At 44.7% G+C, this 57,671-nt stretch carries 50 protein-coding genes and 3 tRNA genes (2 of these 53 only partly in view); 33 read left to right on the top strand and 20 right to left on the bottom strand.

Translation table 11 applies throughout. The features are described 5' to 3' along the window. A protein-coding gene (locus HMPREF1535_RS04240; RefSeq protein WP_046145378.1) for a SusC/RagA family TonB-linked outer membrane protein crosses the window boundary here: on the bottom strand, positions 1-2,536 show its 5' portion. The gene continues 668 nt to the left of window position 1, outside the view; 2,536 of the gene's 3,204 nt are visible here — the first part of the coding sequence; its start codon is at positions 2,534-2,536; the stop codon falls past the left edge of the window. Positions 2,537-3,252: 716 nt separating this feature from the next. Between HMPREF1535_RS04240 and HMPREF1535_RS04235 the strand changes: the two genes are divergently transcribed. From HMPREF1535_RS04235 to HMPREF1535_RS04225, 3 genes are read left to right on the top strand one after another with little or no spacing between them, the layout of a single operon-like run. Continuing rightward, entirely contained in the window at positions 3,253-5,193 is a 1,941-nt protein-coding gene (locus HMPREF1535_RS04235; protein ID WP_044245933.1) for a heparinase II/III family protein, read from the top strand. A gap of 7 nt (positions 5,194-5,200) precedes the next feature. After that, on the top strand, positions 5,201-6,406 hold the full coding sequence (locus HMPREF1535_RS04230) for a glycoside hydrolase family 88 protein (protein ID WP_161799510.1): 1,206 nt from the start codon (positions 5,201-5,203) through the stop codon (positions 6,404-6,406). Between the two features lie 9 nt (positions 6,407-6,415). Further along, positions 6,416-7,213: a glycoside hydrolase family 16 protein gene (locus HMPREF1535_RS04225; RefSeq protein ID WP_010801941.1), complete on the top strand. Its 798-nt coding sequence runs from the start codon at positions 6,416-6,418 to the stop codon at positions 7,211-7,213. Between the two features lie 16 nt (positions 7,214-7,229). Here the strand turns inward: HMPREF1535_RS04225 and HMPREF1535_RS04220 are convergent, their stop codons facing one another. Then, the gene (locus HMPREF1535_RS04220; protein WP_007655018.1) at positions 7,230-11,246 is read right to left on the bottom strand and encodes a hybrid sensor histidine kinase/response regulator transcription factor; all 4,017 of its coding nucleotides are present in this window, start codon (positions 11,244-11,246) and stop codon (positions 7,230-7,232) included. Between the two features lie 116 nt (positions 11,247-11,362). On the opposite strand from HMPREF1535_RS04220, the gene HMPREF1535_RS04215 reads away from it, so the two are divergent. The 9 genes from HMPREF1535_RS04215 to HMPREF1535_RS04185 all read left to right on the top strand — a co-directional run bounded on the left by HMPREF1535_RS04215 (position 11,363) and on the right by HMPREF1535_RS04185 (position 23,550). Then, on the top strand, positions 11,363-11,809 hold the full coding sequence (locus HMPREF1535_RS04215; protein WP_007655016.1) for a DUF6078 family protein: 447 nt from the start codon (positions 11,363-11,365) through the stop codon (positions 11,807-11,809). A 669-nt stretch (positions 11,810-12,478) separates the two neighbouring features. Continuing rightward, the gene (locus HMPREF1535_RS25740) at positions 12,479-16,288 is read left to right on the top strand and encodes a DUF6383 domain-containing protein (protein WP_148499099.1); all 3,810 of its coding nucleotides are present in this window, start codon (positions 12,479-12,481) and stop codon (positions 16,286-16,288) included. A 356-nt stretch (positions 16,289-16,644) separates the two neighbouring features. Next, positions 16,645-18,645, top strand: a complete 2,001-nt coding sequence (locus tag HMPREF1535_RS04205) for a fructose-bisphosphatase class III (protein WP_046145376.1) — start codon at positions 16,645-16,647, stop codon at positions 18,643-18,645. Between the two features lie 312 nt (positions 18,646-18,957). Further along, positions 18,958-19,122 carry a hypothetical protein gene (locus HMPREF1535_RS25735; protein ID WP_154278477.1) on the top strand — a complete coding sequence of 55 codons (165 nt, stop codon included), beginning with the start codon at positions 18,958-18,960 and terminating at the stop codon, positions 19,120-19,122. A gap of 41 nt (positions 19,123-19,163) precedes the next feature. Further along, complete coding sequence (locus HMPREF1535_RS04200; RefSeq protein ID WP_046145375.1) at positions 19,164-20,198, top strand: iron ABC transporter permease; 1,035 nt, start codon at positions 19,164-19,166, stop codon at positions 20,196-20,198. Beyond that, positions 20,198-21,271, top strand: a complete 1,074-nt coding sequence (locus HMPREF1535_RS04195; protein ID WP_046145374.1) for an ABC transporter ATP-binding protein — start codon at positions 20,198-20,200, stop codon at positions 21,269-21,271. The genes HMPREF1535_RS04200 and HMPREF1535_RS04195 overlap by 1 nt, the downstream gene beginning before the upstream one ends. A 14-nt stretch (positions 21,272-21,285) precedes the next feature. Next, positions 21,286-21,423 carry a hypothetical protein gene (locus HMPREF1535_RS25730; RefSeq protein WP_154670865.1) on the top strand — a complete coding sequence of 46 codons (138 nt, stop codon included), beginning with the start codon at positions 21,286-21,288 and terminating at the stop codon, positions 21,421-21,423. Positions 21,424-21,457: 34 nt separating this feature from the next. After that, positions 21,458-22,810 (top strand): MATE family efflux transporter, encoded by a 1,353-nt coding sequence (locus HMPREF1535_RS04190; protein WP_007655003.1) that lies wholly within the window; start codon positions 21,458-21,460, stop codon positions 22,808-22,810. A gap of 161 nt (positions 22,811-22,971) precedes the next feature. After that, complete coding sequence (locus HMPREF1535_RS04185; RefSeq protein WP_046145373.1) at positions 22,972-23,550, top strand: DUF4251 domain-containing protein; 579 nt, start codon at positions 22,972-22,974, stop codon at positions 23,548-23,550. Positions 23,551-23,680: 130 nt separating this feature from the next. On the opposite strand, the gene HMPREF1535_RS04180 is transcribed toward HMPREF1535_RS04185, so the two are convergent. Then, positions 23,681-24,892: a 6-bladed beta-propeller gene (locus tag HMPREF1535_RS04180; protein WP_010801952.1), complete on the bottom strand. Its 1,212-nt coding sequence runs from the start codon at positions 24,890-24,892 to the stop codon at positions 23,681-23,683. Between the two features lie 146 nt (positions 24,893-25,038). On the opposite strand from HMPREF1535_RS04180, the gene HMPREF1535_RS04175 reads away from it, so the two are divergent. From HMPREF1535_RS04175 to HMPREF1535_RS04155, 5 genes are all read left to right on the top strand, one after another. Further along, positions 25,039-25,422, top strand: a complete 384-nt coding sequence (locus HMPREF1535_RS04175; protein ID WP_007654999.1) for a co-chaperone GroES — start codon at positions 25,039-25,041, stop codon at positions 25,420-25,422. Positions 25,423-25,517: 95 nt separating this feature from the next. Continuing rightward, positions 25,518-26,315 carry a sulfide/dihydroorotate dehydrogenase-like FAD/NAD-binding protein gene (locus tag HMPREF1535_RS26080; protein WP_007654998.1) on the top strand — a complete coding sequence of 266 codons (798 nt, stop codon included), beginning with the start codon at positions 25,518-25,520 and terminating at the stop codon, positions 26,313-26,315. Positions 26,316-26,327: 12 nt separating this feature from the next. Further along, on the top strand, positions 26,328-27,800 hold the full coding sequence (gene gltA / locus HMPREF1535_RS26075) for an NADPH-dependent glutamate synthase (RefSeq protein WP_010801954.1): 1,473 nt from the start codon (positions 26,328-26,330) through the stop codon (positions 27,798-27,800). Between the two features lie 337 nt (positions 27,801-28,137). After that, positions 28,138-28,395 (top strand): type II toxin-antitoxin system HicA family toxin, encoded by a 258-nt coding sequence (locus HMPREF1535_RS04160; protein WP_046145372.1) that lies wholly within the window; start codon positions 28,138-28,140, stop codon positions 28,393-28,395. Between the two features lie 11 nt (positions 28,396-28,406). Beyond that, positions 28,407-28,745 (top strand): type II toxin-antitoxin system HicB family antitoxin, encoded by a 339-nt coding sequence (locus tag HMPREF1535_RS04155; RefSeq protein ID WP_007654992.1) that lies wholly within the window; start codon positions 28,407-28,409, stop codon positions 28,743-28,745. A gap of 99 nt (positions 28,746-28,844) precedes the next feature. On the opposite strand, the gene HMPREF1535_RS04150 is transcribed toward HMPREF1535_RS04155, so the two are convergent. The 9 genes from HMPREF1535_RS04150 to HMPREF1535_RS04110 all read right to left on the bottom strand — a co-directional run bounded on the left by HMPREF1535_RS04150 (position 28,845) and on the right by HMPREF1535_RS04110 (position 33,395). Beyond that, positions 28,845-28,917 (bottom strand) — tRNA-Gly (locus HMPREF1535_RS04150). A 15-nt stretch (positions 28,918-28,932) separates the two neighbouring features. Continuing rightward, positions 28,933-29,017 (bottom strand) — tRNA-Leu (locus tag HMPREF1535_RS04145). A 19-nt stretch (positions 29,018-29,036) separates the two neighbouring features. Beyond that, a tRNA-Gly gene (locus HMPREF1535_RS04140) sits at positions 29,037-29,109 on the bottom strand. Between the two features lie 88 nt (positions 29,110-29,197). Continuing rightward, positions 29,198-29,650, bottom strand: a complete 453-nt coding sequence (locus tag HMPREF1535_RS04135) for a Rieske (2Fe-2S) protein (RefSeq protein ID WP_046145371.1) — start codon at positions 29,648-29,650, stop codon at positions 29,198-29,200. Positions 29,651-29,654: 4 nt separating this feature from the next. Further along, entirely contained in the window at positions 29,655-30,992 is a 1,338-nt protein-coding gene (gene argH / locus HMPREF1535_RS04130) for an argininosuccinate lyase (RefSeq protein ID WP_046145370.1), read from the bottom strand. Positions 30,993-31,003: 11 nt separating this feature from the next. Further along, positions 31,004-31,414 (bottom strand): SRPBCC family protein, encoded by a 411-nt coding sequence (locus tag HMPREF1535_RS04125; protein WP_007654986.1) that lies wholly within the window; start codon positions 31,412-31,414, stop codon positions 31,004-31,006. A gap of 16 nt (positions 31,415-31,430) precedes the next feature. Then, positions 31,431-32,069 carry an orotate phosphoribosyltransferase gene (gene pyrE, locus HMPREF1535_RS04120; protein ID WP_007654984.1) on the bottom strand — a complete coding sequence of 213 codons (639 nt, stop codon included), beginning with the start codon at positions 32,067-32,069 and terminating at the stop codon, positions 31,431-31,433. 375 nt (positions 32,070-32,444) lie between these two features. Then, the gene (locus HMPREF1535_RS04115; RefSeq protein WP_046145369.1) at positions 32,445-32,912 is read right to left on the bottom strand and encodes a glucosaminidase domain-containing protein; all 468 of its coding nucleotides are present in this window, start codon (positions 32,910-32,912) and stop codon (positions 32,445-32,447) included. 30 nt (positions 32,913-32,942) lie between these two features. Next, positions 32,943-33,395, bottom strand: a complete 453-nt coding sequence (locus tag HMPREF1535_RS04110) for an HU family DNA-binding protein (RefSeq protein ID WP_046145368.1) — start codon at positions 33,393-33,395, stop codon at positions 32,943-32,945. A 210-nt stretch (positions 33,396-33,605) separates the two neighbouring features. Between HMPREF1535_RS04110 and HMPREF1535_RS04105 the strand changes: the two genes are divergently transcribed. The 5 genes from HMPREF1535_RS04105 (at position 33,606) to HMPREF1535_RS04085 (ending at position 41,151) form a co-directional block, all read left to right on the top strand. Next, positions 33,606-33,842: a DUF4248 domain-containing protein gene (locus HMPREF1535_RS04105; RefSeq protein ID WP_007654976.1), complete on the top strand. Its 237-nt coding sequence runs from the start codon at positions 33,606-33,608 to the stop codon at positions 33,840-33,842. A gap of 26 nt (positions 33,843-33,868) precedes the next feature. After that, entirely contained in the window at positions 33,869-36,232 is a 2,364-nt protein-coding gene (locus tag HMPREF1535_RS04100; protein WP_046145367.1) for a DUF3987 domain-containing protein, read from the top strand. Positions 36,233-36,740: 508 nt separating this feature from the next. After that, the gene (locus HMPREF1535_RS04095) at positions 36,741-40,118 is read left to right on the top strand and encodes a DUF6383 domain-containing protein (protein ID WP_046145366.1); all 3,378 of its coding nucleotides are present in this window, start codon (positions 36,741-36,743) and stop codon (positions 40,116-40,118) included. Between the two features lie 311 nt (positions 40,119-40,429). Beyond that, a complete protein-coding gene (locus HMPREF1535_RS04090; protein WP_046145365.1) occupies positions 40,430-40,723 on the top strand; it encodes a type II toxin-antitoxin system HigB family toxin in 294 nt (97 codons plus the stop codon). Positions 40,724-40,734: 11 nt separating this feature from the next. Then, positions 40,735-41,151 carry a helix-turn-helix transcriptional regulator gene (locus HMPREF1535_RS04085; protein WP_046145364.1) on the top strand — a complete coding sequence of 139 codons (417 nt, stop codon included), beginning with the start codon at positions 40,735-40,737 and terminating at the stop codon, positions 41,149-41,151. 29 nt (positions 41,152-41,180) lie between these two features. Here HMPREF1535_RS04085 and HMPREF1535_RS04080 read toward each other — a convergent pair whose 3' ends face one another. Genes HMPREF1535_RS04080 through prmC form a run of 3 tightly spaced genes read right to left on the bottom strand, consistent with a single transcriptional unit; the run spans position 41,181 to position 43,184 of the window. Then, complete coding sequence (locus HMPREF1535_RS04080) at positions 41,181-41,867, bottom strand: ComF family protein (protein ID WP_046145363.1); 687 nt, start codon at positions 41,865-41,867, stop codon at positions 41,181-41,183. Next, positions 41,851-42,339: a regulatory protein RecX gene (locus HMPREF1535_RS04075; RefSeq protein ID WP_010801965.1), complete on the bottom strand. Its 489-nt coding sequence runs from the start codon at positions 42,337-42,339 to the stop codon at positions 41,851-41,853. The genes HMPREF1535_RS04080 and HMPREF1535_RS04075 overlap by 17 nt, the downstream gene beginning before the upstream one ends. Continuing rightward, entirely contained in the window at positions 42,327-43,184 is an 858-nt protein-coding gene (prmC, locus tag HMPREF1535_RS04070; protein ID WP_007654963.1) for a peptide chain release factor N(5)-glutamine methyltransferase, read from the bottom strand. The genes HMPREF1535_RS04075 and prmC overlap by 13 nt, the downstream gene beginning before the upstream one ends. Before the next feature lie 54 nt (positions 43,185-43,238). Between prmC and ribD the strand changes: the two genes are divergently transcribed. From ribD to HMPREF1535_RS04025, 9 genes are all read left to right on the top strand, one after another. Next, positions 43,239-44,300, top strand: coding sequence for a bifunctional diaminohydroxyphosphoribosylaminopyrimidine deaminase/5-amino-6-(5-phosphoribosylamino)uracil reductase RibD (gene ribD, locus HMPREF1535_RS04065; RefSeq protein ID WP_046145362.1), 1,062 nt, complete (start codon positions 43,239-43,241; stop codon positions 44,298-44,300). A 64-nt stretch (positions 44,301-44,364) separates the two neighbouring features. Further along, positions 44,365-45,795, top strand: coding sequence for a BamI family beta-barrel-assembly machinery protein (bamI, locus tag HMPREF1535_RS04060; RefSeq protein WP_046145361.1), 1,431 nt, complete (start codon positions 44,365-44,367; stop codon positions 45,793-45,795). Positions 45,796-45,874: 79 nt separating this feature from the next. Beyond that, positions 45,875-46,594: a type IX secretion system protein PorG gene (gene porG / locus HMPREF1535_RS04055; protein WP_010801969.1), complete on the top strand. Its 720-nt coding sequence runs from the start codon at positions 45,875-45,877 to the stop codon at positions 46,592-46,594. Between the two features lie 8 nt (positions 46,595-46,602). Beyond that, complete coding sequence (uppS, locus tag HMPREF1535_RS04050) at positions 46,603-47,346, top strand: undecaprenyl pyrophosphate synthase (protein WP_046145360.1); 744 nt, start codon at positions 46,603-46,605, stop codon at positions 47,344-47,346. 14 nt (positions 47,347-47,360) lie between these two features. Next, positions 47,361-50,033, top strand: a complete 2,673-nt coding sequence (gene bamA / locus HMPREF1535_RS04045) for an outer membrane protein assembly factor BamA (RefSeq protein ID WP_046145359.1) — start codon at positions 47,361-47,363, stop codon at positions 50,031-50,033. Between the two features lie 124 nt (positions 50,034-50,157). Beyond that, positions 50,158-50,673 carry an OmpH/Skp family outer membrane protein gene (locus tag HMPREF1535_RS04040; protein ID WP_007654951.1) on the top strand — a complete coding sequence of 172 codons (516 nt, stop codon included), beginning with the start codon at positions 50,158-50,160 and terminating at the stop codon, positions 50,671-50,673. Positions 50,674-50,742: 69 nt separating this feature from the next. Next, a complete protein-coding gene (locus tag HMPREF1535_RS04035; RefSeq protein WP_007654948.1) occupies positions 50,743-51,246 on the top strand; it encodes an OmpH/Skp family outer membrane protein in 504 nt (167 codons plus the stop codon). Between the two features lie 81 nt (positions 51,247-51,327). Further along, the gene (murI, locus tag HMPREF1535_RS04030; RefSeq protein WP_007654946.1) at positions 51,328-52,161 is read left to right on the top strand and encodes a glutamate racemase; all 834 of its coding nucleotides are present in this window, start codon (positions 51,328-51,330) and stop codon (positions 52,159-52,161) included. 11 nt (positions 52,162-52,172) lie between these two features. Beyond that, entirely contained in the window at positions 52,173-52,841 is a 669-nt protein-coding gene (locus HMPREF1535_RS04025) for a M15 family metallopeptidase (RefSeq protein WP_007654944.1), read from the top strand. On the opposite strand, the gene HMPREF1535_RS04020 is transcribed toward HMPREF1535_RS04025, so the two are convergent. After that, the gene (locus HMPREF1535_RS04020) at positions 52,838-53,206 is read right to left on the bottom strand and encodes a YccF domain-containing protein (RefSeq protein ID WP_007654943.1); all 369 of its coding nucleotides are present in this window, start codon (positions 53,204-53,206) and stop codon (positions 52,838-52,840) included. The two genes, HMPREF1535_RS04025 and HMPREF1535_RS04020, sit on opposite strands and share 4 nt — an antisense overlap. Before the next feature lie 131 nt (positions 53,207-53,337). Beyond that, the gene (locus HMPREF1535_RS04015) at positions 53,338-54,612 is read right to left on the bottom strand and encodes a peptidoglycan DD-metalloendopeptidase family protein (RefSeq protein ID WP_007654941.1); all 1,275 of its coding nucleotides are present in this window, start codon (positions 54,610-54,612) and stop codon (positions 53,338-53,340) included. Between the two features lie 186 nt (positions 54,613-54,798). Between HMPREF1535_RS04015 and HMPREF1535_RS04010 the strand changes: the two genes are divergently transcribed. Both HMPREF1535_RS04010 and HMPREF1535_RS04005 read left to right on the top strand, forming a co-directional pair. Then, positions 54,799-55,224: an META domain-containing protein gene (locus HMPREF1535_RS04010; RefSeq protein WP_007654939.1), complete on the top strand. Its 426-nt coding sequence runs from the start codon at positions 54,799-54,801 to the stop codon at positions 55,222-55,224. A gap of 5 nt (positions 55,225-55,229) precedes the next feature. Further along, positions 55,230-55,673, top strand: coding sequence for an META domain-containing protein (locus tag HMPREF1535_RS04005; RefSeq protein WP_007654936.1), 444 nt, complete (start codon positions 55,230-55,232; stop codon positions 55,671-55,673). A 146-nt stretch (positions 55,674-55,819) separates the two neighbouring features. On the opposite strand, the gene HMPREF1535_RS04000 is transcribed toward HMPREF1535_RS04005, so the two are convergent. The 3 genes from HMPREF1535_RS04000 to HMPREF1535_RS03990 form a co-directional block, all read right to left on the bottom strand. Then, positions 55,820-56,455 carry a hypothetical protein gene (locus tag HMPREF1535_RS04000; protein WP_007654935.1) on the bottom strand — a complete coding sequence of 212 codons (636 nt, stop codon included), beginning with the start codon at positions 56,453-56,455 and terminating at the stop codon, positions 55,820-55,822. A gap of 95 nt (positions 56,456-56,550) precedes the next feature. Next, positions 56,551-57,336 carry a DUF5018-related domain-containing protein gene (locus tag HMPREF1535_RS03995; RefSeq protein ID WP_046146394.1) on the bottom strand — a complete coding sequence of 262 codons (786 nt, stop codon included), beginning with the start codon at positions 57,334-57,336 and terminating at the stop codon, positions 56,551-56,553. Positions 57,337-57,353: 17 nt separating this feature from the next. Then, positions 57,354-57,671, bottom strand: the end of a protein-coding gene (locus tag HMPREF1535_RS03990; protein ID WP_007654931.1) for a RagB/SusD family nutrient uptake outer membrane protein. The gene runs 1,677 nt beyond the window's last position; only the last 318 of its 1,995 coding nucleotides appear in the window; the start codon falls outside the window, past its right edge — the gene reads right to left on this strand; the stop codon is at positions 57,354-57,356.

The raw sequence follows: 57,671 nt of genomic DNA, 5'->3' as shown, positions 1-57,671 counted from the left end.
ACAAAGACCAGATAGGAAGTCCTTCCTTCAACATTCTGGCTCCGTCGTACGAAGGTTCGTCTCCTTTAAATTTATCGACATTGTTTTTGATGTAAGTGAAGTTGAAGCCTACATTATAGTCGAAATCCTTACCGACTCTGTCGGACCAGTTCACAGAGAACTCAACCCCCTTATTGGTTACCTGGGCGGCATTCTGCTTAGGAATTGTCGCGTTACCGTGAACCATTGGAGCCGGAAGGTCAATCAAAATGCCGTCTGTTTTCTTATTGAAGAATTCGAGACTACCGCTCAGGCGATTGCTAAACATATTATAGTCAACCCCCAGGTTGGTGATATAGGTCGTTTCCCAAGACAGATTGGCATTGGCGATGGCAGTTTGAGAAAGTCCCATTGCCACGGCACGGCCTAATACGTAGTTGGTCTGTGCATACAGCGATTGCGAGAGGTAGTTGCCGTCGTTATCTCTGTTGCTTCCCAGGGTGTTGTTACCCAGCGAACCGTAAGAACCGCGTATCTTCAGGTTGTCCAGCCAGGTGAAGTCTTTCATGAAGTTTTCTTCCGAAATACGCCAGGCAGCAGAGAACGATGGGAAATAACCCCAGCGATTATCTTTCTGGAAACGGGAAGAACCGTCGGCACGAAGGTTGGCTTCCAATAAGTATTTGTCATCCCAACCCAGGTTGATACGTCCGAAGAAAGAGCGCATCGCCCATTCCGTAACATTACCGGTTGAGGAAGATTCACCGATAGCTCCTCCGATTACACCCAGTGACGGGTCGAGCAAATCCTTACGGGTGGCACTGAAGTAAGAACGTTTGTATTGTTCCTGGCTGGCACCAATCATGATATTTGTGCTCAGGCGGTTATTCAGATAGTTACGTTCGTAGCGGGCGATGGCATCCATGAAATTCCTGTAGGTCTTTTCATTGTAATTATAGATGCTTGTCTGGCCCACACCATCCGTATATAACGTATTCGTCTGGAAATTATACATCGGGACGAAGTTCGGTTTCGAATCCTTTTGTTTGTCATAATAATCATAGGTATAAGAACCCTGGATAGTCAGACCTTTTAACGGAGTCAAAATCGCATACATACGGGTTTTCAGCGTGTTTATTCCGATGTTACCGCTCACATTCCTTAAACGATTATATGGATTGTTTGTAGCGTTCTGAGGGTCATCTTCATTATTGGCATTGATACCCAACCGGTTCTGGTCGTCCAGATAGGCGATACCCGGGTTTCCACCGGTTAAGCCGTAGGTATAGATATCGTTGATGTTCTCGCTGACCGGAGTTGTATTGGCTGTATATCCGCTCAGGTTTACACCGATTTTCAACCAGTCTTTTACCTGCGAGTCGATATTGGCACGGAGGCTGAAGCGTTCGTATCCGCAATTTTCCAGGATACCCGGGTTGTTCAGATAATTGAAAGATGTATAATAAGTCACTTTTTCGGAACCTCCGGTTGCTGACAGGCTGTGTTGATGGGAAACACCGGTTTCATACACATCGAAGATATCGCTGTTAGGATATGCCAGATAGTTCGGAATACCATGCTCATTCAGACCGTTCGGGTCTTTCGACTTCTCACGCCACAAATTTATCACGTTCTGGGAGAAAGGCTCGGGTTTATTGCTGTTGCGCATCCCTTCATTCATATACTCCATGTAGCTGGCATAGTCGGTGACTACGTCGTATGGCTTGTTCAGGCTCTGGAAAGAAACATAACCGGTATAGTCGATTTTCATCCTGCCGGCCTTACCGGACTTGGTGGTAATCAGGATAACACCGTTTGCTGCACGTGAACCGTAGATGGCCGATGAGGCAGCATCCTTCAATACGCTGACTGTTTCCACATCCTGCGGGCTGACGCTGTTCAAATTACCTTCCACACCATCAATAATAACCAGGGGAGAGGAGTTGTTCAATGTTCCCTGTCCGCGTACCTTAATATCCGCATCTCCGTTGTTGGAGGGGATATTGTTGCTGGATGTGATCTGTACCCCCGGTGCAGTTCCGGCCAAAGCCGTAGAGATGTTAGTTAACGGGCGGCTTTCGGCCATCTCGCTGACATTTACGGAGGTAACGGAGCCGGACAGGTTCACCTTCTTCTGCGTACCGTAACCTACTACAACGACTTCGTCCAGTGCCTGGGAGTCTTCCGATAATTTAATCCGTAATGATTTCTGGTTATTCACCGGAATCTGTTGTTCCTTGAATCCGATAAATGAAACGACCAGTACGGAATTAGGTGATACTTCCAGGGTAAAGTTACCGTCCATATCGGTAATTGTCCCGTTTGTGGTTCCCTTCTCAACTACATTGGCGCCTGCTATCGGACCGAACTGATCTTCGACTACTCCATTAATAATGTATTTGGCTTGTTGAGGAGAAGCAGCAACAGGGTTCGGTAAGGCTGTACCCGTAGTTCCTGTTGCCGGACTGGCCGTTGCCAATCCTACAGATGCCAGAAGCAGGGTTGCTCCCAGGAACATCTGTTTTGATAAGTAAAAACGATTAAAATCCTTTGTCATAATAACACCAGATTTAGTTAATGATTAATTAATTGTTTACCCGGTTTACTGATTGTTTTTCCGTGAGTTTCAGCCTGGGTATTTGGCAAAAACCACATAGTTCTAATGGAACTACGCTGTTTTTTTGATTTGGATGGCGAAAGGATTGAAGATCAATTAGTATATAATGACTGTTGAAAACGGTGTGGATTTTAGGGTAACTTTAGGTAAGGCACTGATAAATAAATGGAGAGCGGAGAAAGACAAATCATTGGTATTTGCGTTGCAGATACTGAAAAGATGTTTGGAATGATTAAATCATCACTGTTATTATTATTGAATATCGTTAACATTCTTATCCGGAGGCTAAATATACAAAGGCTTTAAAATAGGGAGATTATCGTTTTTTACAAATAAGCGCTGGACTATTAGTGCATATTAAATGGATAAATTAATACACTCGTTAACATTAATAACATATATATTTGCATCGGTATGATTGGAGTTCCATTAGGACTAAGTTATATTTTAATATATGTAAAAACAGCTTGCTTCAAAGGTGGTATCAAATACCTTAACAGACTAAGACATACCTTTATTTACAATGAAATAAAAAGAACCTTTTGACCTGTTTTTATCCATGCCTTTGGACGATAAGTGCATATGAAATGGATAAATAGACGCCTCTGTTATAGACAATCTTTCTACTTTTGTGATCAAAGCAAAAAAGTAGTACCATGAGAACACAGAAATGTTTAACCTTATTTTGTTTGCTATTCGGAATAATAGCATCAGCAAATGCTTATGTCGAACGTGATCTGCTGCAAAAGGCGGCAGATATACCTGAATTGAAATCCGTTTTATTGATGGACCGGCAATGGGTTCCTTATCCGGATTATACCGATCGCACTGCCTGGGAGCAATTTCTGGGAGATTATAGGAATGATTACATCAAACAAGGAGAGAAACGTTTGGGTTATGAATGGAAAGTTGTTAAAGCAACCGACTATATCGAATACGAACGTAGCGGAAACCGGCGGATCATGGAAGATCCTTTCGGCAGTAACAACGGAGCCATAGCCGACCTGGTAATGGCCGAACTGGCAGAAGGAAAGGGCCGCTTTATCGATCAGCTGATCAATGGTGTTTTTCAGTCCTGTGAGATGACTTCCTGGGTATTGTCGGCACATTTAAGCGCACAGCATTCAAAACGTTCTTTACCCGATTATAAAGAAGATGTGATCGACCTGACTGCCGGCGACCTGGGTTCCTTATTGTCCTGGACCTATTATTTCTTCCATACCGAATTTGATAAAGTAAATCCTGTTATTTCCGAACGCCTGCGCCATGAGTTACAGAAAAGAATACTGGATACTTATATGAAAGAAGACCGTTTCTGGTGGATGGCCTTCAATTACAAACCCGGGACTTTGGTCAACAACTGGAATCCGTGGTGTAACTTTAATGTACTGCAATGTTTCCTACTGTTGGAAAACGATAAAGAGAAACTGGCGGAAGCCGTTCATCGTACAATGGTCTCGGTCGATAAATTCATCAACTATACTCATTCGGACGGTGCCTGCGAAGAAGGTCCTTCTTATTGGGGACATGCTGCGGGAAAGATGTATGATTATCTCCAGTTATTATACGACGGAACCGGTGGAAAGATCAGTCTGTTCGATCAGCCGATTATCAAAAATATGGGTGAATATATTGCCCGCTCCTATGTAGGGAATGGCTGGGTGGTTAACTTCGCGGATGCCTCGGCGAAAGGTGGCGGAGATGCCCCGATTATTTTCCGCTACGGAAAGGCGGTAGGCAGTGATGTGATGATGCAGTATGCCGCTTATCTGAACAGCCTGTCAACCAGAAAATCACTTTCTTCCGGGAGAGATATGTTCCGCACCTTACAAAGTCTCCTGTATGCAAAGGAGATGGGAGAGGTGGAACCTTCGTATCAGTCTCCGGCCTATACTTGGTATCCTGAAACGGAATTTTGTTATATGACGAATAAAGCAGGTTTTTTCCTGGCTGCGAAAGGTGGATATAACAATGAAAGCCATAATCATAATGATGCCGGTACTTTCTCTTTGTATTCAAATACGACTCCGGTATTTATCGATGCAGGTGTCGGCACTTATACCCGCCAGACATTCAGTAACGAACGGTATACGATCTGGACAATGCAGAGCAACTACCATAATCTGCCGATGATAAACGGAGTGCCCCAGTCGTTTGGTTCCCGATATAAAGCGACTGCGACTTCTTTCGACCCGAAGCGGATGACTTTTACCGCTAATATTGCTACCGCTTATCCTGAAGAAGCCGGGGTGGATAAATGGGTTCGTTCGTATACATTAAATAAGAATAAGGGCGAAGTGAAGATTCAGGATTCATTTACCCTGAAAGAGTTGAAAGAACCGAATCAAGTCAATTTCCTGACCTGGGGTAAGATCGATGTCTCTTCGGAAGGAATCGTCCGGATAGATGTAAACGGAGAAAAGGTAGAATTGCTGTATGATAAAAATACTTTCACCCCGTCTGTAGAGACAGTCGCGTTGGATGACCCGCGTTTATCCAACGTATGGGGAAAAGAAATCTATCGTCTCTCCTTGAATGCCGGAAAAATGGTGAAATCAGGGACTTATACATTTACAATTAAACAAAACAATAAATAAAAGAAGAATGAAAAATTGGATCGCTTTAGCTTTCTCCGCATTCCTGATCTCTTGCGGGGGAACACCTAAAACATTAGAAAAGAGTTTTATTGACGAGAATATCGATTTCGCCCGTGCACAGCTCGGTAACGAGATAGAAGTCATTGAAGCCAGTGGCAAATGCCTGAATCCTGTGACTTTGAAAAAGGATAGCTCAGTTTATTATTGCGGCTATGGAGACTGGCGTAGTGGGTTCTTCCCCGGCTCGGTGTGGTATCTGTATGAATTGACGGGCGATACGGCATTGCTTCCACTCGCTCAGAAATATACATGGGCCATAGAAGAAGCCAAGAACCTGACCTGGCATCATGACATCGGGTTCATTGTTAATTGCAGCTTCGGTAACGGTTTGCGTCTGACGGCCGATCCGTCTTATAAAGATGTGATGGTACAGGCTGCCAAGTCATTATCAACCCGTTTCCGTGAGGCTCCCCAGGTAATCCAGTCATGGAATGTAGATAAAGGATGGCAGTCGGAACGCGGTTGGGAATGTCCGGTGATTATCGACAATATGATGAACCTGGAGCTGATGTTCGAAGCGACCCGTCTATCCGGTGATTCCTCTTTTTATAACATAGCGATTGCTCATGCAGACCGTACGTTGCAGGAACATTTCCGTCCGGACGGCAGCTGTTACCATGTCATCGATTATAGTCTGAAAGATGGTTCCGTTCGTAATCGTCATACGGCACAAGGATATGCGCATGAATCGGCCTGGAGCCGCGGACAGGCGTGGGCTATTTACGGATTCGTTGTTTGCTACCGTGAAACGGGTGATCGCAAATATCTGGACCAGGCGTTGAAAACATTCAATTTCATGAAGAATCATAAAGCAATGCCGGCTGACCTGATCCCTTATTGGGATATGGATGCACCGAACATTCCGAATGAACCGCGTGATGTTTCAACTGCTTCCTGTATTGCTTCCGCATTGTATGAAATCAGTACGATGGATGTGGAAGATGCCGTAGCGTATAAGACATATGCAGACAGTATCATGACTTCGCTGGGTTCTCCGGCTTACCGGGCTGCTCTGGGAACGAACGGTAACTTTCTCCTGATGCATTCCGTAGGCAGTATTCCTCATAACTCGGAAATAGACGTTCCGTTGAATTATGCCGATTACTATTTTATGGAAGCGTTGAAACGCAAGAAGGAGTTAGAATCGAAATAATATTTTCTTATGAGAAAAGGTATGAAATGGATATGCGGAGCAGCTGTCATTCTGATGATGGCTGCCTGCAATACGAGACCGGCAGATGAATGGCAGTTGGTCTGGGAGGAAAACTTTGACCAGGCAAACGGGTTGGATACGACAAATTGGTCGAAAATTCCCCGTTGGGCACCGGAGTGGGCAAAATATATGTCTGACAGTGAACTCTGTTATGATTTGGTTGACGGTAATCTTGTTTTGAAAGGTTTAATCAATCCGGACCGCTCGACAGATACGGTTCCTTACATTACCGGAGGCATCTATACCAAGTATAAGCGTGCTTTCCATGGAGGCCGGTTAGAGATAAAAGCACAGCTGGGGTGTGCCACCGGGGCATGGCCGGCTATCTGGTTGAAACCGTTTGAAGAAGCGAAGTATCCCTGGCCGTCGGGCGGCGAGATAGATATCATGGAGCATCTGAATTATGATAGCATTGCTTATCAGACAGTTCATTCTACTTATACGCATAACCTGAATATCAAGAAAGACCCGCCTCAGGGAAGCACCGGGCCTATCGATCCGGCAGGTTATAATGTATATGCCGTAGAAATGTATCCGGATAGCCTCGTTTTCTTTATAAATGATGTACGAAACTTTTCATATCCCCGCATAGAAACCGATAAAGAAGGTCAATTCCCATTTGACAAACCCTATTATCTGTTAATCGATATGCAGCTGGGTGGCCCCTGGGTCGGTCCTGTCAACCCGGAAGATCTTCCGGTCGAGATGAAGGTCGACTGGGTTCGTTATTATCAGAAGAAAAAATAATCGTTGAAGGCAGGCATTAGTCTGCCTTCTTTTTCTTGTATTCCGCCGGTGTCGTATCGAACTGTGCTTTGAAGCAACGGGTGAAATAACGGGGGGAACCAAAACCCAGCATGTCGGAGATCTCGGCAATCTGCAAATCCTGACGGGTTATCAACAAGGTGGCGGCCCGCTTCAATTTACAATTCAGGACGAAATCGTTTGGTGTCATTCCGGTCAGGGCTTTGAACTTGGCATAAAGCGAGCTGCGGCTCAATCCCAGTTCTTTAGCCAGGGTATTCATGTCGAATTCCATATTACTCAGGTTTTCTTCTACGATTCGGTTTACCGTGTCCATAAACTTCTGGTCGATCGGGTTGCTGGCCAGCGATTGCGTATCGAAATCCCTTTGCTCGTTGAACTTCTTTTGCAGGATAATACGGTTGCGCACCAGGTTGTTGCAACGGGCAAGCAGTACTTTGGCATTGAACGGCTTGCTGATATAATCGTCGGCTCCCCGCTGCAAACCTTCTATGCTTTGCTCTGCCGAACCGAGCGCTGTCAACAGGATGACCGGTATATGACAGATGTCGAAATCGTTCTTGATCTTCAGGCACATTTCGGTTCCAGACATTTCAGGCATCATGATGTCGCTGACGATGATATCCGGCTTTTGGGAACGTGTGATCTCCAGTCCCTCTTTTCCGTTCCGTGCCAGTAAGACATTATAAACCGGCGAGAATAGCGAGTTCAGTATCTGGAGCAGTTCTTCGTTGTCATCGACCAACAGGATGGTGTAGGTGGCATCTGTCTCGGCCAGCGATAATTCGGAGGTACTTTCGGGAATTTCCTGAGTCAGGCTTTCCGGCAGTATCTCGTTGCGGATCATCTCTTTCTCCGGTTGCACAAACTGGCATTCACCTTCTTTGAAATGGCTTCGGCCCTTCGGCAGATGCACAATGAATATGCTTCCGTATCCCGGCGTACTTTCTACCTGTATTTTTCCATGATGCAACCCGATGATGCTCTTGGTTAGCGACAGGCCGATACCGGTGCTTGGCTGCGATATTCCCGATGAGTTATTTCCTGCCTGGTAGAAACGGTCGAATATCTTGTCGATATCTTCTTTGCTGATACCGATGCCGTTGTCTATGATTTTTATGATGATCGCCTGGTCATTCTCTTCGACGACCATTTCGATGGCTGCACCCGGTTTTGAATATTTGAATGCGTTCGACAGCAGGTTGTAGAATACCTTTTGCATCTGTTTCGGGTCGAACCAGCATTCGATATCTTCCGCCCCGGAGGTGAACTGATAAGTTACTGAACGGCTGGAAGCATATTCGTAAAAAGAGAGATAGATCTCTTTCAGGAAAGGGATGATGTTTTGTTCATATACTTTCAGTTTCACATGCCCTTGTTCCAGTTTGCGGAAATCCAACAACTCACTGATCAGCATCCGCATATTATGCGTGTTCCTGTATATTTTCAGTAGTTTGTTGTAGGTGGATGGGGCCACCGAACTGCTTTGCAGCAAGAGTTCGATCTGCGAAATGATCAGGGTAAGCGGTGTCCGGAACTCATGCGAGATGTTTGAAAAGAACTGTAGTTTAGCCTGGTTCAGTTCCTCGATCCTCTCTTTTTCTTTCCGTTCAAACTCCAATGAAGTTCTGAGCAGCAACTGCGATTGTTTGAAGCGGAAGAAGCTATAGATCAACCCGCCGCCGACCAGCACGTATAAGAGATAAAATAACGGTGTGGCATAGAGCGGGGAATGGATCGTGATGCCCATCCGGATCGTTTGCGGTTCGATCTTTGTGTCGTATTGTTTCTCACGCACGACCAGGGTGTATTTACCCGGATTGAGGTTCGTGTATTGGATGCTGTTGTCGGTATTGTTGATCCATTTGTTGTCGAAGCCTTCCAGCATGTATTCGTAAGCCGTCTCTTTCAACGTATTGATATAGTTGTTCGAGTTGAATGAGATGATGAGGTTGTTCTGATTGTGGTTCAACTCTATTTCCTGCGTATAAGGCAAAGCTTCGGAGAGAACCCGTGAACGGTCGGAAGGATTTACTAATTCATTATTGATATACAATTCGGAGAAATATAACCGGTAGTCTTTTGCAGGCCGGAACAAGTCCTGTTCGAAGAACGTACTTAAACCGTCTATTCCTCCGACAAAGATTTCGCCATTCGGGCTGACCAGCAGTCCGCATCCTTTGTTGATCCCGGAAACAGGAAGTGCGGTACCCAGTTCTACCACCTTAAATAACTGTTGTTCCGGATCCAGGAAAGAGAGTCCTTTATCACCGGATATGATCAGGTAACCTTGTATCGACTCTTTGATATCGTAGCAATAGTTGCTTAGGATCATACTGTTTTCGGTAGTATATCCACTGAAAGTATGGTTCTTTTCATCATACAGATAGAGTCCGGCTCCGAGCGTTCCGAAGAAGATACGTCCTTTTTTGTCTTCATAGATGGCAGATACCGGCTGGTTTCCCAATCCGTTTTCGCCGCAACGAAAGACTGTCCTGTCTTCCTGGTTATTCAGGTTGATCTTGTTGATGACTCTTCCTGTTGTTATCCATATATAATCCTGCGAGTCGATCAGGAAACAATGATTACCGTATTGCTTGCCTCCTTCGAAGGTCTGGGTGATCTTTTCGGTATCGAGATCCATTTTGACGCATCCCCATTGCGTCAGGAGTACCAGGTATTTGTCTTTCCAGATGGCCATCTGATTGATACGGTCGCCGGCTTTTACGGCATACGAAGGGTCTTCGAAATAAGGATTCCGGAACCGTTTCTTTGGGATATCGAATATGGATAGTCCGCCGGTGTGGGTACCGATGTAAAGCTTATTGCGGTTGGCACTGTAGGCAATAGATTTCAGATTGTCATGGGCGATAGAGTTTCTGTCGGGATCGGCCATGAAATAGGTAAATGTTTTCTTTTTCCGGTCGAAAAGGTTCAGTCCGCCGCCTTCGGTGCAGATCCAGATATTATCGTCTTTATCTTCCGTCATATGCCCGACAAAAGGGAAACTGATGCAGTCTTTCCTTGTTTTGTCTGCCGTATAAATCGTGAAAAGGTCCATTTCAGGATTGAAATAGTGGACGCCACCGTAATAAGTACCCAACCAGATGCTTCCCTGCCGGTCTTTGTAAACCGGGAAAACGGAGGAGTGGGCGAGGCTTCCGGGAAGGTTGTCGCGGGTATATACCTGGAAATGATCGTTGTAGGGATTATATTTGTTTAGTCCGGTGAAGGTTCCTATCCAAAGGTTACCGGAGTTGTCTTCAACGATTCCCCTTACCTGGTTGCTGGATATATTGTTATCGTTGTGCGGATCGAAGCGGAAGCGTTTGAAATTACCCGACGGTTCGCGTTTGTAAAGTCCGTTCATGCGGGCGGATATCCATAGGTTCCTATGTGAATCTTCGTATAAGGCATAAATATCTTCACTGGGAATGATATAGGCAAGGGGTTTGTCTTCCTCTTTCATATATAATCCGGAATTGGTCCCTATCCAGCAGCGTTTTTGGGAATCGACCATGATACAGGTTACATGTTGGTTGGAGAGTTCCAGTTTGAAGCGGAAATGAAGTTCTTCCGTCTGTGTATCCCAGACAAAGATAGAATCGGACGCGTTCACCCAAAGTTGTTCGCCGCTGAAAGCGATCGCATTCACCCATGCTTGTTTCAGGCAGGTAAACTGCTGGGAACGCAGGTTGTATCGTACCAACGAATTATCCGAGTTGAAATAAATATTCCCTTGGTTGTCTCCGGTTATGAAGTCGATGCTGTTACCAACGGTTGTTTCCTTCCCGCTCTCATTCTTTAATGTCGGTTTATGCGAGGTTACGTGAACACCGTCGAAAACGCTTAACCCTTCTTCCGTCCCGAACCACATACGGCCCAGTTCATCCTGATAGATAGACATGACAGAAAGTTGCGAAAGTCCTTCTTTCATCCCGATATGTTTGAAATAGATAGGGAAGGCGTAAGACAAGATATGCAGAAATATGAAAAGGATGATTGATTTTCTCATGGCTTTTACATTATTTGAAGGCGAAGATAATGATAAATTCTGAAACAGCTTTACGTATCAGGTCATATAAAATAGTATCTTTGTAAATCAATGTAACCAATAAACTATTACATATTATGAAAGCAGATTTCAATTATGATGAATTCCCGGGTCGTTTTGCCCATTGTCTCAACGAGAAATGCGTGCGTCGTGATACCTGCCTTCGGCATCAGGTGTGGCTTCGTGTTCCTCAAACGCGCGGAGGTGTATATATTATCAATCCGGGCCACCTTGCATCTCTCACTGGCGAAGAGTGTCCTTTCTTCCTGCTCGACCAACCGCAGCGGTTCGCCAGAGGCATAACCTGCCTGTTCGATGATATCCCTTTGCGAAAAGCCGAGACAATCAAATCACAGCTTATTGCCCATCTGGGACGTAATACCTATTACCGCTGTAAACAAAAGAAGCGCCTGGTCAGGCCGAAAGAGCAGGCATATATCAAAAAGCTGTTCCTTGCCCAAGGCATTACCGAAGAGCCGCAATATGACGAATATATGGAGTATTATGATTTGGATAGAGATTGATTCATAGTCTGTTACGGACTACTGAATGATCTATCCGTATAGATGCAGAAATATCATATATTGTGATACTCAATTCTCATATATTATACGAATGTTGTATCATAATATATGAGAATATGGTATCCTAATATAAGATACAGAAGTTGTCTGGTTGCGGAATGAAAAACAGGTGCGCTTACATTCTCCGAAAGACCGGATTTCTTGGATTTTTGTGCTTGAAAATGGAAAAAGCCGTAATAGTATGGATTTTTTGCTTCCGATAAATAATAATATTAATGTACGCGCATGTACATTATATATAAGACCTTTAATATTTCTCTAACGGATTAAAGACGGAGATGAATGTGTAGCTATTGAATTATAAAACGTGAAGTGCGAAAAAGGACTGACTAATTTAAAGGTTCCTTTTTTCTAGTCACAAAATTACAACAATCTTTTTAACCACCACTCTTTTTCTCTATATTTTTTTCTTTCTCTATATCCTTTCTTATCAACAGAATAACAAAGTTAGTACAAAATTCGACCTTTCCGGTATGAACTCAAATCATACACCCAAAAATGACGAGAAAAAAGGAACGTTTAAACTCGTCATTTAACATTTGGCAGTCTCTGAACGGATCCGTGAAATGGACTTTTATAACACTATTATTAATATTAAATTTATTGATTATGAACAAAAAGTTTTCTACTTTGATGGCGCTTGCTTTAGTTGTAGGTTCTGCGTCTGCTCAAAACTGGCAGCACCTTACCTCTAACGACTTGCAGGGTGCCTATCGTACGTATGGAACCGTAAATGGATCTGAAACAGTCGCAGATAATGCTGCTATAACCAAAGAAGATGCGGGTACATATACCTTAGCAACGCAAGGTACTTTCGACAAATTAATCAACTTCATTGATGATACTAAGTGGTATCAATTGGAAGTAGGACAAGATGGAAAGATTTTTAGCGGAGCTAATGGTACTTTTGTCCTGATTCAGGAGAGAGACACAGAAACTGGTAAGGTTTATTTGCGTGCCATGCCTAAAGCAACTGCTGAAAAGAATGGCGCAAAATTGAATGCTTCTTTGTGGAAGATTGAATACACAAAGAATGACGGTGTGAGCGGTGGTTATTTCCGTTATATTAATAAAGAAACTAACTTGGCTATTACTTTCGACCACACACTGATTAAAAACGCTGAGGTTTCTGAATTAAGAGCCGGTGTTAACGATTGGTCTTGGTATACAGTAAACAAGAACTCTGCTAAATTCGGTCTTGAAAGAGTTTATTCTTATCTGCACAACCAAGCTGATGGCGAAGTAATGTATCTTGCTTTTGCTAATAATGCGACCAATAAGGATGCTGTGCTGTCAACTCTTAACACAAATGGTTTTGAATATGCAACAAGTGCCGGTTACCTGGTTCAGGCAAAAGTTATTAAAGCTGATGCTGCTGGCACAGGCTTGGCAAACATAGCAGCTGAAGCACTTCAGTTGCGTCCGGTTGTGGCTATGCCGTTCTTTATGAATGCTAAGCAGTTCAATACTCGTATGGATGCTGATCAAAGAATGAATGATAAAGACTTTACATTCAAATTGGCTCCGGACAACCTGATCGGAGCTGAAGCATTTGCCGGTACATTCAGTGCAGAAGAAAATATTTATGAATTGACTGATGGTAGCTTTGAAAATGAAGGTGATGCCGATTTGAAAGCTATTACAAATGGTTTCAATCTGAGCTTCAAACGTGGTACTGAAGGTTATTTGAGACCTGCATTGGAACGCTATGAAGAAAAGAATATCAAACCGTCTGCTTCTCCTTCTGTTAAGTTTGAAGTGGCTCCTAAAGAAGCTACAACTGCTAATTCTTATTTGAAAGCTCGTCATTATTTCCGTGCAACTTATTTCCCGACAAACGACAGTATCGTTATCGAACCGCTGAATGCTGCTGTTCAAAGCGATAAAGAATGGGATCAAGGGACTGCTTGGACTGCTTCTGCATGTTGTACATCATTCTACGTAAACGATTTCACAAAAGCAAATACTTTGGTAAACAAATACGATGGATGGACTTCAAAAACAGTTTCTATTACGGCTGCCGAAATTAACGGTTTAGGGAAAGTTATCACTGTTGCTAAAGATGGTAAGAATGAATTCAAAGTTAAAACTACTATCAATCGTCCGTTCGCTTATCTGCAACGTGCAACTAAAGAAAATGGTTTATATTTCATTGAATTAGGAAATGCGAAAGCTAATGGCAGATATCGTGCACAGGGCATGAAGCTTGTAGCTAACATGGCTGGTGAACTGATGTATGATACTCAGGCTGAAAACCAGGATTATGGCACAATGCCTGCTACTATGTGGATGGTTGAACAATTGGGTTGTAAAGACATGAACTACTATGGCACAGATACTGCTAAGTATGTTAAAATTACTAACCGTGAATATCCTATCGTTGCTTTTGTAGGTCAATTATATTCTACAGATGGAAAGAACTATCGTTTTATCAACCGTTCTGCTGATTATAACTGGACATTCGATGCTTCTAAGTTAGGTATGTTTGATACTAAGTTCTTCAGTGTAAACGATACATTGTGGTTTACTCCGGTTACCGAAGCAGAACATCCTGCTGCTTACGAAAAAGAACACGGTTACAAACGTTTCTCTGCTGATGAGTTGAATGATGGAATTGAAAATAATTATAACATCAAACTGAACAACTTCCTGAACGATAATTTGTATCTGCAGGCTGCTAAAGATATGGGTTATGTTGCTTCTTTGGAAGATGCTAAAGATGCTGTTGCTTTCGAAATTGCTCAAGCAACTTATGAAACTACTGGTGGCGTTGTTACTAATGATTATAGCAGTGCATTGAAAAAAGTAGATGGCACTGACCTTCTTCCTAAACTGTACAGAGAAGCTTATATTATCAAAGTAAAAGATAAAAACCTGATTGATAACGATCGTTTATATATGGCTTCTGTAAAGGGTAACGACGGACGTTATTATTATCGTGCAGTTAAGAAATCTGACTTGAATGACAATACAGTGAAGTTGGCTTATTTCTACCTCAAAGCTGATCAGGTTCGTTTCGATGCAGACAAAAATGTAACTGATACTTGCTATGTACTGGTTGATATTAAAGAACCAGGTGTTGAAAAGTTGAAGTCTGATAACGGTTGGATGAAGGTTGCTGTTGAAAGCGGTAACACAATGGGGGTATTACGCGATAACGATTTGAACGATCGTCCGAACGAAGTATCTAACGCTTTCTATTTGCCGGATGCAATTGTTCGCAAACAGTATATCGATTTGAATGCTGATTATGCAATGCCTCTTAACAATACAATTAAGATCTGGAGAAAAGCTGGCAATTCAAACGAATATTTGTTTGAAGACAACGCTGATGCATCAGGTGTACAGTCTACAACCGGTCAGAAAATTAGCAAGACTCTGGGTTACCTGGGTATCGAAAACAAAGGTGTAACTGCTGAGGCTGCTGCTATCTATGTAGACGAAGTTTTAGCTTCTAAAGATACTCATATGCCTCAGTACTTACTGGGTGTTGCTGTTGATTCAATTCCTAACGGTGTAGCTTGTGATGAAAACCAGAAACATGGTTACTGGAAAACTGCAGCTGAAGCAGATAAGACAGATTGCCACTATGCAAACTATCAGGGTTATACAGCTGGTCGCTTCCTGGTGAACCTGAATGATTCTATCGAATATGACAATAGCCATGCGATGTTGGGTGATGCAAGTTCTTACAAATATCAGGGTCTTACTCGTTTGGCATTTGTTGAAGGTGTACACGTTGTAACTACTACAGGTGAATATCTGTATATCGTTAAACGCGGTAAAACATTGAAAGAAGCAATGACTGTTAAAGATAACTCTGGTGTATCTGATGAAAGCTATATTAAGAAAGGTTTTGTATTAAGCTGGAGCAAATTAGCTGAAATTGCTGACAAGCATGATCTGAAGAAGACAACTCATAGTAATTATGCATTCTCTTTGAGAAAAGTTACGGATAAGGATGACGAGACTTCTGCTGCAAGCGAAGGCTTCTTACTGGAATCAAACGATGCTGAAAACTCTGCTTCTGTTGGTGGATTTAAAGGTGCTTGGGTAAATGTTGTGAATGGTGTGCCTGTATTGGCTCAGAACTCAACAAAAACTGAAGATCACGAAAGTGCTGAAGGTAATATCCAGGAACTGATCAATCAGGCACAGGTATTCCATTTCGGTGAAACTGACGAAGAAGCTACAGCTAACGAAGGTATTGAAGCTGCCTCTACAATAACTGTAGTTGCTACCAACGGTGCAGTTATCGTTAAGGGTGCTGAAGGCAAGGCTGTTACTATCACTAACGTTCTTGGTCAGACAATTGCTAACACAGTAATCGCTTCAAGCGAAGCTACAATCTCTGCTCCTGCAGGTGTAGTAGTAGTTGCTGTAGAAGGTGAAGCTGCTGTAAAAGCAATCGTTAAATAAGAAATTATTTATAATCAAATAATTCTAATAGAGTATCACGCAGCGCAATAGCGTTAATTACCCTGTGACAGGTGAACAAGTGATATTTATTAATACTAAAGTAATGAAATAAAGTTCTTCTGTTCTGCCTCTGTGAAGAGTGAAAACAGACAAAAAAAGCAAGCCCCGGGGATTCGTCTTCCGGGGCTTTGTGTGTTTATCGAAGCTCTCTGTCGGGAAAGGAGATATCAGGTATGCCCCCAGAGGGCGCTTTTCTTTTGTTTATGATAAAGCAGCCTTCCGTAAATAATCCTTTTGTAATGAATTGTCTCCCTGTATTTGTTTATCTTTGCACGAAATAAGACAGTAAACACTATATGACGAAAGATATAACACCCGAATATGTGCTTGGTGACCTGCGTTATCTGCAATTGCTGGCACGTAGTTTCCCGACAGTTGCGGATGCCAGTACAGAGATCATTAACCTGGAGGCGATCCTGAACTTACCGAAGGGTACGGAGCATTTCCTGTCTGATATTCACGGAGAACATCAGGCGTTCAATCATGTGCTGAAAAATGCCTCCGGAGCGATCAAGCGTAAAGTGAATGAGATATTCAGCAATACATTGCGCGATTACGAGAAGAAAGAACTCTGTACGCTGATCTATTACCCGGAACAGAAACTGGAACTGGTCAGCTCGAAGGAACCCGATCTGGACGACTGGTATCTGATCACCTTGAACCAACTGGTGAGGGTGTGCCGTAATGTATCGTCCAAATATACCCGCTCGAAAGTGCGCAAGGCATTACCGAAAGAGTTCTCCTATATCATCCAGGAGCTGTTGCATGAGTCGTCGGTCGAGCCGAATAAGTCGGCCTATGTGGACCAGATCATCAAAACGATCATCTCGACCGGGCGGGCAAACGATTTCATTATCGCCATGTGTAACCTGATACAGCGGCTGACGATCGACCTGCTGCATGTGATCGGCGATATCTACGATCGTGGCCCGGGAGCACATATCATTATGGATACCCTTTGCGACTACCATCATTTCGATATCCAGTGGGGCAACCACGATGTCCTGTGGATGGGGGCGGCCTCGGGCAACCTGGGGAGCATCGCCAATGTGATCCGCATGTGCCTCCGTTTCGGTAACCTGGCAACCCTGGAGGATGGCTATGGCATCAACCTGCTACCTCTGGCTACCTTTGCAATGGATATTTATGGCGACGATCCCTGCGAATTGTTCATGCCGAAGACTAATGGGGCCGACTCGGCTTTCGACGAAAAGACGATCCGCCTGATCTCGCAGATGCACAAGGCAATAACGATCATCCAGTTCAAGCTGGAAGGGGATATTATCCGCCGCCGCCCCGAATTCGATATGGACGACCGCCTGTTGTTACACCATATCGACCTGAAACGCGGGACCATCCATCTGGACGGGAAAGAGTATGAACTGAAAGACAAAAACTGGCCTACCATCAACCCGAAAGACCCGTACGCGCTGTCTATCGAGGAGGAAGACCTGATGCACCGCATGCTCCACTCGTTCGAATGCAGCGAGAAGCTGAAGAAACATATGCGTTGCCTCTTCCGGCATGGCAGTATGTATCAGGTTTGTAACTCCAACCTGCTGTTTCATGCCTCTGTCCCGATGAACGCCGACGGAACGTTGAAGAACATTTGTATCGAAGGGCAGGAATACAAGGGTAAGGCTTTGCTGGATAAGGTCGACCAGTTGATCCGTACCGCTTATTTCGATTCGGACGGCTCTCCGGAGAAGGACTTTGCCCTCGATTACATCTGGTATCTTTGGGGAGGAAAAGACTCTCCTTTGTTCGACAAGAGCAAGATGGCAACCTTCGAACGGGCTTTTATCGACGACAAGGCGGTGCAGAAGGAAGACAAAGGGGCGTATTATACCCTGCGTGAAGAAGAAAAGGTATGCGATATGATACTGGACGAGTTCGGGGTGACCGGGCCTCACCGCCATATCATTAACGGTCATGTGCCTGTCCGCTCCATCCAGGGAGAAAACCCGATCAAGGCAAACGGCAAGTTGCTGGTTATCGACGGCGGTTTCTCCAGACCTTACCATCCCGAGACCGGTATTGCCGGTTATACGCTGGTTTATCATTCCCGCGGTTTCCAGTTGGTACAGCACGAACCGTTCCTGTCTACCGACCAGGCAATCAAGGAAGGCCGTGATATCCGTTCCACCACGATTGTGGTCGAGTTGAGCTCTCACCGCCAGATGGTGAAAGATACCGATAAAGGCGCCGACCTGCAACGCCAGATCCATGACCTGGAAAAGTTGCTGTATGCCTACCGCAACGGATTTATCAAAGAGAAGGAACGGAGTGAGTATTGAATATAGAAATAATTGAACCTACTTTTCCCTTGATGGAAAAGTAGGCAAAAGATCAAGGCTTAACCGGCTTCACTGCTCCGGTGAAAGACTTCGCTGAAAAATCCGAAACTCGCTTCGCTCAGACAACGGATTTTTTTAACCGCTTCGTCTTCCCCCTACGCGGACGTTCACCCGCTTAGGCCTTTTCAAGGAAGCTGTGCTTCCTCTTAGGATGGCCGATACCGGTACTTATAGAACAAAAACTTGCGGATTTAACAGGTAGTATCGGCAATCTTAAGAGAACGCAAAGCGTTCTATGAAAGGCCTCATCTGGTGAGCGTAAAGCGAAGCATCCGTAGTGAGCGCCCGGAGGCTGTGCTGTTTGAGCGTAGCGAGTTCACAGACGACAGCGAACGTAGGATGCGGAGTAGCGAAGCGGATGCAGCCTTGAACTTTTGGTTACTTTTCTTTCAAGAGAAAAGTAACATTCAAAACTGATAAGATGTGAAACTCTCAAATAGGATAATAACTAAATAGAAATGTTTAAACAAATCGCTTTACCATACTTCCTCTTGCCGCTTCTCCTGGCCCTCCTTTTTATGGGAGGCCTGGTGTACGGTGCCGTTTCCATCCCGCTGGAGAGCGTGATCGATATCCTTCTGGGGAAAGACGTGGGCCGGCCCGCCTGGCAGAATATCATCTTGCAATCCCGTTTCCCGCAGGCGGTTACGGCTTTGCTTGCCGGAGCCTCGCTGGCTACCAGCGGCCTGTTATTGCAGACTCTGTTCCGTAACCCGCTGGCAGGCCCTTCCATCCTGGGGATCAGCGACGGGGCAAACCTGGGAGTCGCGGCCATCATGCTCTATTTCGGCGGGACGCTCAGTATGGTGACGGAGTTGCCCATCAGCGGTTACCTGGCGGTTATTATCGCTGCCTTTGCCGGTGCCGCTTGTATCCTGGGACTGATCATCTGGTTTTCGGCAAAGGTGAAGAGCAATGTCATGCTGCTGATCATCGGTATCATGATCGGTTACCTGGCCTCTTCCCTGATCTCCGTCCTGAATTACTATGCCTCGACGGATAAGGTGCACGCCTTCGTCATGTGGGGCCTCGGCAATTTCTCCGGCGTATCGCTGATGCAACTGCCTTATTTCCTCCTGTTCACGTTGGCCGGCCTGCTGCTGGCAATCCTTTTGATAAAGCCGTTGAACGCCCTGCTGCTGGGCGAAATGTACGCGGCCAACCTGGGGATCAAGATCAAGTGGACCCGTATTGCCATCCTGTTCTGTACCGGTTTACTGACGGCTACGACGACCGCTTTCTGTGGCCCGATCTCCTTCATCGGACTTGCCGTGCCGCATATCGCCCGTCTGATGCTGGGTTCGTCCAACCATAAGATGCTGGTGCCCGTCACGATGCTTGCCGGTTCCTGTATCGCCCTGTTGTGTAATATACTGATGGTGATGCCCGGAACCAATAATATACTCCCGTTGAATGCCGTAACCCCCATGCTGGGTGCGCCGGTCATTATTTATGTGATTGTGAATCGTAAAAATATCCAATACTTCGACTGATGAATATGCAAGAACCTGTAATAGAAGCCAGCCGCCTCAGTATTGGCTACCTGCTGAAAGGCGGAAAGCGCAAGGTCATCCATGACGACCTGAACCTGCGCCTGCGACCGGGCGAAGTCACCTGCCTTCTCGGACTGAACGGTGCCGGAAAGTCAACGTTGCTGCGCACGCTCTGCGGTTTCCAGCCTCCCTTGAGCGGCGAGATCCGCCTGATGGGAAAACCGTTGTCTTCCTACTCTCAAAGCAACTTTTCACTGACGGTAGGTGTTGTACTGACGGAAAAGACGAATGCGGGCGGCATCACCGTTTACGAACTGGTGTCTTTGGGCCGTCATCCGTACACCGGTTTCTTCGGACAGTTGAAGAAAACCGATAGGGAGATTATCGAACAATCGCTGACGGCAGCCGGCATTGCCCATAAAGCACAAAACTACGTATCCGAACTGAGCGACGGTGAACGGCAGAAAGCCATGATCGCCAAAGCCCTGGCACAACAATGCCCGATCATCCTGCTGGACGAGCCGACGGCTTTCCTCGACGTTACCAGCCGGATCGAGACCATGGTGCTGCTGCATAAGCTGGCCGTAGAACAACATAAAGCGATCCTGCTTTCCACCCACGACCTCGACCTGGCGATCCAGATGGGCGATTGCCTCTGGCTACAGGAAAAAGGCCGTCCGATGGCGTGCGGTACGCCCGAAGACCTGATCCTGAGCGGCGCCTTCGAGTCTTTCTTCGGAAAAGAAGGGATTGTCTTCGATCCGTCAACCGGAAAACTGAATACGAAGGCACCCGTCGAACCGATAGGAGTGGAGGGCGACTTCCTTGTTTCCTATTGGGTAGGCAATGCTATGATCCGTAACGGCTTCCGTCCTTCGGCAGTGAAAGACGGACAGCCCAATATCAACTGCCTCGACGCCCGTCATCTGTCACTGACCCTGCCCGGAGGGGAGGTGAAGGTCTTATCCGGGGTGGCAGCACTGGTCGAAACGGTAAGGAGAGTAGGACCGATCCCTACTGTTCGCACACTGCCGCATCCCGATGTGGAACACAACTGCATCCCGGTGCGGTAGCCAGCCGCATCCTGATGCGGAACTTCACCGCATCCCGGTGCGGTATCATGCGAACAGCAGGGGGCGACACCTCTCTCCTTGCCGGAGCAGCCTGCCAGCATAAGGGCGGGCGTGGTAACCTCCTTGGTGCACAGGGAGGAAAGGATGAATAGAACGAAAGTATAACAAGATAAGTGTAGATGAATTATGGCAAATGAAATAATCGGACGGCTGGAGAACGAGAAAGTGAGCCGTCTGCTGTTACAGTATGCTATCCCGGCGGTGATCGGGACGATGGTAAATGCTTTGTATAATATTGTGGACCGTGTCTTTATCGGTCAGGGAGTCGGTGCGCTGGCTATTGCCGGACTGACGCTGACCTTCCCGATCCTGCTCTTCTTGCAGGCATTCGGTATGCTGGTGGGGGCAGGTGCGGCTACCCGTGTCTCCATCCATCTGGGGCGGAAAGCGAACGAGATGGCGGAAAAGGTCCTGGGAAATGCCTTTACGCTGACATTCATTATTACGATCATCACGGTCGTTCCCTGTATGATCTGGATGGAAGACCTCCTGCTGGCCTTTGGCGGAAGCGAACAAACGATTCCTTATGCCAAAGACTACCTGAATATTGTGGTCCCCGGAACGATCCTGACTTCGCTCAGCTTTGGTTTCAACGCTGTCATGCGTGCATCCGGCTATCCGAAGAAGGCCATGTTTACCATGCTGATCGGAGCGATAGCCAACGTGATACTCGACCCGATCTTTATCTTCTGGCTGGATATGGGTATCCGGGGGGCAGCCATCGCAACGATCATCTCCATGCTGCTCAGTACCCTGTTCGTCATGAACCATTTTATTCAGAAAGACAGCATTGTCCGTTTCCATAAAGGTACTTTCAAACTGGAGGGCCATGTGGTATGGAATATCCTGACGATCGGTGTTTCGCCTTTCGCCATGCAGCTGGCGGGCAGCCTGGTTGTCGTTATCCAGAACTACGCCTTGAAACAATATGGCGGCGACCTGGCTTTGGGGGCCAACGGTATTATCACCAGCGTCGGGATGCTTCTGGTGATGTTGATTATCGGTATTGCGCAGGGGATGCAGCCGATTGTCGGCTTCAACTACGGAGCTGGTCAGCATAAGCGTGTGCAGGATACCCTGTGGCTGGTGATTATCACATCGACCGTTATTATGGGGATCGGTTGTCTGTGCAGTGTCCTGTTTCCGGAAATAATAGCCCGGGCCTTTACCAACGACCCCGAACTGATTGAGGTGACGGCAAACGGTTTGCGTATCAGCCTGCTCGTTTTCGTGGTGGTCGGTTCGCAGATTTCCATCAGCCAGTTCTTCCAGAGTATCGGTATTGCCTGGAAAGCGATGTTCCTGAGCCTGAGCCGTCAGTGTCTTTTCCTGATTCCTGCCCTTTTGACATTCCCGCATGTGTGGGGACTGGACGGGGTGTGGTATGCATCACCGTTTTCAGACTTCATTGCGGCCGTAACTGCTTGGGGTTTCCTGTGGTACCATGTTAAAAACATAAAAAGTAAAGGGATAAATTGAACTTACCGGCACGTTATTTGTCTATATATACAAAAAGAGATATATTTGACGCGGATGGCCTGGCTAAGAAAAATGTACATTGATGTTTTAATCCGCGTTATCCGTATCATCCGCGTCAAAAATATCTCAGTATCCGATTAACAATTAAAAAGAATAGAAGTATGAAAAGAGTATTATTATTGCTAGCTGTCCTGCTGTTTAGTGCCGGTTCAGGGACAATGATGGCACAACAGGATAAAGCAGCCGAGAAAGCTGCCAAGAAAGCAGAGAAAGAAGCCCGTAAAGCAGCCGAAGAAGCTGAAAATATGGCATTGTTCGAACAAGCCGTCCAGGCTCTTAACGACAAGGACTTCGTGCTCGAAGCCGATCGTGTGGAATTTAAACGCGGACGTTTTGTTTATGTCACTCCGAGTACCAACTTCGTCTCTATGGATGGCAACCGCGCAACTATCCAGTTGGCATTCAACGGAGCTTACGCAGGTCCTAACGGTATCGGTGGAATCACTGTAGAAGGAAACGCTTCGAATGTGGAAATGAAGACCGATAAGAAAGGCAATATTACTTTCAGTATGATGGTACAAGGCGTAGCCGTTTCGGCAAACGTGACTTTCCGCATGGTGAAAGGTTCCAACAAATGTACGGCCACTGTCAGTCCGAACTTCAACAGCAACCGTGTTTCATTTACCGGTACCCTGTATCCGACCGAACAGTCTAACGTGTTTAAGGGACGTTCCATCTAACGTAACAGATAACACAGATAACACAGATCGAGCAGATTGACGCAGATATTTTAATTAATAAATCTGTGTTCATCTGCTCGATCTATGTTATCTGCGTGCTATTTGTATTTTAAACGATCACTCTGCCTGATTACTTCTTTATCTGATCTACCGTGTGGAACAGCATGATCTGTAAAACCGGATTGGCGTCGTCATCGAGTGTTTCGATCAGTTTTTTCAATTCGGCATCGCCATGTTTACCTTCGGCTTCCTGTAAGGCGTAGACCTGGCGGGTACGTACGGCAACGTTGCTATTCTGTGTCGTGCTCCAGTTGGTGATGTGCGGATAATCGTCCATCAGCGTCCAGTATGAATTGCCCGGATAGTCGGTCATCTTGTAGATCTGGTTGTCTTTCTTGTCATAGATGTAGTAATGCTCGTCGACATACGGCTTATACGAATGGCAACGCAGGATATAGAACATCAGGTAGCGCTCGGTCTCGATCGTCGGATGCACCTGGGCGAAAGTGGTGGGATATTTGCTTTGGTCGATGATACGCGGAATGACCTGCAAGTCTTGCCGGATTTCAAAGATGGTATCATTGCCCAAATTAGCCATAAAGGCCCCTTTAGGGCTCTTTACCAGGCTTCCGTAGGCCAGACGCCCGTGGCTATCGTGAGGCAGTTGGGTTGGGAAGCGGATCGGTAATTTTTTTACCGTGCTTCCGTCTTCTTTGCGGACGACCGAATAGCGCGGACCTCCCGGATTGTATCTGAAATAATTGAGCAGGAGCGAGTCGTTGAGGATCGTGATCTCTTTCGCTTTGTTGAGGAAGGTACGTTTGAAGTTCCCTTCGAGGTCGTAGACATACGTGCATCCTTTCTTTAGGTTGGCATCCTGAACGAAGATCTCTTTCCGGAGGGTATCGACGGCATAGCTGCTTATATAGCTGTATTCGCCCGGTCCTCCGCCCTTATGGTCGATTTTCCGGACCAGGCTGCCGTCTCTTTTGAATATATAAATAGCCGCTTGCTCTTCTTGTGCGTAGATGAAGTCGTTAGTCAGCAAATATTCGTTGCCCTCGCATGTCCCGATTTGCCTCAGAAGCGTACTGTCGTTGGTCTCCAGTGGTATATACAACGCATCGGAGAGATCGCTCAGGCGGATATTCGTTTCCGGATAATTCTCTTCTACATTAAAAAAGATAGGTTTTTCTCCTTCATACCAGATGGGAGCGGCCGGCTGTATTGTTGTTTCTGCCGTTTCTTCTCCGTTATCCGGTTGTGCGGCGGAATCTTTTTTCGTACCTGAGCAACCGGTTGCCAGGAAAAAAGTAAAAAATAGAAGAGGTAATGTTTTCATGTTGTAGTCTGTTATAAAGTTGGCGTAATATAAGAATAAAGAAGAGTCAGGCAATGCCTATGGCCGTTTTTTATACTTATTCGTCTCGTATATAAAGATATTTTGTAGATTTGTTCTCATTTATTAATTCTATTTATTCAGTAATTATGCAATTATCAATCGACCAAAAAGACATAGACAAATTCATCATGATAGGCGACAAGGTGCTTATCAAGCCGAAGAATCCGCAGAGTCAGACTAAATCAGGCCTTTACCTGCCGCCCACCGTACAGCAGGAGAAGATACAAAGCGGCTATATCATCAAGGTAGGTCCCGGTTTTCCACTGCCTTCGCAGAAGGAAGAGCATGAAGTATGGGAGAAGAAGGAAGACGAAGCCGTCCATTATCTGCCTTTGCAGGCGCACGAAGGCGATCTGGCTGTTTATCTGCAGAATGCCGCTTACGAGATTAAGTTTAACGACGAAAAGTTCCTGATCGTGCCCCATTCGGCGATTTTAATGCTGCTTCGCGACGAAGGATTGTTCGAATAAAGCCTTTTTCTTTGGCAAAATACTAATAGATTCACTTTTTTGATATATTTTTGCAAGCAAATCAACAAAATAAACTATCAACAGTAGCGATTAGAATGAATAAAATTGTAAGTAAAGAACATTTCTCTGCCAATGTCGTGAAGCTGGAAGTGGAGGCTCCTCTGATTGCCCGCTCACGCAAAGCTGGTCACTTTGTGATCGTGAAGGTGGGAGAGAAAGGTGAACGTATCCCTTTAACCATTGCAGGTGCAGATACTCAGAAAGGAACCATCACACTTGTGATTCAGGCTGTAGGCGGTTCATCCAAGAAGATCTGCGATTTGAACGTAGGCGATTATATTACCGACCTGGTAGGTCCGCTGGGACAGGCTACCCATATCGAAAAGGTAGGTACCGTAGTTTGCGCCGGAGGTGGTGTAGGTGTAGCCCCGCTGCTGCCTATCGTTGAGGCTTTTCATAAGGCAGGCAACCGGGTGATCGTTGTTCTGGCGGCCCGTACGAAAGACCTGGTGATTCTGGAAGAACAGATGAGTGCAAACTCAGACGAAGTGATCGTTATGACCGACGACGGCTCATACGGTACCCAGGGACTGGTAACAAACGGCGTAGAAAGTGTCATCAACCGTGAGAAGGTAGACCTTTGTGTAACCATCGGCCCGGCCATCATGATGAAATTCGTTTCAGCCCTTACAAAGAAATATGAGATACCTACTGTCGCTTCGTTGAACACGATCATGGTAGACGGAACCGGCATGTGTGGTGCTTGCCGTATCACGGTAGGCGGAAAGACCAAGTTTGTCTGTGTGGACGGACCGGAGTTCGATGCCCACCAGGTTGATTTCGATGAGATGCTTATGCGTCTGGGTGCTTATAAAGATATTGAAAAGAAATAACCACTGAAACAAATGACAACAGCAGAATTAATTGCAGCCCGCCGTTCCGAACCCTGGAGAGAAGAACTGCGCAAAAGCAAAAAAAATAAAGAACGCACGGATATTCCCCGTGTAGAAATGAATGAACTGGATGCCGAATACCGTAGTCATACCCGCCTGGAAGAGGTAAACCTGGGATTGACGAAGGAACAGGCCATGCAGGAGGCACAACGTTGCCTCGACTGCCCGAATCCGACCTGTATGGAAGGCTGTCCGGTAAGTATCAATATCCCGACGTTTATCAAGAATATCGAACGGGGTGAATTTCTGGAAGCGGCTAGGGTCCTGAAAGAAACCAGTGCCCTGCCTGCCGTTTGCGGCCGTGTATGTCCGCAGGAAAAGCAGTGCGAAAGCAAATGTATCCACTTGAAGATGAAAAAGGCTCCTGTTGCTATCGGTTATCTGGAGCGTTTCGCAGCCGACTACGAACGGGAGAGCGGCAATATCTCCGTACCGGAGGTAGCAGAAAAGAACGGTATCAAGGTAGCCGTAATCGGTTCCGGTCCTGCCGGACTGTCTTTTGCCGGTGATATGGCAAAACGCGGATACGACGTGACGGTGTTCGAGGCGCTGCACGAGATTGGCGGCGTATTGAAATACGGTATTCCCGAATTCCGTTTGCCGAATAAGATTGTAGACGTGGAAATCGAAGGCCTGCGTAAGATGGGAGTGAAGTTCGTCACGAACTGCATCGTCGGAAAGACTATCAGTTATGACGATCTGCATGAAGAAGGCTTCAAAGGCTTCTTTGCAGCCAGCGGTGCCGGTCTGCCTAACTTTATGAATATACCGGGCGAAAACCTGATTGGTGTCATGTCGTCCAACGAATACCTGACACGTGTCAACCTGATGGATGCCGCCAATCCGGAGAGCGATACGCCGGTATTGCAAGGCAAGAAAGTGGCCGTAATCGGTGGTGGTAACACGGCGATGGACTCTGTACGTACAGCCCGCCGCCTGGGAGCCGAACGTGCTATGATTGTTTACCGTCGTAGCGAAGAGGAAATGCCTGCCCGTGTGGAAGAAGTAAAACATGCCAAGGAAGAAGGTGTGGAATTTATGACGCTGCATAATCCTATCGAATATATCGGCGATGAAAGAGGCCGTGTCAAACAGATGCGTTTGCAGAAGATGGAGCTGGGCGAACCGGATGCTTCCGGACGTCGCCGTCCGGTGGCTATCGAAGGAGCCATCGATACCATTGATGTGGACGAGGTAATCGTCAGCGTCGGTGTTTCTCCTAACCCGCTTATCCCGCGTGCCTTCAGCGGCCTGGAAGTAAGCAAATGGGGAACAATCGTAGTCGATCAGGATACCATGCGTTCCGCTTTGCCGGATGTATATGCCGGAGGCGACATCGTTCGTGGTGGTGCAACCGTAATCCTGGCCATGGGCGACGGTCGTAAGGCTGCTGCCGCGATGGATGCCGGCTTACAAGGAAAATAATCCGTATCTGATAAAGATAAGGCCCGGTCTGATTGCAGGCCGGGCTTTTTTATTGTTTGTGAAAAAAACGTCAAAATAACTGTTATAAGCCGAATTTTAAGCGCTTACATCCGAAATGTTATTGGAATGCTAAATTAATTCTTATATTTGCGTCTAATCGATTATTCAGAAAAGACATATAGGAGAGGTAAAGAAGATATTTATACGATAGTTATAAATATTGGTGTGTCTATGAAGGGAGGGCTGTGGCAGAAATGCTATGGCCCTTTTTGTTAAATTGTAAGTATGATATTGTTTGCAACTAATTAATAGTTACATTTGCAAAAAGATTAACCAAATGGGGACTAAAGAAAAACTTATAGAACGTTTTAAGGCTTTACCGTCAGATTTCACATTTGATGAATTAGAAAAGCTTTTAAAATGTTTTGGCTATGAAAAATCGAATAAAGGCAAAACGTCTGGTTCGAGGGTGGTTTATAAGAATAAGGATAAACGTCCGATCATGCTGCATAAGCCGCATCCGGGCAATATCATTAAGACATACGCCATGAAGCAGGTATTAAATGATTTGATTGATGCAGGATTTATTAAATGAAGGAGGCTACGATGAATACATTAACTTATAAAGATTATATCGGCTCTGTTAATTTCAGCGAGAAAGATAATGTCTTCTTTGGAAAGGTAGAAGGCATTAATGCACTTGTGAATTTCGAGGGAGAAAGCGTGAGTGAATTACGGAAGGCTTTTCAAGAGGCTGTAGATGATTATCTGGCATATTGCGAAGAGGAAGGCATTGAGCCTCATAAAAGCTATTCAGGTTCTTTGAATGTGCGTATTTCGCCCGAAATTCATAATAAAATAGCTATGCTGGCTAAACAAGCAGGGATTTCTATAAATGCATTTATAAAAGAAGCATTGGAAAAACAAGTAGCATCTTCGTTCTGACACACGGCCTCGCATTTAGAGCGGGGCTTTTTTTATTATCTCTATTTACAAAATAAAAAGCCCCGATATTGCAAGCAATACCGAGGCCTTTTGGAAGCGAGCGGAAGACGGGACTCGAACCCGCGACCCTAACCTTGGCAAGGTTATGCTCTACCAACTGAGCTACTTCCGCAATTAAATCAAAATGTACTCGAAGCGGGACTTGAACCCGCACAGCCGCAATGGCCAAAGGATTTTAAGTCCTTCGTGTCTACCGATTCCACCATTCGAGCATCCCTTCTCTTAGAGATGAGCGGAAGACGGGACTCGAACCCGCGACCCTAACCTTGGCAAGGTTATGCTCTACCAACTGAGCTACTTCCGCATTGTTTTCGTTTGCGTGTGCAAAGGTAGACGAAATTTTTGTATTTGCAAACATTTGACTAAAAAAATCTCTTTAGAGGATGATTTTTTTAATACCGGATTAATAATTTGTTCCCCTGCTGAGTGACATCGAATCTCGTTAATGCAAATTCTGACGGGCCATCTGACGGAGTTCCAGTACCATACGCTATTTCGTATTTGGTTCCGCACTTGGGGCATTCTGCCCAGCCGGTATTGTCAGCTTTGACCATTGTATTTTTATTTGCTTCGTGAGGACAGCAGAGGTCATAGGCATAATACTTGGTGTTACCGTTGGAATCGAATCCGCTAACCACCAGTACTCCCGAATATCCGAGTTGCGTACCGTAGTTCTGACCGCTGGTAGATGTTATTTCTTTAAAATTAAGAGCACCTACCAGGTCTTTGTCTTTGTAGGTCAAATCCAGTTCCAGATATACCCGTGCATAAGGAACATTCGAGACGTTTACCTTATTGCACGATATCGCCAACAGTACTACCAAACAAAAAAATATTCTTTTCATGTGTTTATGCTAACAGTTCCTTTTCTGCTTCGTTTACTTTACTAAACGAGAAACCGTCAATAATATTTTGCATCAGAGCAGAAATACTATCATTGCATAGATTACCGATACTACCTTCGTGCGTATGGCTGACCGCTTTATTCGGAGTGAATTTGCCCACTTCTATATTCAGACCGACCTGTTTGTAAGCGTCGCGGAAAGGCACACCCTCCAATACGAGGCGGTTCACCTCTTCTACGCTGAACAATAAGGCATATTTGTCATCTTCCAGAATATGGTCGTTTACCTTCACTTCGCGCATCATGTGCGTTACCATGCGGATACAATCCTTCAGTTCGTCGAAAGCAGGCAGGAACACCTCTTTGATAATCTGCAAGTCGCGGAAATACCCCGACGGCAGGTTGTTGCATATTAATGTAATCTGCTGCGGCAGGCCCTGTATCTTGTTACATTTTGCGCGCGTCAGTTCGAACACGTCCGGATTCTTTTTATGCGGCATGATGCTCGAACCTGTCGTAAACTGGTCCGGCAATTTGATGAATCCAAAGTTCTGGCTGTTGAACATGCAAGCATCGAAGGCCAGTTTTGAAAGCGTTGCGGCAATGCCCGCCATAGCGAAAGCCACCGTACGTTCCATCTTGCCGCGTCCCATCTGTGCATAGACAACGTTGTAGTCCATCGAGTCGAAACCCAGCAGGTCGGTTGTCATCTGTCGGTTCAGCGGGAAAGACGAACCATATCCGGCTGCCGAACCCAGCGGGTTACGGTTGCATACCTTATAAGCTGCCTGCATCATCTGCAAATCATCCGCCAGGCTCTCGGCATACGCCCCGAACCACAGGCCGAACGATGAAGGCATCGCAATCTGTAAATGCGTATACCCCGGCATCAGTACTTCTTTGTAACGGTTACTCTGGCTGATCAACACCTCGAACAAGCCGTTCGTCAGTTCTACCAACTCCCGGATTTGTGCACGCGTGTACAGTTTCAAATCCAGCAACACCTGGTCGTTGCGCGAACGTCCGCTATGTATCTTCTTGCCGATATCGCCCAAGCGGCGTGTAAGCATCAGTTCCACCTGCGAATGAACGTCTTCCACGCCCTCTTCGATCACGAACTCACCGCGGTCGGCCACGGCATAGATGTTTTTCAGCTCCGCCAGCAGAACCGTCAGTTCTTCTTTTGCGAGCAACCCGATGCTTTCCAGCATCGTTATATGAGCCATCGAGCCAAGAACGTCGTATTTAGCCAGGTAAAGGTCCATCTCGCGGTCCTTACCTACGGTAAATGTTTCGACTTCCTTGTCTACCTGTACATTTTTTTCCCAAAGTTTCTGAGCCATAATGCGGAGAATTAATAGGGCAGGGAGGCAATCACTGTTGATATTTTGTCGAGAGCGTCCTGCAACGGTTTTGATACCATCGGTTTGATAAACGGGTTCAGATCGGCGCGTATCGTCATTTTCAATCGCGTATCGGCCTCTTCCACTTGTTTCAGTTGAATCCACAAGAAGAGTGGCACGGGCGAATTGGTTGTAGTAAATTTGATCGTTTTGTTCGGTTCGCGTTCTACGATCTGAAAAGTTATTTTACCTACGGGATCGACAGCGAAACTGCAAGAGTCGCTGTCGAACTCGAAGTCTTTGATTTTATCTTGTGGAATGCGGTCCTTCACCCGTTCCAGATTGGAAAGGTCGGACAGCATTGCATAGACACGATCCTCGTTATAGGGGATCGTTTTGATCTCACTTACAAATTCTGTCATTTCGGGTCATTTATGATTAAACACCAGGATTCCAGTTTGAGGGATCCTTACGCCATTCTTGGAGGATTGAAATTTCGGATTCGTCGATATAATCCGTGCGTACGGCTTCTTCCAGGACTGCATCGTAATTGCTCAAGGTTGTCAACTGTACTTTTGCATCTTTGAATGCTTCTACAGCAACAGGGAATCCATATGTAAAGATAGCAACCATACCGACCACATCGCAACCGAAATTACGTACTGCTTGTACGGCTTTCAGACTGCTTCCTCCGGTCGATACCAAGTCTTCGATGATGACAACTTTCGAACCCGGTTTCAGTTCACCTTCGATCAGGTTTTCCAGTCCGTGATCTTTTGGGGTAGCACGAATATAAACAAATGGAAGTCCAAGCAAATCGGCTACTAATGCACCCTGTGCAATAGCCCCTGTGGCTACACCTGCGATAGCATCTGCGTTTTCATATTTTTCGCTGATTACGCGTGCCAGTTCCAATTTGATGAAACTACGAACAGCCGGATAAGAAAGCGTCTTTCTGTTATCATTATAAATGGGTGATCTCCAGCCTGAAGCCCAAGTGAACGGATTTGCCGGTTGTAATTTAACGGCTTTAATCTTTAATAATTTTTCTGCAACTAATCTTTCCAGTGTTTTCATACAATCCTACATATATATTTATATCAGTCTGCAAAAGTAGGTAAACAGAATGAGATAACCTTGTAGAACCTGAAAAAAATGAGGGGTTAAAAAGATGTTATTGAAAATAAAAGGCCACCGGGCAGCCTTCGGGAGGCATTGACCGGCAGCCTTATCCCTACGGCAGCCGCAGCCGTATCCTAAGGGATAGTTTCAAATACAGGGTGATCCCTTTCCGTGCCAGGCGGAGCAGCAGGGCTGGGATAAGTTTCAGTAACGATAGCCGTTTTATCATCTGTTGACGGTTTGAAATGAAACAAAAAATTAAGCAAAGCAAGAATGAATTCGATGATTCGTTTGAATTTGGACATGGTTGTTTTAGGGTTAAATGAATGATTAAATAATAATCTCAACAATCGCCCGTACCGTCTTCTCCATCTGGACCAGGCTTTGGCGGTAGGTTTCGCGGTCGTCGCCGTTTAGTTCGCTGATATACGGGCTGTAGGCTATCTCGCGGGCATAGGCTTCCGGATTGTTGTTGGCCTGCCAGGCGGTACGGTAGTTGTTGCGGATCAGGCGGGCGAAGTCGAGAAAGGAATTTTCGCGGGTGTCGTACCGGCGGAAATCCAGGGAGTAACTGCCGGTGTTCACTGTCGTTTTGCCACCGTGCCAGTACTGGTTACTGCAACCGTAGGCCGTCAGACCGAAATAGTTGTTGCTGCCCGTTGCCAGTTTGCTCATTCCCCATCCGCTTTCGAAGGCAGCCTGTGCCAGTATCACGGTGGGATTCATGTTGAAAGAGGCTCCCGCAGACACGGCGGCCTGCAGGGAGTTCTTGACGAAGTTGATTTGTTGTGCTGTCATACTTTTTAATTGAAGATTGAAAATTAAAAATTACTCAATTTCCGGGCGGTCGCTTCCACCTCCGCTTCCGCCTTCTTCCGGTGTTTCCGGCTCCTTGCCGATGCGTTCGAGGCTTACTTTTTCGATCATGGCGCGTAGCTTATCGCCGGGGGTGAAGATGATTTTCGGTTTACGGATCATGTTGGCTTGAAAATCTTTTTCTTCGACTGTTCCGGAACTACCGATCGACAACCGGAAATTACCTAGTCTTCCAAGTTGAACTACTTCGTTGCGGAGTAAAGCTTCTTCCATCGCACGGATCAGGCCGAGAACAACCAGTGCCACGTCGCCATCGCTCGCAGTGGAACGGTCGGCTATCAATTCACAGATGGAGTCGAAATCCATCATTCCACTCACCGGGGCGGATGCGTAATAACGTTTCGCATCCGCTACCGCTCCTTGGGTAAGGTCTTTTTTCAAGACCAGCTTGTACTTTACTGACATACTGTTAAATATTTAAGGGTTAGTGTGATAAGAACTTGTTTCTGAACTACATTGCAAAGATAATACAGGCATTTACCTTCATGGGAGGCTGTGGAATGGTGCAGGATGTTCAGTGTGTATTTTATTTGATAAATATTCGTCTTTTTTGATACAACTTATTGATATTGTTTGTATATTGTAGTGTGTTAATATTGTAATTTATAAATAATTATGGAAGACAAAAAAATAGAAGTATCTCCCTGGGGGAGAGCCTATGGCGTAACGGAATTCGCCCAACTGTATTTCCCCGGCCACACGCCGGTTGTTGCCTATAAGCGTATGTGGGAATGGATACGCACCTCCCGCGGATTGAAAGCCAAGCTGGAAGCTGTCGGATGGGTAAAATTTCAGAAACTATATACTCCAAAACAGGTTGCCGTCCTGGTGGAACACCTAGGCGAACCCTGAGCATGTTAAATTAAAAAATAGTTCTAATGAACTTGAATCAAAAACAAACCGTTGAATGTACGTTGTATTTCTCGGCATTCGACACGCAAACATTGATGTTAACCACCCTCGAACGCTACATTGCTGACGTCAGAAGCGGAAAACACAAAAAAGCGGTAGAAAAAGTGCAAGCCTATTTAGCTGCCAGTGAAAATGAAAAAGCCGAAGCCGGTAAGAAAAGACTCCCTCTGCTGGTACCCGGCGGAGCGATGGCTGGAGGCCGTAAACTCGAACATATGGTTCGTTACTCCGGTTGCATCTGCATCGATCTTGATGATGTGCTGTTGCCACCTGAGCAAATTCTCAGCCAGGCTGCGCAACTCGGTTATGTGAAAGCCGGGCATATCAGTCCTTCCCATACGGGAAACAAACTCTTTGTGCTGGTGGACAGCGATCAGGAACATCATCTGCAAGCGTTCGAACAGGTGCGTTCGATGATCGAGAAAGACCTCCCCGGTGTAACGGTGGATATCTCCGGCAAGGATGCCAACCGCGGTTGCTTTGCCAGCTATGATCCGGAAGCTTTTTATAAAGAGGTGGCCGAAGTGGTGCATGTCCCGCAGGAAACGGTGCCGGTGGCGAAAAAGGCTCCGGCTGTCCGTGCGTCGTCCTATCCGGACAATTCGCTGTCCAACTACATCGACAAATTTGAAGCAAACAATCCTTTTGCCGGTGGCGGCCGTCATAGCTTCGTGTTGAAGCTGGCTTCGGCCTTGAACAGTGCGGGGTTCGACGAAAACGAAGTGATGGCCGAATGCCTGCGCCGTTATGTGGAACCGGGCTTTGCGGAGAAGGAAATCCGGGGCATCGTCGCAGACGTGTACCGCCGTTACCGTTCGTCGCACGGCAGCAATCCCTGGTGTCCTCCGACGGCCTCTACCGGACAAAAGAGTCTCACGAGTCTCACAAGTCTCACCCCCATTTCTGAAAATCCACCAACAGAGGGTGATTCGCCTCTGGGCTTTGATATTGATCCTGATGAGGTCGATTTGCCCCACTTCGACAGAGCGATTTTGGAGCGTTGCCCCGGACTGATTAGTGAGATTCTGAAGGTGGCTACCGACGACCGCGAATACGACCTGTTGCTCCTCTCTTCGCTGACTGTACTGAGCACCATCATGCCGGGTGTCAGCGGCATGTTGAAGAATCAATTGTATAAACCGCCTTTCTATACCTTGATCGTCGGCCCTTCTGGAAGTGGCAAAGGGAGCATCAATGTGGTCCGTAAACTGGCTGATCCCTGGCAAAACTACGTGTACGACGTTTCGAAAGCGCAAGTGAAGGAATACGAGGAGAAAAGAGAGGCATCAGACAACTACAAGGCGCAGGTACGTGCCGCGAAAGGTAAGAAGCCGGCCGGCCCTCCTGTCGAAGAGCCGGAGCTGGTTCGTCAGAAGCACCTGCACATGAGTGGTTACACGACGACGGCGCGTATGATCGAACAGTTGGACGTGAATAGCCCTTATGCTTCGTTTTTGTATGAGACGGAACTCGAGTCGGTCAATAATACCATTGCGCAAGAGTTCGGAGGGTATAGTTACGTCTTGAACCAGGCTTTCCAGCATGAACGGATCAGCTGTTCGTCGAAGACCAACGGGACTTCTTATATCGAATTTCCCGAACTGGGTTTTCTGGCAACAGGTACTCCCGGCATGTTGACAAAGCTGATCCCTTCGACCGAGAGCGGGCTATACAGTCGCATGTTGATTTACCGCATTACCGGTCGTAGCGAATATCAACCGCTTACGTCGGCCGACGATACGCTTTGCAGCTTGCGTTATTTTGAAAGACTGGGGCAACGGGTGCTTGACATAGCGGTGCATTTGGATAGTTCTCCGACTTTTGTCTCTTTTTCCGACAAGCAGCGTAAAAGACTTGACCGCTTCTTCGAACGTGAATATAATAATGTACGTGTATTTGGCAACAACGACATAGCCTCTGTCGTGTTGCGCCATCGCCTGATCGTTTTCCGCATGGCAATGACGTTGACGGGGATCCGTAAAGGTGAATCGCGGAATACGGACGGTAAAATCGAGATAGCGGACGACGATTTCGAGATCGCTTTCCATATCGGGAAATGCTGCTTGCGTCATTCGTTGCTGGTGAGCACTTCGTTGAAGCATAGCGACACGGAGCAGCATTACAAGTTGCCGGATGCGCAAGTCGACCTTTTTGAGGCCATGCCGGATGAGTTTAAAACGTCGGATATACTCGAAGAGGCTCGTGTCCGCGGAATTAGCCGTGCGAGTGTGTTCCGTATGTTGAAAAAAGCACAGGGGTATGGTCTACTTCTTTTAGTATCAATCGGTTACTATCGAAAGACGGAAAAAGGCAAAAATGTCAAGAAATGAAAAAGGGGGGTGAGACTCGTGAGACTTTTGAGACTCATCGGTATTTCACGTTCTAAAAACGGCCTTTTTCAGAACGGGTAGTTATCGCTCCGAAAACGAGTAGGCATCGGGGTTCTGACGGGTAGGCATCCGTTGGAAAGGTATTAGGGAAAAACGTCTGTTTTACCGGATTCCAAAAGTGCTTATATCGGTTGAATATTAATCAGTAGATAGGGAAAAGAGAGTGACTAAAAAAAAGGTTCCTTTTTTCTCGCCAGCAAAATTACGACATTCTTTTAAACCACCAATCTTTTTCCGAATATTTTTTTCTTTTCTATGTCCTTTCTTATCAATACAATAACAAAGTTAGTACAAAAATCATCCTTTTTTATACGAAAGCAAAAGATGGGGAAAAACGTGACTAGAAAAAAGGAACGTTTAAACTCGTCATTTAACAATTTGTGACATTTTGACGTGTCCTACAGATAGAACTTTTATAACACTATTATTAATATTAAATTTATTGATTATGAACAAAAAGTTTTCTACTCTTATGGTCGGCGCATTGCTGGCATCAAGTGTTGGAGCTTTTGCACAGGGAAACAAATTTGGTACTACTGCTTTTACAGTCGGTAATACTGAAGAGCTTTCTGATGCAAAGTACTATGCTTTGAATGTAGGTACAACAGTTGGCAGCGAGGAGTATATCGGCGTTCAAAATTCGAATGCAGGTGTTTTCCAGTTTAAATCTCTTGCTGAAGCCAACTTGAACAGTCTTGCACAAGTAGACTCATTTCTTTGGAAAATTTCAACAGTGACTACTGATGGTGGTTTCACTCGTTTTGTGTTGGAAAACAAAGCAACAGGTGTTATTTTCTCATTCAATGAAGATAATGCAGTCGTTGGTTCAGCTGCTACTGCTACAGCGAAGTCTCAAACAATCGAAGGTCTGTCACAGTGGAAGTGGTTGGAAAGCCGTTTTACTGGTGATTTAGTATCTGCTAAGGCTTTCACTATCGATTTTGCAGATGGCGACTCTGTGATGACTGTAAAGAAAGATGCTAATAATGTTCTTTACGCTGTTAAAGATCATAAGAAAAATTCGTTAACAGGTATAAGTGTTCAAGTTGTTAAGCCTAATACATGGGTAATGAGCGCTGTTGATCTGAATACGAAGGGTGACGCTGTTAAGTATATGCAGTTGACTTTCGATGGTGCTGCTGCTACTAACAATCTGTTCGCTGACAAATATCAGGTTCAGGGTATTGCTGCTGCTGCAAAACCTGCTGAATTCATTACTACAATTAATGGAACAAAAGAAGGATGGACTACTCAAACTCCTGAAACTGACTGGTTGGTATTGAATAAGATCGGAGCTGACGGTAAAGTGTCAAACAAGTATGCTCATGTGGATACTTCTTACTTCCAGAGTAAAGGTGAAACATATAAGACATACAACCCGATTAAAGTTAGTACTAATACAGTAATGACAAAGGCTGGTGCTATCGATACACTGGGTTATAACTTACCGGGTGATGCCTTCCGTTTCAAATTCACTAAGAACCTGATGACCGATTCTATCAAAATCGAATCTTTGGGTAGCTTTGTTGAATTAGCAACTCCGGTTGTACCTAAATATCAGAAGGGTGGTAAGCTGACTAGTTGGTCAATGCATACAACAAGTGCTAAGTTGTATACAGCTGAAAGCGAATGGGCTAAAGATGTAAAAGATAATACACAGTACACAGTTCTTTCTCACTGTACATTGGAAGGTGAAACCAGCAAGGTTGTTACATTCTATACAGATGACAATGGTAAAGCAGAAGATAACTATGTAAACCTGTATGCTTATGCAAACGGTATCAGTGATGACTTCATGAGTATTCCTGCTGGTGTGTATAAAATTCAGAATGTGAAGACTAAAGAATTCTACGGTGTTCATATTTATACAACAGACTCTGTTGCTGATTGGACTGGCAAAGCAGCTATCGACAATATGGAATTTGACCATATGCCGGCATTCCAGTGGGTAGTTGTGAAGACTGATGTTTCTGACAAACGTATAGCTATTTCTCCTGTTTCTATCACAAACCGTGAATTTAATGCTAAGAACAATGTTCCGGTTTATCAATTGAGAAAAGGTGAAAACTATGATCCTCACAAATTGATCGGTATGTTCAATGGTGTAGAAGTTGAATTTATTCCGGTTGCAGCAGCTTCTGTAAGCAACAAATATCTGGGTTATAAGAACTATACAGATGCAGAGTTAGAATTCAACGGTTATAACTTCAACTACTGGCATCCGTATGCTCAGGATAGATATTTGGATGTAAACAAAAAGGATTCTATCTTGAATGTATTGACTACTGATGCAGGTCGTTTCACAATCGAAGGTACTAAAGAAGCTGCATATGGTTATACTCCGTCAGCAGCAGCTAAGGCTCAGATCACTGGTTTAACTCAGTTGTATAGACGTGCTTATACAGTTAGCTTGGATCGTGAAGCTATCTATCAGAATGTAGAAGGTCAGTTCGTTGTAACAAAAGATGCTGCACGTGTTGATAAAAAGGCTAGCTTCTATTTCAAAGAAAACAATGAATTTGAAAAAGCGGGTGAAAAAGTTTGCTACTATGCTCTGATTGCTCAGAACATCAACACTAAAGCTGGTGTACGTCAGAATGACGACAAAGCTCTGTTACTGTCTGAAGTATTAACAGAAATCAGTACAGCTACATTTGATATCCAGGAAGCTAATCAGCCGTTGTATCGTCGTTTCAATACAAAATTGGAAGGTGTAGAAGATGGAAAAGACGCTCCTGTTTATCTGAAATTCAAGGAATCTTACGTTGGTGATTATCTGATGGATGAAACTAACGAAAACTTCAAACGTAAAGGCATGAGCTACTTAGGTATTGGAAATACTAATATCGCAGAAGCAGGTCTGTCATTCTACGTTCGTCCGTTCAATATCGGCAAGTCTGACCGCTATGATATCAAACCTCAGTATTTGATTTATGTAAGTGACAAGGCTGTAACTGAATTGGATACAATTCCTTGTGATGCAACAAATCATACACACATGGATGCTGACGGTAACAAGACAACCGATCCTAAGAAATGTACACATGCAACTATCAAAGAATCTGAATTCAACCGTTATAAACTGTTAGTAAGTTTCGCTGACTCTGCTAAGAAAGAAACAGGTAATGTTGTATCTGAAGAACAGCTTTACAAGTTCGGTAAGTACACTCGCGTAGGTTTTGTTGACGCTGTAGAAAAAGATAGCGTAATCTACATCTTGGGTAATGAATTTGCAACTGTTGCAGATAAAGACTTGAAGTTGGCTGACATCAAGAAAGCTCTCGAAGCTAAAAAGATTTCTTCTATCGATATGAAGAAAGAAGTTAAGAAAGACGACCATCACAACTACACTTGGTCATTCCGTTATACTGACCCGGCTAATGTTGATCTGGCAGATGCAATCGAAGAAGAACGTTCATTCTTGATTGAATCTAACAATTACGATGGTGAAAAGATCGCTCCTAACAATGCAGCTTGGTTGAAGAACCAGAACAACTGCTTGGTATTGACAGACGATAAATCTGACTTCGAAGATGCTAAAGTAGGTGATGATAGCGCTCTTATCTTCAACCTTTATGAAGGTTCTGAAGACGATATGGCTACAGAAAATGAAGAAATCTCTACATCAACAGTATCTGTATCGGCTGTAAACGGTGGCGTAGTTGTTAAGGGGGCTGAAGGCAAGACAGTTGTTATCACTAACGTTCTTGGCCAGACAGTTGCTAACACAGTAATCACTTCAAATGAAGCTACAATCGCTGCTCCTGCAGGTGTAGTTGTAGTAGCTGTTGAAGGCGAAGCTGCTGTAAAAGCTATCGTTAAATAAGAAGTTATTTTATAATTAAATAATTAATTCTAAATTTTTACCGCGTATCGTAGGGGCGGTTTGCGAACCGCCCTCACAGTAAGTACCCCGTGAAGGGCGAACAAGCGGTAGATATTAATACTAAAGTAATGAAATAAAGTTCTTCTGTTCTACCTCTGTGAAGAGTGAAAACAGACACAAACAAAGCCCCGGTTGGATTTCCAGCCGGGGTTTTCGTTTAGGTCATCACTATCGCTAGCTTACTGACTTTTTTATGGAAAACTTCGCAATATGTAAAGTTTTGCGTAACTTTGTGGCAAAGAATAAATAAAATGAGAATACAGCGTAGGAAGGTGATTGATGATTTTTCGAGTAAGCATGCAGATGCTTTGAGACCTTTGCAACGTTGGCTAGATATTGTTGAGAATAGTATTTGGAGTAACCATGCTGAATTGAAGCAAGACTTTCCTACGGCTGATTATGTAGGAGAAGGCAGATATGTGTTTAATATAAAAGGTAATAGTTACAGAATGGTAGTTATCGTACTTTTTATTGATGATATTTTGACGATCCGTTTTGTAGGAACACATGCAGAATATGATAAGATAAATTGTTTAACAATTTAACAATAAGTGAAATGGAAAAGAAGTTTGAAGATATCATACGTATAGATACACCTGAACTTTTTGAAAAGGTGTCAGAATATGTAGAAGAACTTATTGCTGAAGCAACACAAAAAGGAGCTCTTTCAGTACAAGGTGAAAGAAATGAATATACACTTGAAATCAGCCGTGCAGCCGGTATGTGCGCTGATTATGAAGCTTTGTATTATAAATCTAAAAGCTTGAAATTTAAATCTCCTCTTATTGCATCAATAGAAGAAGAACTGGAGAAGCGTTCTTTAAAACAACGCCAGGCAGCTGCTTATCTGGATGTAAAAGAATCTACTTTTAGCCAGATAATGACAGGGAAACGTCCTATTTCCATGCGAATGGCAAAGCGTTTGTATGAAAAGTTGAATATAGATCCGACTTTGATTATCAAGTTTGCATAAAAAACAAATTATTTATTCTCCTCATTCTTTTACGCCATCGCTATCGCCAGCACGCTCACTCGTACTCCCGGGATCGTCAGCAGTGCTTCGGCACATGCTCCGATGGTCGATCCGGTGGTGATGACGTCATCGATAAGGAGGATGTGTTTTCCTGCCAGGACTTCGCGGTCGACGACAGAGAAAATATTCTGCATATTCAGCCAACGGTCGTAAGTCTGTTTGTGCGTCTGTGTTTCTGTCTCTTTTGTGCGTCGGAGGCTGGTGGTGTCGATCGGGAGTTTCAAAAGGGTGTTGAGGCCGCGGGCGATCCATTCGGACTGGTTGTAGCCGCGCTGTTTCCGCTTTTTGGGATGGAGCGGGACGGGGAGGAGAAGGTCCGGGCGGTCTGACAGGATCGCTTTTTGATACCTCAGGCCGGCCATACGTCCCAGGCGGAAACCGATCTCACGGTTGTCGTGGTATTTCAGGGAATGGATAAGCTGTTGCACATGGCCACCTTTTTCGTAATGCAGGAAAGCGGCTGCATGGTAAACCGGGACTTTTCCGCCGAACAGGTAGGTGGCGGGGTTCTCTTCCAGAAAATTGTGTCCTGTACGGGGCAGCTCGCAAAGACATTTCAGGCAGATATGCTCTTCCCCTCCGACGAGAGGTGTCTGGCACAACATGCAGAGTTTAGGAAAAAAGAGGTGCAGCAGGTCATTAAAAATCTTCCTCATAATCGTTCCCGTTGAATAATTGTTTCAGACAACGGGATGCTTCCCGGCTTTCAAAGCCACGGCCGGCAGCAAAACGGAGGAGTTTGATGTAGATATCCCGTTCGTCCTTGCCTTTGGTCGATTTCTTTTTCGCCTTCAGCAATGATTGGAGGATATCGGCATATTCTTTTTCGTCTATCCCTTCCAGCGCTTCCGAACGGATGGGGGCAGGGATATTCCTTTTTTGAAGTTCGTATGCGATTTTGATGCGTCCCCATTTGTTGAAACGCAGTTTGTCGTTTACGAAATAACGGGCGAAACGATGTTCGTCAATGAATTTTTCCTGGAGCAGACGTGCAATGATTCGCTCGCCTTCCTCCTGGGAGAGGCCGGCGGCTTTAATCTTTTTTTGTACATCCTGGATGCAGCGTTCGGCAGTCGAGCAGTAAGCGGCTGCGCGGCGTAGCATTTCGGGTTCGGTTATCTGTTCCATGTCTGTGCCTTTACGAAGCGGTCTTTGCCCGACAGGTCCTGTATCAGTTCCACATTCTTGAATTCCATCATGCGCAGCATATTTACCACGGCTTCGCCCATCTGTGCGTTGATCTCGAAATAGAGGTAGCCTTTCTTTTTCAGTTTCTGTTCGGCAAAGCGGGCGATGTTATTGTAAAACAACAACGGGTTGTCGTCGGGTACGAACAGTGCCAGCGAAGGTTCGTAATCGAGCACGTTTTTCTCCATTTCCGCTTTTTCCTTCTCCATGACATAGGGAGGGTTGCTGACGATGACATCGAATTCATCTTCTATGGAATCAGCCGTTTTGGATGGCTGGAGAATATCTTTTTCGTAGAAAGTCAACTGTACGCGGTTGATCCCGGCATTTCTTTTGGCTATTTTCAATGCCTCCGGAGAGATGTCGAGTGCTGAAACCTGTGCTTTTTTCAGTAATCTCCTTAAAGTAATGGCAATGCAGCCGCTACCGGTACCTACATCCAGGATGTCAATACTCTTTTTGGCATAATCGTGTACGATCAATTCCACCAATTCTTCCGTTTCCGGACGGGGGATCAGCACTGACGGGTTCACTAGAAACTCAAATCCGTAAAAGTCTGTTTTACCGAAAATATATTGGATCGGCTCATATTTTACCAATCGTTCTACGATATTATAAATCTGTGTCTTCTCCTTCTCAGATAATTCTTTATCTTTGCAGAGTAAGAATTGGTGCGGCTGAATATCGCAAACGCGTTCCATTATCAAACGAATGAATGCTTTAATTTCACTTGGCGGATAATAATCTTTGAGCGTATTTTGTATATAGGCGACAGTCCCAGTCATATCAATTTAATTTTAATGCAAAAGTAATGCAAAAACCATTTATAAGCAAAGAAAATGGTCGAGGTTGAGAATAAATATATGGCTCGTTGTATTTCACTAGCCCGTGGCGGAGCGGGCAATGTGGCACCGAATCCGATGGTTGGAGCCGTGATCGTGCATCAGGGTAAAATTATCGGAGAAGGCTATCACCGGAAATATGGCGAAGCGCATGCCGAGGTGAATGCAATCGCTTCGGTTCGTGATGAGTCTTTGTTGAAAGAGGCTACGATATACGTTAGCCTGGAACCCTGTTCGCACTATGGGAAGACACCTCCCTGTGCGGAGTTGATCATAAAAAAGCGGATACCGCGTGTGGTGATCGGGTGTCTGGATCCGTTTCCGGAAGTGTCGGGAAGAGGGGTACGGATGCTGCGTGAAGCAGGTGTGGAAGTGGTAACCGGTGTGATGGAAAAGGAAGCCTGGGAGTTGAACCGGGTGTTTATGACTTTTCAGGAAAAGCGGCGGCCTTACATTTATTTGAAATGGGCGCAGAGTGCGGACGGTTTTATGGATCGTGGGCGGACGGATAATACCTCACCGGCTGTCGTATTGTCTTCACCGGAGACGATGCGCAGGGTGCATTCTTTGCGGGCGAATGTGGCGGCTATCATGGTCGGGACGCAGACGGCTTTCCTGGATAACCCTTCGTTAACGGTACGGCATTGGGCTGGAAACTCACCTGTCAGGGTGGTGCTCGACCGGACTTTACGTATTCCCTCGCATTATCATTTGTTGGACGGTACGGTGAAAACACTGGTCTTTACCGCTGGAAAAGCGGAAAACCGGGAGAATGTGGAGTACGTCACCCTCGATTTTTCACAGTCAGTCTTGCCGCAGGTGATGCACGAATTGTATATCCGTAAATTAAATTCGTTGATGGTGGAAGGGGGAGCTGTGCTTCTTGAGCATTTTCTGGAGGAGAATTTATGGGATCAGATATTTGTTGAAACAGCCCCTGTCAATCTGGAATCGGGTGTAAAAGCGCCGGATCTGAACAGGGTGGCATCTTTGTCGTTAACGGACGTGAAAAAAGTTCAGAACCACGTAATCACTGTTTTTTCACGGAAAAATCAGTGAGCGAAGTAGTTTAACGGAACTAAAATATTATAAATATTAGCCGATATTGGGAATAAAGCAAAAAATGTTTCTACTTTTGTGGCTTTATATGCAACAAACTTATTTTTGGATGAAAAATAGAATAGTACTATTTGTAGCGGGATGTATTGCATTGTTTCTGTCTTCTTGTCTGAATTCAGACGATCAGGAGTATGAGATACCTAAGGATTGTCAGATAACGGCATTCTCTGTGGATCATGATTCAATCCTGGGTGGAAAGTTGGATACAGTGAAGTTTGTGATCGATCAGGTAAACGGACGTATTTTTAACCCGGACTCCCTGCCGTTTGGCACAGAGATCGAGAAAGTTGTCTGTACAGTGTCTGTAGCAACGGGCACCTATACTATCGAAGTGACTCAGGATGCTTTGCCTGACTCTACTTTTTACTGGAATAGGGAAGACTCTTTGGACTTCTCCAAACCCGTTAAATTTGTGACTGCCGCATACGACGGTATTACAAAGAAAACGTATATCGCTCAGGTAAATGTTCATCAGATGGTGCCTGATTCCATGAGTTGGGAACTGTATGATTCTAGCGTTTTAGGATTCCCGGTGAAAGAACAAAAAGTGGTTACATGGGGGGAAGAGAATAATGAATATTATTATATGTACGCACAGGGAACTGATGCAAGCAAAGGATATTCATTATACAGTTCTTCTGTTTCCGATGCAAAAAGCTGGACGGAAATGACATTGAACGGTCTGCCGGCTGGTGAGGTTCGTCTTTCTCAGATGACTGAGTATGATGACGCTTTATTTGTGCCTACAACCAAAGGGGCGCTCTATTGCTCTGTTAACGGACAGGACTGGACGCTTGTAGATCAAACACCGTCTGTAAATGCATTGTTGGGAGCAATTAATAACGAAATAGGTTTAGGCCAGACTTCGTTCCTGTCTGCAATCGTAGAAGAGAACGGTACACGGAGCTTTGCTTTTATGGATAAGGATATGAAATGGACAACCGGTGATGTTGTTCCTGATGAATTCCCAGTAAGTGGTTTTGGTTCTTTGGCTTCTTATTCAAGTAGTAGCAAGCAAAACAGTTTGACTGTGGTTGCCGGAAAAGACAAGAACGGTAAATTGCAGAATTCAGCCTGGGGCACCATGAATGGTAAACAGTGGGTTTTGTTGACCGATATAGAATCTGATTATTTCGATAAGAGAGAAGGTGTAATGCTTTCTGCTTATGATGATAAGTTCTGCCTGATAGGTGGTATTGGTGAATCGAATAAAGCATTTAAAGATATTTATTTCTCCATAGACAGGGGTGTGACATGGACATTGTCGGACACGCTGACTGTGATGCCGGAAGATTATAAAGCGAGAGGTTTTGCTTCCGTTTTAGTAGATAAAGAAAAATTTATGCTAATTTTCGGCGGTAAAGAGAATAATAATGCAAATGATCTGGACCAGATCTGGAAAGGCCGTATAAACCGTTTAGGTTTTAAGGATTGAGAAAGTTCGTGGAGGAAAGTATAATTTTAGGAAGAATTTAGCGTTAGAAAAAGAGGTGTAGAACATAACAGCATTGCATATGACTTCAACTTTTTTTCAACGGATTCTTATACTGATACTGATGGCCGGCTCATTTACCGGTCTCCACGCACAGGAATATAAATATGAAATAGGCGGAATGGCCGGTGGCGCTTTCTATATGGGGGATGCCAACAAGAATGCTTTCTTTAAAGGAATGAATCCGGCAGTGGGAGCAGTATTCCGTTATAATGCCAACTTCAGATGGGCTTTCAAAGGCAATCTGATGTGGGGACAGGTTTCAGGCAGCACGGAAGGACTGGAAAATGTTTTTCCGGACAATGCGCAGGCATCGTTCAGCCGTAGCCTGGTAGAACTGGGCGGACAGATGGAGTTTAACTTCTTTCCGTACAGTGATAAATTTGCTTATGCAGGGGCGAAGCGCTTCACTCCTTATGTATTCCTGGGATTAGGAATTACATACGGAACAGGTAATGAAGCGTTTTTCGGACCGAATATCCCGTTAGGGGTAGGCGTAAAGTATAAGATCAAGAACAGGATTAACCTGGGATGCGAGTTCTCGTTCCGTAAATTGTTCGGAGATAAATTCGATGTTACGAACGGGGATAATGCAATACTGGATAATCCGTATCAGATAAGTGGCAGTTTCTTGAAGAACAAAGATTGGTATTCATTTTTACTGCTATCTGTTACCTGGGACTTCGGTCCGCGTAACAGGCCATGTAATAGTATAAACAGCAACAGTACGTTTAGATACTGAGAAACACTATGTCATTGATAGAGGAAATAGACAAAGATCGCTTGCCGCAACATGTGGCGATTATTATGGATGGAAACGGACGTTGGGCCAAAGCGCAAGGGAAAGACCGGAGCTATGGACACCAGGAGGGCGTTGTTTCCGTGCGTAGAGTGGTAGAGGCGGCAACGACGATTGGACTGAAGTACCTGACAGTGTACACATTTTCGACAGAAAACTGGAACCGGCCTGAAGCGGAGGTGAAGGCGTTGATGAGTCTGCTTGTCTCCGCCATCCATCGCGAAACTCCGGATCTGATGAAAAATAATGTACGTCTGATGGCGATCGGTAATTTGGACCGTCTGCCGGAGGATGCGCATGCAACGTTGCTGGATTGTATAAAACAAACTTCTGCCAATACGGGAACTACCCTGGTATTGGCTCTTAGTTATTCTTCCCGCTGGGAAATAACAGAAGCTGTCAGACAGCTCGCCGTTCAAGTACTGGAAAAGAAAATAAACCCCAACGATATAACCGAGGCAGTGGTCTCGGACCACCTGACGACCAAAGGCATTCCCGATCCGGATCTGCTGATTCGAACCGGAGGAGAAAAACGCATCAGTAACTTTCTGCTGTGGCAATGTTCGTATGCGGAGTTCTACTTTACCGATGTTTTTTGGCCGGCATTCAGAGAAGAAGAGTTGTATGAAGCTATATTGTATTACCAGCAACGTGAACGCCGTTTCGGTAAGACAAGTGAGCAATTAATCTTATAAACAATAGCTGTTATATGTACAAAAGAATAGTGCTGTTTTTTATTTTCCTAGGTTTTGCCTGCGGAGCATTTGCCCAGGAAAGTGACACTACCCAGGTTGAAGTACCGGCAGAAGTGCCGGTCATTAATTATTCGTCGACGCCGAAGCGGTATAAGATTGCCGATATTAAGGTGACGGGTATTAAGAATTATGATGATTTCGTGTTAATCGGTTTCTCCGGATTATCGGTAGGTGACGTGGTCACTATCCCCGACGCCGGAGGTGAGATTACAACAGCGGTAAAGCGTTTTTGGAAACACGGATTGTTCTCGGATGTAAAAATCCTGGCAACCAAGATTGAAGGTGACCAAGTTTGGCTGGAAATTCAGTTGAAACAACGTCCCCGTATATCGGAAGTAAATTATCATGGTATCAAGAAAGGAGAGAGGGAAGACCTTGAAGCCAAGTTGGGTTTGAAGAAAGGTTTTCAGGTAACTCCCAACCTGATGGACCGTGCAAAGATCGTTATTCAGAAGTTCTTTGACGGCAAAGGTTTTAAGAATGTAGACGTTGATATTGTACAGCGTGACGACTTGTCGAAAGAAGGCGAGGTGATTGTTGATATTAATATCGATAAGAACGAAAAGACAAAGATCCACCGTATTTACTTCGAAGGTAATGAAGCTCTATCAGCAAGGGACCTGAAGAAGGCGATGAAGAAGACGAATGAAAAGTTCAGTCTTCCGAACGACTGGAAAACCAGTATCCTGGAAGCATTCAGTACAAAGAAGTTTACTACTGAAGAATACGAGAATGATAAAAATAATATTATCGCTAAATACAACGAACACGGTTATCGTGATGCAGTGCTGCTATCGGATAGTGTTGTCAACTTTAATGAAAAGAAAGTCGACATCTACCTGAAGGTTGAAGAAGGTGATAAATATTATCTGAAAGATATCCGTTTCGTGGGTAATACGCAGTATGCATCTGACTTTTTGGAATCAATCCTGGGAATGAAACCGGGAGAGGTGTATAACCAGAAGAAGTTGAATGAACGTTTGACGACAGACGAAGATGCGGTTTCCAATGTGTATTATAATAATGGTTATATCTTCTTCAGTGCCGACCCGGTAGAAGTGGATGTGGATAACGACTCTATCTCTTTGGAAGTACGTATCCAGGAAGGCCCGCAGGCTACCATCAACCGTGTAATCATTAATGGTAACGACCGTTTGTATGAAGATATCGTACGTCGTGAGCTTCGTACCAAGCCCGGTATGTTGTTCAGCCGTGAAGACTTGATGCGTTCCGTTCGTGAAATTGCCCAGATGGGACATTTCGACCCGGAAAATATGGAGCCGAAGCCGATACCTGATCCGGAGAACGGAACAGTGGATATCCAATATAACCTGACATCGAAGGCGAACGACCAGATTGAGTTCTCTGCCGGTTGGGGACAAACAGGTGTGATCGGTAAGTTGAGTCTGAAGTTTACGAACTTCTCCATGAAGAACTTCCTGAATCCGAAAACTTATAAAGGTATTATCCCGCAGGGTGAAGGCCAGACATTGACATTGAGTGGACAAACTAACGGTCGCTACTATCAGGCTTATAGTATTTCATTTATGGACCCGTGGTTCGGCGGAAGACGTCCGAATACTCTTTCTGTAAGTGCTTATTTCTCCAAACAGACTGATATCAGTAGTAACTACTATAATAACAGCATGTCGAATTATTACGGTGGCTATCCTTATTATGGAAATAGCATGTATGGCGGTTACTACGGTAACTATGGCGGTTATTATAATAATAACTATGAATTGGCATACGACCCGGATAAATCGATTATGATGTTCGGTCTTTCTGCCGGTTATGGTAAGCGTCTGAACTGGCCGGATGACTACTTCCAGTTTATGGCTACATTGAATTATCAGATGTATATCATGCATGACTGGGCATACTTCTTGGTGCAGAACGGTACTTGCCACAATGTAAACCTGGAATTGATGTTGCAGCGTAACTCTATCGACAACCCGTTGTATACTCGTAGCGGTTCGCAGTTCTCTATGTCAGTCAGTGCAACTCCTCCTTATTCTTTATGGGACGGAAAGGACTATGCTAATATGTCGGACGATAATCCTGATAAGTTTAAGTTTATCGAGTATCATAAATGGAAGTTTAAAGCAAAGATCTTCTCTCCGTTGGCTCCGAGAGCGATCAAACGTACACCGGTATTGATGACACGTGTTGAATACGGATTCTTGGGATCTTATAACAAGCACAAACGTTCTCCGTTTGAAACATTCTATATGGGTGGTGACGGTATGAGCGGATACTCCAGTACGTATGCGACTGAAACGATTGGTTTGAGAGGTTACGAAAACGGTAGTATTGCCGGTAATGGTGGATATAACTCTTATGGTTATGCCTACTCTCGTCTGGCAATGGAATTACGTTATCCGTTCCTGTTGGAACCGTCTTCTACGATTTACGGTCTTGTATTTGCTGAAGCAGGTAATGCATGGCGAGATTTGAAGAGCTTCAATCCGTTTGACCTGAAACGTTCTGCCGGTGTCGGTGTACGTATCTTCTTGCCTATGATCGGTTTGATGGGTATCGACTGGGCGTATGGTTTCGACAAGGTGGATGGTGCTCGTAGTGCAGGTGGAAGCAACTTCCACTTCATCATCGGACAGGAGTTCTAATAATAAACAATGGATTAATTTAAAATTAACAATTCATCGTCAAGCGTTAACCATAATTCGTTGGAACAAAGTAAACCCTCTGCTATATTTGCAGTCAGAGAGTGAAACTATAAAAAGAAAGCGTATGAAGAAGATTATTGTTTTGAGTTGTATGATGCTCCTTTGCTCTTTTGCCGGTATGGCACAAAAGTTTGCCTTGATAGATATGGAGTATATACTAAAAAATATTCCGGCTTATGAGATGACGAACGAACAGCTGAGCCAGGTATCGAAGAAGTGGCAGAATGAGGTGGAAGCTATCCAGCAGGAAGCACAAAACATGTATAAGACCTATCAGAGTGATTTGGTATTCCTTTCTGCCGAGATGAAAACGAAGCGTGAAGAGGAGATTGTGAAGAAGGAACAGGAAGCACAGGACCTGAAACGTCAGTATTTCGGACCGGAAGGCGAGTTGTACAAGAAGCGTGAAAGCCTGATGAAACCTATCCAGGATGAAATCTATAATGCCGTAAAAGAGATTTCGGAAGACAAGGGGTATCAACTCGTTGTTGACCGTGCTTCGGCGATGAGTATTATTTTTGCTTCTCCGAAGATAGATATCAGCAATGAAGTGCTGTTAAAGTTAGGATATTCAAAATAAATGCTTACATTTGTGCGCTTTATGCACAAAATAACATGATTGATTAATAACAATAATATTTTATAGAAAATGAAGAAACTGATTATTTTTTTGTTGATGATCCTCCCGTTAGGAGTTTTTGCTCAGGAAGCAAAGGTGGCAATTGTTAATTCGCAGGAAATTATGATGGCTATGCCGGAAATAGCAGCTATGCAGGAAACAATGAAGCAGATGAATGACAAATATGCGGGTGAGATGAAGACGATGGAGGATGAATTCCAAAAGAAATATACAGATTATATCGCTCAGCAGGATTCAATGACTGAAAATATCAAACTGAGAAGAACACAGGAATTGGAAGATATTCGTCAGCGTGTTGAAAACTTTACACAGGTTGCACAACAGGATATGAATAAAAAACAGCAGGAATTGTTGGCTCCGATCCAGGATAAGCTTAGAAATGCTATCAAAGCTGTAGGTGATGAAAAAGGCTATGCTTATATCATCGATAACAATCCTGGTATCGTTCTTTATACCGGCAATGCTGCAATCGATGCTACTCCGTTGGTAAAAGCTAAATTAGGCTTGAAATAATAGATTCTAATTAGAGATATAACAAAGGATGCCTTTCTATGGAGGGCATCCTTTGTTGTATTATATAAAGAAGGAAGAAATATGTTTTCACAAAAAGCAGGACCTATCGGGATTTTTGACTCCGGCTATGGTGGATTGACAGTCTTTGATAAGATCCGCCAGGCAATGCCTGAGTATGACTATATTTATCTGGGCGATAATGCACGTACACCTTATGGACCACGTTCATTTGAGGTGGTTTACCGTTTCACCCGTCAGGCCGTAATGAAATTGTTTTCCGAGGGGTGTCAGTTGGTGATTCTGGCGTGTAATACGGCATCGGCAAAAGCCTTGCGTACCATTCAGCAGCGTGATCTGCCGGACTGGGATCCGGCCCGCCGTGTGTTGGGAGTGATTCGTCCGACGGTGGAAATGATGGATCAGGTCAGCACTACAAAGCATATAGGTATCCTGGGGACAGCCGGAACAATATCTTCACATTCCTATTCACTGGAGATTGAGAAAATGTTTCCCCATATCACTGTGACGGGAGAGTCCTGTCCGATGTGGGTTCCATTAGTTGAGAACAATGAGTTCGATTCTCCCGGAGCGGATTATTTTGTACAAAAACATCTGGATCATATTCTGTCGGTCGATCCCCGGATAGATACACTGGTACTGGGATGCACGCATTATCCGCTTTTAATCGGCAAAATCAGGCAGTATTTGCCGCAAGGGGTAACTGTCTTTGCGCAGGGAGAATACGTGGCAGAGAGCCTGAAAGACTATTTAAACAGGCATCCGGAAATGGACCGCCGGCTTACCCGTGGCGGAGAATGCCGTTTCCTGACTACAGAGTCTGCCGCGAAATTCTCGGAGGCAGCCTCAGTCTTCCTGAATGATCCGATAGAAGTGGAGCAGATATCTATTGATTAAAAAAGAATCCGATGAAGTGGCCGAAGCATATATTCCTGTTAGCGGTACTGTTTGTTTGTGCCTGTGCCGATGCGGAAGAACTGGATACCTATCTGCGCAATAAAGGACTGGTCGATATCTCTGCACAGGATTCTTCCATTCGTGTACAACTGGTTTATGCAACTCCTGATAATTTTATGGGGGAAGCTGTTTATTCCGGAATCACGCGTGCCTGGCTTCATCCGGATGCCGCCGGGAAACTTATCGCGGCTCAACGGCTATTGAAAAAAGAAAATCCCGACCTTACGCTGGTTGTTTATGATGCGGCCCGCCCAATGTCTGTACAACGTAAAATGTGGGCACTTGTTCGCGGAACCGATAAGGTGAATTATGTCAGCAATCCGGCTAACGGCGGCGGATTGCATAATTATGGAATGGCAATAGATGTAACTATCCTTGATAAAACAGGCGCTCCCCTTCCTATGGGAACGCCATTCGATTTCTTTGGCGAAGAGGCTCATACGAATAATGAAGAGGCTTTATTGGATGCCGGGAAAATAGATCGCACAGCTTATGATAACCGACGTTTGCTTCGCCGGATCATGAGAAATGCCGGATTCCGCATCATTCCTTATGAATGGTGGCATTTCAATGCTTGCAGCCGGGCAGAAGCCCGGCAAAGCTATCCTGTTTTGGATTAGTTGATATTCTTACCAAAAGGAGTCAGGGCAAGGGCTGCCATCTTGAAATGTTGCCTTCCCCAAGGGATACCGATGATGGTGATACACAGCAGTAACCCGAATCCCAGGTGTGTCAGGCAGATCCAGAAACCTCCGAGTATGATCCATAGAATGTTCATGATAATGCAGAGGCAACCTCCGGAATTGCCATTATCCGTAACCGTGCTACCAAAAGGCCACAAAGCCAGCAGAGCCAGTTTCAATGTCTGTAGTCCGAATGGAATGCCGATGATCGTAACCATTAGCAGGAGGCTTGAAACCAGATATTCAATACTGGTGATCAGTCCGCCGAATATTAACCAGATGATATTACCTAAAAATTTCATACTTGCGTGATTTATAGTTCCTACAAATGTAGCATAATTCTACTTAAAAGCAATAGTTATCGGAGCTGAAACCGATAGGCACCGCTTCATCCGCGGGTAGGCATCCGTTTGAAACCTTCCTGTCCGGCTATTTATTCCGTTATCAGAAGTGTATCGGCAACTTCTATATGCCGTGTTTGCATGCTGTCCAATTCGGCAAGTACCTGTTGTTTTACGATAGCAAAACTGTCGCGGAGTTCCGCTTTGACAGGCAATGAAGGAGGTGCCTCCATGTTCAGGGGATTTATCGGCTGGCCGTTTTTGTGTACACGGAAATCGAGATGAGGACCAGTCGAGAGACCGGTAGAACCCACATAGGCGATCACTTCACCTTGCTGCACATGACTGCCCACCTGTATGCCTTTGGCGAACTTACTGAGATGCATATAAGTGGTGGTATATACGGAGTTGTGTTTTACTTTCAGGAAATTTCCGCCTCCATTCTGATATCCTTTGGCAATAACGGTTCCGGCTCCGATGCTTTTAACCGGGGTACCGACCGGTGCTGCATAATCAACCCCGTGGTGAGCGCGATAACGTTTCAGAATCGGATGGAAACGGGCATTCGTAAAGCGTGACGTGATACGGAAGATATCCAGCGGGGCTTTCAGGAATGCTTTACGCAAACTGTTCCCGTCCTGGTCGAAGTATTCGAATACGCTGTCCTGGGTAAAGGGGATGGCTACGAAGTCTTTTCCCTGATGAGTAAAAATTGCTCCCTGGATACCGCTTATATTCAGTGCAGTTGTGTCGTCGATATAAGCAATATCATAGAGGACACGGAAAGAATCCCCTTCTTTTACATCATAAAAGTCTATTTGCCAGGCAAAGACATCGGCAATATTGATCGCCAGCAGCGGGTTTACGCCTTTCGATTGTAATACGTTCCATAAGGAGGAATTGATCGTTCCTTCTACGTACTGGCGTTTTAAAGTAATAGGCTTGTTAAACTCGTAGGCACTGATCGTATCGCCGGTAAAGTCGATCACTGCGTAATCGGTTTTCGATTTAGCAAAAGCAATGTAGCGTATCTGTGCAGTGCTGTCTTGCATGGAGAAGGTATAATAATGCATGCCCGCCTGTAGCTTTGTAGGGTCCAGAACTTCTTTGGACGATCTGCTGATACTGTCAGCCATTAAGGCAGAGAAACCGAGGTTAGAGAAGATTGCAGCCGGATTATCACCGTTTTTCATCTTATACTCTTTCAGGTCGAGTGTATCGATACAGATACCGTATTGATATACGCGTTGGAGACTGTCGATCCATTCGCTGTCAACTTCTTCTTCGCATTGTTTAGGGGTGTTTTTGCAGGAGATACCTACTATGAACAGTAAAATCAAAATAGGTGCAATGCCTGATCTCTTCATTATATCCTCATTTATAGTTTGTTCGTCGGGTGCAAACTTACGGAAAATAATGTAAAGCATCAGGCGCATGGAAGTAGCGTAGAAGGGAAGATTTGTTAATATTGACTAAATAGAATATCTTTGGGGAACAATTTGGACGGATTTGGCGTCTTATCCTTGTAAGTGATATAACAAATAGTATAGATTATGAAAAGAGTGATTTTTTATGTATTGATGCTCCCGATGGTACTTGGGATGATGATTTCTTGTTCTGAAGCCAAAACAGACGCAAAGAAACTGGAAGGTAAATGGAATGTGGTAGAAGTAAAAGGCGAAAAGATTCTGAAAGAAGGACTGCCCTATATGGAATTCGATATGGCTCAGAATAAATTGCATGGCAATGCCGGTTGTAATATGTTCAATACAACCATTACATTAGATGCCAACGATGTTTCTTCGATCACTATTGCACCGGGTGCTGCTACAATGATGGCTTGTCCGGATATGGCAACGGAAGATGCGATCATGAAAGCGATGGGTGATGTGAAAGCGGTTAAAGCCGGTAATTCTGAAAGCGAAATGGCCCTGGTAGACCAGGACGGCAACGTATTGCTTGTTTTATCTAAAAATTAAACCGTATGAAGAAGTATTTATATCTCTGCCTGGCAGTTGTGGGGATAGCCGTATTTGCTTCCTGTAAATCACAAAAAGCTGTGGTGGCTTCCTATTCAGACCTGGATGGCGAATGGAGTGTAGTGGAACTGAACGGTAAGAAACTTGATCCGGCAGACAGCAAACAGCTTATTGTCATTGATGTTGCCCGTAACCATTTGTCGGGGAATGCCGGTTGTAACCGGATGAACGGCAATATCGAATATTCGGAAGCACGGAAGAACATCATTAAGTTTCCGCAAGTCGCCACGACGCGCATGGCGTGTCCTGATCTGAAAGGCGAGCAGGAGTTTCTGGAAGCTCTGAATAAAGTCGTTCGTTTTGAAGCGGAAGGAAATGTAAAGCCCGTGAATACGATTGCTTTTTACGGGACCGATAATGGAAAGCTGATGGTTATCGAAAAGAAATAAATAAGTAATTTCATAAAAAAGGAGAGGTGGCCCTGTTGAAGGAGGCCACCTCTTTGGTTTAGAGATTGAACATTCCTGTTTGTTGTTGTTTACTTCGCCAATAGTATAAAACCAGTATGTTCTTAAAACCACCAATGTTTCTTCTTTTATTTTTCAATAGCAAAGGCGTGATTGCAAAGCTGTACTACTTGTTCGATAGAATTGAAATCAACTTTGCTTTCATCGATGTATTTCTTTAGTTCTTCTTTTTGTTTAGGAAATAGTTTCAGGAATTGTTTCTCTGTAGAGAATCGTTTTAGCCGTTTGTTTTTTTCGATATAGAATTGATATTCTAATTTGGTTATGACAGTGTTTTTTGTATCGTCTCCTGTTCCATAAACCATATTGGAATAGCTATCAACAGAAGCTGTCTCTGTTTTCCCTCCAAATGTTAAGTCTTTTTTTATTCGTTTTTGACCTGAATATTGAACCAAAATTCGTGGGTCTGATTGTATTACTTCTGCTGCTTCATTCTTGTTTACTAATATGAATATCCGTTCTCCAATCTTTATGGATACAATCATTTCAGGGTCTGCAAATTCTTTTATCTCATTATCCTTGTCGATGAATTGGAACATGTTTTTCAGAAGATCGTAGTTTGACTGTACTTGAAAAACTCTTCCATCTTTATAATAAATATAAGAATCAGTAAATTCAGGAAACAAATAGTTGGAATGAACTCCTTGTGCCCAACAGATAAGTGAATTACAACAAATAAGGAATAGAAAAATAATCGATTTCATATTATTAGGATCAAGAGTGATGATAAGAAAGTTACAAGAAGAGAGTTCCAGATGGTTTTACCATCCGGATCCCTCCTTTTCTTGTAATTAATGATTTAAATGGAACCTGAGGTCCATTTATATGCTTCTTCCGAAGTTGCAGGCAACACATGTACTTGAATTTCATACAGGCGTTTGTATTCCGGAGCTCCGTCTGGACGAATAGCAGTGTTTGTCACTAAGTATTGACGTGGTTGTGTAAAATCGCCCGGTGTACCTAACTTGGGTGCTCCGTTAACCGGATCAACTCTACATGCTCCTTGATCGTCAAGAATAAATTCTAATACCATTTCGTTTATTTTCACTGGCATAATGACACTACGGAACATGCCATCTTGTACTTCTTCATAATAAGCTGTTGGTTTTACACTTTCAGAGTCGAATGCCGATTTAACAAACAAGTGACCTTTGTTGGGTGTTATGTATTCAACTTTGTCTAATGTGAAAACATGAATGATATGTTTTTTTCCTTCCGGGGCAGAACTGTCATCAACAATTTCTTTTGTGTTATTGACTTTCATTGTTTCACCAGCAGCTAATGTCTTGTTCAATATTGTCATCGGTGTTCCGGTATTGTTAGTATATTCAATACCGTTCTCGATAGCATCCATAACAGAACGAGCGAGATAATTTTCCAACCATTGCCCTTTTCCGTCATTATGGTTGACTTGCCATACTTTGTTTACGAAAAGTTCACGCGGACGGTTTCTAACCATGGCTCCAGCTAATTCAAGATTTGAATAAACTGATTCGGGCACTTCATCCCAAACAATGCCGCTTTGGCAGCTGGTAAGGGTTGTTATACCAAATATAAAGGCAAATAATAAATTCTTTATTTTCATAATTTCTTTTGTATATATTATTGATAACTTCTGTTTTCCCATCCAGGATTTTGAACAAAATTACCGTTTACATCCAATGTTGTGCGAGCAAAAGGTAATTTATAGTATACAGCATCATTAAATTTACGTTCATAATAAACCACATTACCACTTAGTGAAGTGATCGGACGGATATCGAAATGAGGAGTGAAGTATTTAGGGGCATCTTTGGATGCCAAATAACCATTGTCTTCTACTTCTGTGCTTTCAACACCTTTGCGGAAAATAAACATACCTTTGGATGATTTGTTTAACTCTTCAATGGTTGTTTTACCTTCTGATTCACCCCATCTCAA

Source organism: Parabacteroides goldsteinii DSM 19448 = WAL 12034 (assembly GCF_000969835.1).
Taxonomy (GTDB): Bacteria; Bacteroidota; Bacteroidia; order Bacteroidales; family Tannerellaceae; genus Parabacteroides; species Parabacteroides goldsteinii.
Note: the sequence above shows the minus strand (reverse complement) of the source record. Positions and strands in the feature narration are given on the sequence as shown.

What these genes read in the sequence shown, in the direction of transcription:
- HMPREF1535_RS04235 (WP_044245933.1), top strand. Translation starts at nt 3,253, where the DNA reads ATGAGAACACAGAAATGTTTAACCTTATTTTGTTTGCTATTCGGAATA.
- HMPREF1535_RS04230 (WP_161799510.1), top strand. Translation starts at nt 5,201, where the DNA reads ATGAAAAATTGGATCGCTTTAGCTTTCTCCGCATTCCTGATCTCTTGC.
- HMPREF1535_RS04225 (WP_010801941.1), top strand. Translation starts at nt 6,416, where the DNA reads ATGAGAAAAGGTATGAAATGGATATGCGGAGCAGCTGTCATTCTGATG.
- HMPREF1535_RS04220 (WP_007655018.1), bottom strand. Translation starts at nt 11,246, where the DNA reads ATGAGAAAATCAATCATCCTTTTCATATTTCTGCATATCTTGTCTTAC.
- HMPREF1535_RS04215 (WP_007655016.1), top strand. Translation starts at nt 11,363, where the DNA reads ATGAAAGCAGATTTCAATTATGATGAATTCCCGGGTCGTTTTGCCCAT.
- HMPREF1535_RS25740 (WP_148499099.1), top strand. Translation starts at nt 12,479, where the DNA reads ATGAACAAAAAGTTTTCTACTTTGATGGCGCTTGCTTTAGTTGTAGGT.
- HMPREF1535_RS04205 (WP_046145376.1), top strand. Translation starts at nt 16,645, where the DNA reads ATGACGAAAGATATAACACCCGAATATGTGCTTGGTGACCTGCGTTAT.
- HMPREF1535_RS04200 (WP_046145375.1), top strand. Translation starts at nt 19,164, where the DNA reads ATGTTTAAACAAATCGCTTTACCATACTTCCTCTTGCCGCTTCTCCTG.
- HMPREF1535_RS04195 (WP_046145374.1), top strand. Translation starts at nt 20,198, where the DNA reads ATGAATATGCAAGAACCTGTAATAGAAGCCAGCCGCCTCAGTATTGGC.
- HMPREF1535_RS25730 (WP_154670865.1), top strand. Translation starts at nt 21,286, where the DNA reads ATGCGGAACTTCACCGCATCCCGGTGCGGTATCATGCGAACAGCAGGG.
- HMPREF1535_RS04190 (WP_007655003.1), top strand. Translation starts at nt 21,458, where the DNA reads ATGGCAAATGAAATAATCGGACGGCTGGAGAACGAGAAAGTGAGCCGT.
- HMPREF1535_RS04185 (WP_046145373.1), top strand. Translation starts at nt 22,972, where the DNA reads ATGAAAAGAGTATTATTATTGCTAGCTGTCCTGCTGTTTAGTGCCGGT.
- HMPREF1535_RS04180 (WP_010801952.1), bottom strand. Translation starts at nt 24,892, where the DNA reads ATGAAAACATTACCTCTTCTATTTTTTACTTTTTTCCTGGCAACCGGT.
- HMPREF1535_RS04175 (WP_007654999.1), top strand. Translation starts at nt 25,039, where the DNA reads ATGCAATTATCAATCGACCAAAAAGACATAGACAAATTCATCATGATA.
- HMPREF1535_RS26080 (WP_007654998.1), top strand. Translation starts at nt 25,518, where the DNA reads ATGAATAAAATTGTAAGTAAAGAACATTTCTCTGCCAATGTCGTGAAG.
- gltA (WP_010801954.1), top strand. Translation starts at nt 26,328, where the DNA reads ATGACAACAGCAGAATTAATTGCAGCCCGCCGTTCCGAACCCTGGAGA.
- HMPREF1535_RS04160 (WP_046145372.1), top strand. Translation starts at nt 28,138, where the DNA reads ATGGGGACTAAAGAAAAACTTATAGAACGTTTTAAGGCTTTACCGTCA.
- HMPREF1535_RS04155 (WP_007654992.1), top strand. Translation starts at nt 28,407, where the DNA reads ATGAATACATTAACTTATAAAGATTATATCGGCTCTGTTAATTTCAGC.
- HMPREF1535_RS04135 (WP_046145371.1), bottom strand. Translation starts at nt 29,650, where the DNA reads ATGAAAAGAATATTTTTTTGTTTGGTAGTACTGTTGGCGATATCGTGC.
- argH (WP_046145370.1), bottom strand. Translation starts at nt 30,992, where the DNA reads ATGGCTCAGAAACTTTGGGAAAAAAATGTACAGGTAGACAAGGAAGTC.
- HMPREF1535_RS04125 (WP_007654986.1), bottom strand. Translation starts at nt 31,414, where the DNA reads ATGACAGAATTTGTAAGTGAGATCAAAACGATCCCCTATAACGAGGAT.
- pyrE (WP_007654984.1), bottom strand. Translation starts at nt 32,069, where the DNA reads ATGAAAACACTGGAAAGATTAGTTGCAGAAAAATTATTAAAGATTAAA.
- HMPREF1535_RS04115 (WP_046145369.1), bottom strand. Translation starts at nt 32,912, where the DNA reads ATGACAGCACAACAAATCAACTTCGTCAAGAACTCCCTGCAGGCCGCC.
- HMPREF1535_RS04110 (WP_046145368.1), bottom strand. Translation starts at nt 33,395, where the DNA reads ATGTCAGTAAAGTACAAGCTGGTCTTGAAAAAAGACCTTACCCAAGGA.
- HMPREF1535_RS04105 (WP_007654976.1), top strand. Translation starts at nt 33,606, where the DNA reads ATGGAAGACAAAAAAATAGAAGTATCTCCCTGGGGGAGAGCCTATGGC.
- HMPREF1535_RS04100 (WP_046145367.1), top strand. Translation starts at nt 33,869, where the DNA reads ATGAACTTGAATCAAAAACAAACCGTTGAATGTACGTTGTATTTCTCG.
- HMPREF1535_RS04095 (WP_046145366.1), top strand. Translation starts at nt 36,741, where the DNA reads ATGAACAAAAAGTTTTCTACTCTTATGGTCGGCGCATTGCTGGCATCA.
- HMPREF1535_RS04090 (WP_046145365.1), top strand. Translation starts at nt 40,430, where the DNA reads ATGAGAATACAGCGTAGGAAGGTGATTGATGATTTTTCGAGTAAGCAT.
- HMPREF1535_RS04085 (WP_046145364.1), top strand. Translation starts at nt 40,735, where the DNA reads ATGGAAAAGAAGTTTGAAGATATCATACGTATAGATACACCTGAACTT.
- HMPREF1535_RS04080 (WP_046145363.1), bottom strand. Translation starts at nt 41,867, where the DNA reads ATGAGGAAGATTTTTAATGACCTGCTGCACCTCTTTTTTCCTAAACTC.
- HMPREF1535_RS04075 (WP_010801965.1), bottom strand. Translation starts at nt 42,339, where the DNA reads ATGGAACAGATAACCGAACCCGAAATGCTACGCCGCGCAGCCGCTTAC.
- prmC (WP_007654963.1), bottom strand. Translation starts at nt 43,184, where the DNA reads ATGACTGGGACTGTCGCCTATATACAAAATACGCTCAAAGATTATTAT.
- ribD (WP_046145362.1), top strand. Translation starts at nt 43,239, where the DNA reads ATGGTCGAGGTTGAGAATAAATATATGGCTCGTTGTATTTCACTAGCC.
- bamI (WP_046145361.1), top strand. Translation starts at nt 44,365, where the DNA reads ATGTTTCTACTTTTGTGGCTTTATATGCAACAAACTTATTTTTGGATG.
- porG (WP_010801969.1), top strand. Translation starts at nt 45,875, where the DNA reads ATGACTTCAACTTTTTTTCAACGGATTCTTATACTGATACTGATGGCC.
- uppS (WP_046145360.1), top strand. Translation starts at nt 46,603, where the DNA reads ATGTCATTGATAGAGGAAATAGACAAAGATCGCTTGCCGCAACATGTG.
- bamA (WP_046145359.1), top strand. Translation starts at nt 47,361, where the DNA reads ATGTACAAAAGAATAGTGCTGTTTTTTATTTTCCTAGGTTTTGCCTGC.
- HMPREF1535_RS04040 (WP_007654951.1), top strand. Translation starts at nt 50,158, where the DNA reads ATGAAGAAGATTATTGTTTTGAGTTGTATGATGCTCCTTTGCTCTTTT.
- HMPREF1535_RS04035 (WP_007654948.1), top strand. Translation starts at nt 50,743, where the DNA reads ATGAAGAAACTGATTATTTTTTTGTTGATGATCCTCCCGTTAGGAGTT.
- murI (WP_007654946.1), top strand. Translation starts at nt 51,328, where the DNA reads ATGTTTTCACAAAAAGCAGGACCTATCGGGATTTTTGACTCCGGCTAT.
- HMPREF1535_RS04025 (WP_007654944.1), top strand. Translation starts at nt 52,173, where the DNA reads ATGAAGTGGCCGAAGCATATATTCCTGTTAGCGGTACTGTTTGTTTGT.
- HMPREF1535_RS04020 (WP_007654943.1), bottom strand. Translation starts at nt 53,206, where the DNA reads ATGAAATTTTTAGGTAATATCATCTGGTTAATATTCGGCGGACTGATC.
- HMPREF1535_RS04015 (WP_007654941.1), bottom strand. Translation starts at nt 54,612, where the DNA reads ATGAAGAGATCAGGCATTGCACCTATTTTGATTTTACTGTTCATAGTA.
- HMPREF1535_RS04010 (WP_007654939.1), top strand. Translation starts at nt 54,799, where the DNA reads ATGAAAAGAGTGATTTTTTATGTATTGATGCTCCCGATGGTACTTGGG.
- HMPREF1535_RS04005 (WP_007654936.1), top strand. Translation starts at nt 55,230, where the DNA reads ATGAAGAAGTATTTATATCTCTGCCTGGCAGTTGTGGGGATAGCCGTA.
- HMPREF1535_RS04000 (WP_007654935.1), bottom strand. Translation starts at nt 56,455, where the DNA reads ATGAAATCGATTATTTTTCTATTCCTTATTTGTTGTAATTCACTTATC.
- HMPREF1535_RS03995 (WP_046146394.1), bottom strand. Translation starts at nt 57,336, where the DNA reads ATGAAAATAAAGAATTTATTATTTGCCTTTATATTTGGTATAACAACC.